The organism is Megasphaera stantonii (genome assembly GCF_003367905.1).
Classification (GTDB): Bacteria; Bacillota; Negativicutes; order Veillonellales; family Megasphaeraceae; genus Megasphaera; species Megasphaera stantonii.
Map to the genome: position 1 here is coordinate 1,495,952 of NZ_CP029462.1, position 57,671 is coordinate 1,553,622.

Annotated in this window: 53 protein-coding genes (2 of these 53 running past the window's edge); 45 read left to right on the top strand and 8 right to left on the bottom strand. The window is 54.4% G+C overall.

The window, feature by feature from the left end:
- On the bottom strand, window positions 1–1,526 hold the 5' portion of the coding sequence (locus DKB62_RS07010; RefSeq protein WP_162860295.1) for an ATP-dependent helicase. Its footprint begins 283 nt before the window's first position; only the first 1,526 of its 1,809 coding nucleotides appear in the window; its start codon is at window positions 1,524–1,526; the stop codon falls past the left edge of the window.
- A 276-nt stretch (window positions 1,527–1,802) separates the two neighbouring features.
- Here DKB62_RS07010 and DKB62_RS12805 point away from each other — a divergent pair, with 276 nt between their 5' ends.
- The 3 genes from DKB62_RS12805 (at window position 1,803) to DKB62_RS07020 (ending at window position 3,675) form a co-directional block, all read left to right on the top strand.
- Window positions 1,803–2,057, top strand: coding sequence for a helix-turn-helix domain-containing protein (locus tag DKB62_RS12805; RefSeq protein WP_107196027.1), 255 nt, complete (start codon window positions 1,803–1,805; stop codon window positions 2,055–2,057).
- Window positions 2,054–2,302 (top strand): helix-turn-helix domain-containing protein, encoded by a 249-nt coding sequence (locus DKB62_RS12575; protein WP_157949698.1) that lies wholly within the window; start codon window positions 2,054–2,056, stop codon window positions 2,300–2,302. The genes DKB62_RS12805 and DKB62_RS12575 overlap by 4 nt, the downstream gene beginning before the upstream one ends.
- A 560-nt stretch (window positions 2,303–2,862) precedes the next feature.
- On the top strand, window positions 2,863–3,675 hold the full coding sequence (locus DKB62_RS07020; RefSeq protein ID WP_162860296.1) for a hypothetical protein: 813 nt from the start codon (window positions 2,863–2,865) through the stop codon (window positions 3,673–3,675).
- A gap of 176 nt (window positions 3,676–3,851) precedes the next feature.
- On the opposite strand, the gene DKB62_RS07025 is transcribed toward DKB62_RS07020, so the two are convergent.
- Window positions 3,852–4,211 (bottom strand): helix-turn-helix domain-containing protein, encoded by a 360-nt coding sequence (locus DKB62_RS07025; protein ID WP_157949700.1) that lies wholly within the window; start codon window positions 4,209–4,211, stop codon window positions 3,852–3,854.
- A gap of 97 nt (window positions 4,212–4,308) precedes the next feature.
- Between DKB62_RS07025 and DKB62_RS12580 the strand changes: the two genes are divergently transcribed.
- Together DKB62_RS12580 and DKB62_RS07030 are read left to right on the top strand one after the other, a co-directional pair.
- Window positions 4,309–4,596 (top strand): hypothetical protein, encoded by a 288-nt coding sequence (locus DKB62_RS12580; protein WP_157949701.1) that lies wholly within the window; start codon window positions 4,309–4,311, stop codon window positions 4,594–4,596.
- Window positions 4,597–5,415: 819 nt separating this feature from the next.
- Window positions 5,416–6,594 carry a tyrosine-type recombinase/integrase gene (locus DKB62_RS07030; protein ID WP_107196030.1) on the top strand — a complete coding sequence of 393 codons (1,179 nt, stop codon included), beginning with the start codon at window positions 5,416–5,418 and terminating at the stop codon, window positions 6,592–6,594.
- Window positions 6,595–6,878: 284 nt separating this feature from the next.
- Here the strand turns inward: DKB62_RS07030 and DKB62_RS07035 are convergent, their stop codons facing one another.
- Both DKB62_RS07035 and DKB62_RS07040 read right to left on the bottom strand, forming a co-directional pair.
- Window positions 6,879–7,544 carry an HD domain-containing protein gene (locus DKB62_RS07035; RefSeq protein ID WP_095629025.1) on the bottom strand — a complete coding sequence of 222 codons (666 nt, stop codon included), beginning with the start codon at window positions 7,542–7,544 and terminating at the stop codon, window positions 6,879–6,881.
- 69 nt (window positions 7,545–7,613) lie between these two features.
- A complete protein-coding gene (locus DKB62_RS07040; protein ID WP_087478432.1) occupies window positions 7,614–8,978 on the bottom strand; it encodes a PhoH family protein in 1,365 nt (454 codons plus the stop codon).
- Between the two features lie 238 nt (window positions 8,979–9,216).
- Here DKB62_RS07040 and DKB62_RS07045 point away from each other — a divergent pair, with 238 nt between their 5' ends.
- A complete protein-coding gene (locus DKB62_RS07045) occupies window positions 9,217–10,500 on the top strand; it encodes an adenylosuccinate synthase (RefSeq protein ID WP_087478433.1) in 1,284 nt (427 codons plus the stop codon).
- 110 nt (window positions 10,501–10,610) lie between these two features.
- Window positions 10,611–11,318, top strand: a complete 708-nt coding sequence (locus tag DKB62_RS07050) for a sugar O-acetyltransferase (protein WP_107196031.1) — start codon at window positions 10,611–10,613, stop codon at window positions 11,316–11,318.
- 73 nt (window positions 11,319–11,391) lie between these two features.
- On the opposite strand, the gene DKB62_RS07055 is transcribed toward DKB62_RS07050, so the two are convergent.
- Complete coding sequence (locus tag DKB62_RS07055) at window positions 11,392–12,012, bottom strand: hypothetical protein (RefSeq protein ID WP_157949702.1); 621 nt, start codon at window positions 12,010–12,012, stop codon at window positions 11,392–11,394.
- A 229-nt stretch (window positions 12,013–12,241) separates the two neighbouring features.
- On the opposite strand from DKB62_RS07055, the gene DKB62_RS07060 reads away from it, so the two are divergent.
- The 6 genes from DKB62_RS07060 (at window position 12,242) to DKB62_RS07085 (ending at window position 18,184) form a co-directional block, all read left to right on the top strand.
- The gene (locus DKB62_RS07060; RefSeq protein WP_107196033.1) at window positions 12,242–13,585 is read left to right on the top strand and encodes an ATP-binding protein; all 1,344 of its coding nucleotides are present in this window, start codon (window positions 12,242–12,244) and stop codon (window positions 13,583–13,585) included.
- 125 nt (window positions 13,586–13,710) lie between these two features.
- A complete protein-coding gene (locus tag DKB62_RS07065; protein ID WP_095629028.1) occupies window positions 13,711–14,487 on the top strand; it encodes a ParA family protein in 777 nt (258 codons plus the stop codon).
- Entirely contained in the window at window positions 14,477–15,391 is a 915-nt protein-coding gene (locus tag DKB62_RS07070) for a ParB/RepB/Spo0J family partition protein (RefSeq protein WP_232818792.1), read from the top strand. The genes DKB62_RS07065 and DKB62_RS07070 overlap by 11 nt, the downstream gene beginning before the upstream one ends.
- Before the next feature lie 53 nt (window positions 15,392–15,444).
- A complete protein-coding gene (locus DKB62_RS07075; RefSeq protein WP_095629029.1) occupies window positions 15,445–15,969 on the top strand; it encodes a DUF4446 family protein in 525 nt (174 codons plus the stop codon).
- A gap of 20 nt (window positions 15,970–15,989) precedes the next feature.
- Window positions 15,990–16,952 (top strand): M23 family metallopeptidase, encoded by a 963-nt coding sequence (locus tag DKB62_RS07080; RefSeq protein WP_232818793.1) that lies wholly within the window; start codon window positions 15,990–15,992, stop codon window positions 16,950–16,952.
- A 62-nt stretch (window positions 16,953–17,014) separates the two neighbouring features.
- A complete protein-coding gene (locus tag DKB62_RS07085) occupies window positions 17,015–18,184 on the top strand; it encodes an ABC transporter substrate-binding protein (RefSeq protein WP_157949703.1) in 1,170 nt (389 codons plus the stop codon).
- 401 nt (window positions 18,185–18,585) lie between these two features.
- Here DKB62_RS07085 and DKB62_RS07090 read toward each other — a convergent pair whose 3' ends face one another.
- Window positions 18,586–19,308 (bottom strand): M48 family metallopeptidase, encoded by a 723-nt coding sequence (locus DKB62_RS07090; protein ID WP_107196035.1) that lies wholly within the window; start codon window positions 19,306–19,308, stop codon window positions 18,586–18,588.
- Between the two features lie 68 nt (window positions 19,309–19,376).
- Between DKB62_RS07090 and DKB62_RS07095 the strand changes: the two genes are divergently transcribed.
- From DKB62_RS07095 to DKB62_RS12585, 24 genes are all read left to right on the top strand, one after another.
- A complete protein-coding gene (locus DKB62_RS07095) occupies window positions 19,377–19,931 on the top strand; it encodes a 3'-5' exonuclease (protein WP_107196036.1) in 555 nt (184 codons plus the stop codon).
- 123 nt (window positions 19,932–20,054) lie between these two features.
- The gene (locus DKB62_RS07100; protein WP_087478445.1) at window positions 20,055–21,002 is read left to right on the top strand and encodes a 2-hydroxyacid dehydrogenase; all 948 of its coding nucleotides are present in this window, start codon (window positions 20,055–20,057) and stop codon (window positions 21,000–21,002) included.
- A gap of 233 nt (window positions 21,003–21,235) precedes the next feature.
- Window positions 21,236–22,321 carry a mannonate dehydratase gene (gene uxuA, locus DKB62_RS07105; protein ID WP_232818794.1) on the top strand — a complete coding sequence of 362 codons (1,086 nt, stop codon included), beginning with the start codon at window positions 21,236–21,238 and terminating at the stop codon, window positions 22,319–22,321.
- A 27-nt stretch (window positions 22,322–22,348) separates the two neighbouring features.
- Window positions 22,349–23,953 (top strand): mannitol dehydrogenase family protein, encoded by a 1,605-nt coding sequence (locus DKB62_RS07110; RefSeq protein ID WP_107196037.1) that lies wholly within the window; start codon window positions 22,349–22,351, stop codon window positions 23,951–23,953.
- A gap of 26 nt (window positions 23,954–23,979) precedes the next feature.
- On the top strand, window positions 23,980–24,996 hold the full coding sequence (locus tag DKB62_RS07115; RefSeq protein WP_107196038.1) for a zinc-binding alcohol dehydrogenase family protein: 1,017 nt from the start codon (window positions 23,980–23,982) through the stop codon (window positions 24,994–24,996).
- A gap of 42 nt (window positions 24,997–25,038) precedes the next feature.
- On the top strand, window positions 25,039–26,379 hold the full coding sequence (locus DKB62_RS07120) for an MFS transporter (protein WP_107196039.1): 1,341 nt from the start codon (window positions 25,039–25,041) through the stop codon (window positions 26,377–26,379).
- 82 nt (window positions 26,380–26,461) lie between these two features.
- The gene (locus DKB62_RS07125) at window positions 26,462–27,409 is read left to right on the top strand and encodes a sugar kinase (protein ID WP_107196040.1); all 948 of its coding nucleotides are present in this window, start codon (window positions 26,462–26,464) and stop codon (window positions 27,407–27,409) included.
- A 248-nt stretch (window positions 27,410–27,657) separates the two neighbouring features.
- Window positions 27,658–28,770, top strand: coding sequence for a pyridoxal phosphate-dependent aminotransferase (locus DKB62_RS07130; protein ID WP_107196041.1), 1,113 nt, complete (start codon window positions 27,658–27,660; stop codon window positions 28,768–28,770).
- A 13-nt stretch (window positions 28,771–28,783) separates the two neighbouring features.
- On the top strand, window positions 28,784–29,923 hold the full coding sequence (locus tag DKB62_RS07135; protein WP_107196042.1) for a YkvI family membrane protein: 1,140 nt from the start codon (window positions 28,784–28,786) through the stop codon (window positions 29,921–29,923).
- Between the two features lie 172 nt (window positions 29,924–30,095).
- The gene (locus DKB62_RS07140; protein ID WP_095629040.1) at window positions 30,096–30,785 is read left to right on the top strand and encodes a GntR family transcriptional regulator; all 690 of its coding nucleotides are present in this window, start codon (window positions 30,096–30,098) and stop codon (window positions 30,783–30,785) included.
- Window positions 30,785–30,997: a hypothetical protein gene (locus DKB62_RS07145; RefSeq protein WP_107196043.1), complete on the top strand. Its 213-nt coding sequence runs from the start codon at window positions 30,785–30,787 to the stop codon at window positions 30,995–30,997. The genes DKB62_RS07140 and DKB62_RS07145 overlap by 1 nt, the downstream gene beginning before the upstream one ends.
- A gap of 193 nt (window positions 30,998–31,190) precedes the next feature.
- Complete coding sequence (locus DKB62_RS07150) at window positions 31,191–32,309, top strand: phage replisome organizer N-terminal domain-containing protein (RefSeq protein ID WP_157949704.1); 1,119 nt, start codon at window positions 31,191–31,193, stop codon at window positions 32,307–32,309.
- 1 nt (window position 32,310) lies between these two features.
- Window positions 32,311–32,835 (top strand): hypothetical protein, encoded by a 525-nt coding sequence (locus DKB62_RS07155; protein ID WP_107196045.1) that lies wholly within the window; start codon window positions 32,311–32,313, stop codon window positions 32,833–32,835.
- Window positions 32,836–32,894: 59 nt separating this feature from the next.
- Window positions 32,895–33,431 (top strand): N-acetylmuramoyl-L-alanine amidase family protein, encoded by a 537-nt coding sequence (locus DKB62_RS07160; protein WP_095629044.1) that lies wholly within the window; start codon window positions 32,895–32,897, stop codon window positions 33,429–33,431.
- A 170-nt stretch (window positions 33,432–33,601) separates the two neighbouring features.
- Complete coding sequence (locus DKB62_RS07165) at window positions 33,602–33,877, top strand: hypothetical protein (RefSeq protein WP_107196046.1); 276 nt, start codon at window positions 33,602–33,604, stop codon at window positions 33,875–33,877.
- A gap of 150 nt (window positions 33,878–34,027) precedes the next feature.
- Window positions 34,028–34,861: an Rpn family recombination-promoting nuclease/putative transposase gene (locus tag DKB62_RS07170; RefSeq protein WP_157949706.1), complete on the top strand. Its 834-nt coding sequence runs from the start codon at window positions 34,028–34,030 to the stop codon at window positions 34,859–34,861.
- 722 nt (window positions 34,862–35,583) lie between these two features.
- Complete coding sequence (locus DKB62_RS07175; RefSeq protein WP_107196048.1) at window positions 35,584–36,012, top strand: hypothetical protein; 429 nt, start codon at window positions 35,584–35,586, stop codon at window positions 36,010–36,012.
- Between the two features lie 16 nt (window positions 36,013–36,028).
- Window positions 36,029–42,145, top strand: coding sequence for an ESPR-type extended signal peptide-containing protein (locus DKB62_RS07180; protein WP_162860297.1), 6,117 nt, complete (start codon window positions 36,029–36,031; stop codon window positions 42,143–42,145).
- 480 nt (window positions 42,146–42,625) lie between these two features.
- Window positions 42,626–42,841, top strand: coding sequence for a DUF1659 domain-containing protein (locus DKB62_RS07185; protein WP_087478557.1), 216 nt, complete (start codon window positions 42,626–42,628; stop codon window positions 42,839–42,841).
- A gap of 35 nt (window positions 42,842–42,876) precedes the next feature.
- Complete coding sequence (locus DKB62_RS07190) at window positions 42,877–43,104, top strand: DUF2922 domain-containing protein (protein ID WP_107195605.1); 228 nt, start codon at window positions 42,877–42,879, stop codon at window positions 43,102–43,104.
- Between the two features lie 63 nt (window positions 43,105–43,167).
- Entirely contained in the window at window positions 43,168–43,788 is a 621-nt protein-coding gene (locus DKB62_RS07195) for a sigma-70 family RNA polymerase sigma factor (protein ID WP_157949660.1), read from the top strand.
- Between the two features lie 183 nt (window positions 43,789–43,971).
- Window positions 43,972–44,805 (top strand): Rpn family recombination-promoting nuclease/putative transposase, encoded by an 834-nt coding sequence (locus DKB62_RS07200; protein WP_107195607.1) that lies wholly within the window; start codon window positions 43,972–43,974, stop codon window positions 44,803–44,805.
- Window positions 44,806–44,871: 66 nt separating this feature from the next.
- Window positions 44,872–45,222 carry a hypothetical protein gene (locus tag DKB62_RS07205; protein ID WP_157949661.1) on the top strand — a complete coding sequence of 117 codons (351 nt, stop codon included), beginning with the start codon at window positions 44,872–44,874 and terminating at the stop codon, window positions 45,220–45,222.
- 205 nt (window positions 45,223–45,427) lie between these two features.
- A complete protein-coding gene (locus DKB62_RS12585) occupies window positions 45,428–45,613 on the top strand; it encodes a hypothetical protein (protein WP_157949662.1) in 186 nt (61 codons plus the stop codon).
- 458 nt (window positions 45,614–46,071) lie between these two features.
- Here the strand turns inward: DKB62_RS12585 and DKB62_RS07220 are convergent, their stop codons facing one another.
- A complete protein-coding gene (locus DKB62_RS07220) occupies window positions 46,072–47,016 on the bottom strand; it encodes a diacylglycerol/lipid kinase family protein (protein ID WP_162860298.1) in 945 nt (314 codons plus the stop codon).
- Window positions 47,017–47,238: 222 nt separating this feature from the next.
- On the opposite strand from DKB62_RS07220, the gene DKB62_RS07225 reads away from it, so the two are divergent.
- The 5 genes from DKB62_RS07225 to DKB62_RS12590 all read left to right on the top strand — a co-directional run bounded on the left by DKB62_RS07225 (window position 47,239) and on the right by DKB62_RS12590 (window position 53,210).
- The gene (locus DKB62_RS07225; protein WP_232818752.1) at window positions 47,239–48,852 is read left to right on the top strand and encodes a gamma-glutamyltransferase family protein; all 1,614 of its coding nucleotides are present in this window, start codon (window positions 47,239–47,241) and stop codon (window positions 48,850–48,852) included.
- Window positions 48,853–49,167: 315 nt separating this feature from the next.
- Entirely contained in the window at window positions 49,168–49,842 is a 675-nt protein-coding gene (locus DKB62_RS07230) for a helix-turn-helix transcriptional regulator (protein WP_107195612.1), read from the top strand.
- A gap of 151 nt (window positions 49,843–49,993) precedes the next feature.
- The gene (locus DKB62_RS07235) at window positions 49,994–51,253 is read left to right on the top strand and encodes an SLC5/6 family protein (protein WP_107195636.1); all 1,260 of its coding nucleotides are present in this window, start codon (window positions 49,994–49,996) and stop codon (window positions 51,251–51,253) included.
- Between the two features lie 18 nt (window positions 51,254–51,271).
- Window positions 51,272–52,579: an L-cysteine desulfidase family protein gene (locus tag DKB62_RS07240; protein ID WP_107195613.1), complete on the top strand. Its 1,308-nt coding sequence runs from the start codon at window positions 51,272–51,274 to the stop codon at window positions 52,577–52,579.
- A gap of 457 nt (window positions 52,580–53,036) precedes the next feature.
- Window positions 53,037–53,210 (top strand): DUF5320 domain-containing protein, encoded by a 174-nt coding sequence (locus DKB62_RS12590; RefSeq protein ID WP_157949663.1) that lies wholly within the window; start codon window positions 53,037–53,039, stop codon window positions 53,208–53,210.
- A gap of 878 nt (window positions 53,211–54,088) precedes the next feature.
- Here DKB62_RS12590 and DKB62_RS07245 read toward each other — a convergent pair.
- Complete coding sequence (locus DKB62_RS07245; protein WP_095629056.1) at window positions 54,089–54,919, bottom strand: pyridoxamine kinase; 831 nt, start codon at window positions 54,917–54,919, stop codon at window positions 54,089–54,091.
- A gap of 171 nt (window positions 54,920–55,090) precedes the next feature.
- On the opposite strand from DKB62_RS07245, the gene DKB62_RS07250 reads away from it, so the two are divergent.
- The 3 genes in view from DKB62_RS07250 to DKB62_RS07260 are tightly spaced (at most 10 nt apart) and all read left to right on the top strand, a layout consistent with a single transcriptional unit that may run on beyond the window.
- Window positions 55,091–55,546: an NUDIX hydrolase gene (locus DKB62_RS07250; protein ID WP_107195614.1), complete on the top strand. Its 456-nt coding sequence runs from the start codon at window positions 55,091–55,093 to the stop codon at window positions 55,544–55,546.
- A gap of 10 nt (window positions 55,547–55,556) precedes the next feature.
- Window positions 55,557–57,023, top strand: coding sequence for an aminotransferase class I/II-fold pyridoxal phosphate-dependent enzyme (locus DKB62_RS07255; protein ID WP_107195615.1), 1,467 nt, complete (start codon window positions 55,557–55,559; stop codon window positions 57,021–57,023).
- A gap of 5 nt (window positions 57,024–57,028) precedes the next feature.
- A protein-coding gene (locus tag DKB62_RS07260; protein WP_087478568.1) for a dTMP kinase crosses the window boundary here: on the top strand, window positions 57,029–57,671 show its 5' portion. The gene runs 32 nt beyond the window's last position; only the first 643 of its 675 coding nucleotides appear in the window; it begins with the start codon at window positions 57,029–57,031; its stop codon lies off the right edge, out of view.

Here is a 57,671-nt window from a genome sequence, read left to right on the forward strand (position 1 = left end):
TGCTTTTGCAGGATCGATACATGCTTCAGTAGTTCTTGCGGCGTGCGGAAGGGTTCTGTCTGCGAGAGTACGGTATCCAGTACGGAATCATCGTTAGTGAACTGTTGGCATAGTAACGTTTTCCAAAGCTGAAGCACGGTATTCTTCAACGGGACAGATTGGCTGGCTTCTAGGATGGAAACCAGTTGAAGCGCTGTATCCCGCATAGATTCATCCGGTATGAACGACGGAAGCAGCGCAAGCCGGTCTTCTCCTGTGTCCGCGTGTCGGCGGTTCAGCATGCGCCATATGTCGTCGTTGCCGCCCATGGCATGCAGTATATGTTTCCAGTCCATTGAAGATGCAAGGTTCATCCCGGCCCGGAGAAGTGAAAAGAGCGTACGGTATACGGGCCTATCGTACAGAAACCGTCCATTACGTTGTACGACGGGAATCGACGACGTATACAGGCGGTTTACGAGGCAATGAGCGGCGGCAGACGAACGGTATAACACGGCCATGCCGGCATAGGGAATCCCGCTTTGGTACAGGGCTTTGATATGGTTTACGACGAAATCCGCTTCGGCCGTATCGGTCGCCGCGGCATAATATACGGGAGCCGGGTATTCTTTCTGTTGCCGTACCGGTACGAGCGGCTCATAGCCTGGCGTCAGACGATTGCCTAATGCGAGGATAGACGGCGTATTGCGATAGTTTTTCATCAGCGTAACGCAGTGTACGGCATCGCCGTAAAAGGAACAGAAGTCGGTTAGGATATCCGGTGTTGCGCCTCTAAAACGGTAGATGCTTTGCCTTGGGTCGCCTACGACGGTCAGGTTTGTCGATTTCCGCTTGGGTGCCAATTGCTTCAGGATCGCCCATTGGATCGGATTGATATCCTGAAACTCATCAACGAGGATATAGCGGAATAGGTTCTGATAGTGCCGGCGCAGTTCTGGATGCTCTTTCAGCAGCTGATAACAAAACAGCTGCATTGAATCGAAATCCATCACATGATACGTGTGCTGCTGTTGTACGTACGCCTTCCGGAATACGGCAAGATTTCCGCTTACCGTGACGGCATGCAGCGTGTGTAAGGCATCCTCTGTTGTTAGTGTTTCGTGTAATTGCAGGTTTTGCAAAATGAACTGCGCTAACCGTTTCTGCTGCGATGCCGAAAGCAGCGAATATCCCTGATAGCCGTGGTTGCGAAGGATATGGTAGAACAGGCTGTGGAACGTCATCACGGAAATATGATGTTCCGTTGGCAGACGCTGCTTAATTTCTTCGACGGCCTTCCGGGTAAAGCTGATGACCAGAAGCGTATGTGCGTCCGGGTCGGTATGCTGGATATACTGGAGCTTGGCGATGATACAGGCGCTTTTTCCGGTACCTGCTCCGGCTTGGATACACTGGACGCCATGAATCGCTTGGACGGCAGCCCGTTGTTCTTCGTTTAACGGGAATAGAAACGCTTCCGCAGCAGACGGGACGACATGAAGATGCGGATAAGACGAAGCAGACTGTTCTTTTGGAATAGGATACATAGGGATTCCTCCTTTGCGGAACATAAAAAAAGCGGCCTATCTGGTGGATAGACCGTGAAAAAACAGATAACGATATGGGGCTGGCACGAATCATACATATCAATCCTTTCTCTGGATAGAATCAAACCACCGGGGGCTGATATTTTTTAGGCAGCCTGTGCCTGTACTATCAGGTACTGTCTGGGAATATATATGTTTTGAAACGTATAAAACGTGAATTTCTTTCAGGAAAACGGCAGAAGAAGACTGTAATTCTATAGATGAAAGGCTGAACGTATGCCCAAATTTTTTAAGAAAGGACATATTTTTGTGTATTTTGAAATTATAAATGTAAGAAAGTTACGAGCGATACGGCGGCAGAAAAAATTGTCGCTAGCCTCTGTTGCGCGGCTGTGCGGCATGCATCCGTCTACGCTGTCGAATTATGAATTAGAAAAAACGACAATGCCGGCGAAGGTATTGGTTCGCCTGCTTATGCTGTATCAGATTGATATAGCGGATATTACAACGGAAGGGAAAGAACGAGTATGAATCAAATACCAGTAGAAATGATATGGCGGGAAGAAGGACAACGTTTACAGCATATGCGGGAAACACTACATATTGGCAGGTACGAATTTGCCAAAACCTTAGGCGTTTCCTACTCATCGCTCCGGCGTCTGGAAGAAGGAGAACGGGTACGCCGTCGTAAGATGTTTATTCAAAGCTATAAAAACGCGCTGCTGTTGTATTGCAGTCAAAACCAATTAACGTTATATGCAAATCATGTATCGTAAAAATTTTTTTATTGTACGTATGAAAAATCGCTATATCAGGCTTAATAGATAAATAATATGCACCGTTTCCGAGACAAAATGGGATGGCCCAATCGTTGATAAATGGCATACGTATCAGCTTTACGGCCATTCTGCTTCGTTGCGGAAACGGTGTACATTTCGTGTCGAACAGAGGTGAAAAATGTATCGTACATACTTTTGAAGCACAATATACCACGACGTTGCATACCCTGATTCGTGTGATGGATTGCCTTCATTTGTCGGAACAGAAGAAACAGGAGATTCGCTCCTATGCATCGTCTCCCCATACAATGGGGTTGCATTACCGATGCCATGAACAATATTACCGGATACCTGGTATACGCAGGATTACATGTAGCGCAAAGAAGTACCGGCGAGATTATGCCTGCTTTTGGAGTGTACGGTATTATATTCAGATACAGGTCGAACCGCAAATGATGATATGCGGAATGCGGACTGTTGATTTATTTTGCTGTACACCGGAAAATATTAAGGCACTGACTGATATTTTCTATATGTATCTGTTCGAGGTCTTCTCCATGGAACGAATCGCACGGCTGGAACACTGGAACCTGACACGGATTGATTATGCCATAAATATACGCTGCGACTATCCGGAACTGTTTTTTGATATGATAAAACGAATAGACAGACATAAAATCGTATATGCAGGGAGCTACGCGTCGTCACTGGAAAAAAAGCGGAAAAGCTCTAAATTCATCCTGTATGATAAACAAGAAGAAATCATGGATACTCAGCCTGCATTGGATACCCGTCCGGATATCGACGCCGAAGAGTGGAACCTGTATACAGAGGAATCCCAGCACATTATCCGGATGGAATATCAGTGTTATGCCGATAAAATACAGGCGATGAAAGCAAAATGTCCAGAACTACGCTGTTATGAGTTTAATTTTGGATTATTCGACGAATATTTGGGAAACAGTCTCTTATACAAAGAATACACGGAAACCATCGGAACCGGTGATTTTTATAAATACCGGAACGATGCGATCCGGCGTATAGCACATAGTCCATTTACAGAAAAGATGAAAATAAAGCTCCGCTGCACGATGATGCTTTGCGCCCGGGCCCGGCATGTCCGGGAAGCAGAAAAACAGTTTACTACCGGTACAATGGTACGGGATAATGGAAACGCTATCGAATTTCAAGGCAGTAAAGAAACGTTTCGGCGATATATCCGGCAGTTAGAATCCATCGGCATAGCCCCGGTCCCTATTCCGAAAGAATGGTATTCCTCGAATCCTAAATACGGCAGGATTCCCAACGTGATTCCCAACCCGATTCCGGAGGAATGGAAACAGTTGTCTCAAGAGCTGCGGAATAGGTGATGTACGCTCTAGGCCGGTATATACGATGAAAACGAAGCATGGCGTCACATAATGCAGAAAACCCGTCATATAACAGCTGTCATAGCGTTGTATGGCGGGTTTTCTTATATCTTCCTTGTGTAATGCAGCAATGCATATGTAATTAGGTTTTCTTATATAGGGCAAGCTATACGAAACTAGTCGTTTCGTATGCCGAGTATGACTTCAATCGCTTTTTGCTGGGCCGATGATAACGTACGGAACCGGTTGATTAACCGGATTTCACGGCCGGAAAACGTTTGATAGTCTGTCTTCGGATCTTTAATTTTCTTTGCATCGCGCAACTGGCAGTACTCATGGGGATATCCCAAGAGCGTACAGACGGGAATTCGTCCGTAATCGGCGATCTCAATCAGGCTGGCGACATCAGGCATATTGATATTATTTTCCCATGAATGGACGGCTTGTTTTGATACATGGAATAATGAGCCGAATTCTGCCTGTGTCAGCCCAAGCCGTAGCCGAAGCTGTTTTATGCGTTCTCCTATTGTTTCCATAGCGGTTCTGTTCTCCTTATATGGCTCTAGTATATAGAAGAACGGAGAATACATGGGATATAATCTATTTAAAATATACTTTGAAAATATATTATAAATGGATTATAATGGAAACAACATATTTGGGGGAAACTGTGAAAAAAATAGAGAAAAAACGGCTAGTGATAAAAAAGAATCTCCGCATTGTGGAAACGTTATAGAAAGAAAATATTATATTTACATGGAAGGAGTTTTTACATTGCCACTTATATTGGTTGCACTAGTTTTTTTAGCCGTAGGTCCCGTGGCTTTTCAGCTTATCCTCGGATTAATTTCTTCTTTAACTCCAGTATTCGTAATTGGAGGAATTGTTTTTCTTGTTTTCAAAGCATTATCTAATAAGTAACACAAAGAGGCTGCAACTGCAGCCTCTTTGTGTTATATTTTTGATCTTCTTCTAAACCACGTAAAATGACACGCCAACATTGTAACGTTTTTAGGACCTGTTGTACATCCTTTTAATTTCCAGCCAGCATAAATTCTAATAGAACCATTTATATCATAGACGCGTTAGATAATAGCGCCAGGTAGCCGTAAAAATATTTCGCCCATTAGCGATATAGCTTTCCCAATACATAATGTAGAATGAGCATGCGGGTTACTATATTCATTAATATTGCATTATTATGAAACGGGAATATTTATAATCGTTTTATCCTGTCAATTATGTGAGTTGGCAGGTATCCTAACGGTTATTGAATATTCCTGTTTTTTTGTTGGATGAATTGCTAAACTATTTATACCTTTCATCTTACTAATGCATTTCATACAGCACTTTATGTTTTGGATGCTTTCGGTGGAATTTTCAGTCATCGAAGATAACTTATATATAGGTTCTGAAATAAGCGTGATGTCCGTTTTGTTTGGGGCAATATCTTTGACATTTGTCTTGCAATCATTGTTGTTTTACTATAAAATATAATAGGGGGTTTTTAAACCTAAAATATAAGAAAGGAGAAAAATCACGAATAAGTACGTGTCTGTAAAATACCTATCAGACACATACGGAATACCGCAGTCAACGTTGTACAGAGCGGCCAAAGAAAGTCGTATTAAACAAAAAAACGAAGGGCGCCGTATATTGCTTGATGAATCGTCGGTAATCCGTACTTACGTACATAAAGACAGGAGGTTTTCTTCCAATCTGAAGGGAGAAAACTCCAACATGACAACAATACAAAAGACACCGCCGACAGGCAAAGGTACCATACAGAAGAAAAAAAATAACCAAGGAAGGGTATATTATCAGGTTATTAAATTTCCTATGGGATATGATAATGACGGACATGTGATTTACGAACGCTCTCAGTGTTTTAGGACGAAACAAGAAGCGGAAGACGCGCGGCTGGAATTAATGTACAAGCGTAAGTATGAGCCTGCCGTATCGGCTAAAACGAATGATACGAAGGCATCGTCGAAAAGCGTCTCGGCGTATACAGAATTAATGGATTATGTAGAGGCTTACGTTATTCCCAACTATCGGGATAATGAGACGAAGATCAATACGCGAAGACAATTCGAAATATATTACTTTGACGAGCTGTCTAAAGTAACTGTACAAGAATGTACCGCGATTGTTATTCAAAAAATTTTGAACGCCATGAACGAGCGTAGATGCCCTAAAGCTACATATCAAATTCTGAAGAGATTCTTTTTCTGGTTGAAACGACAGGGGCGTATTAGCCGAAATCCGATGGAATTTGTTACATGCCCGAAACATGTGCCGAAGAAAAAACAGAATCGCTCTCCCCTAACGGCGGAAGAAGAAAGAAAATTAAAAAAATTTTTGCATAGCGACGATTTTATGGCGATTCGGTATGGAGCTCTCATTTTGGTTTTATTGTCGTCTGGAATTCGTCCTGGCGAAGCAGCCGGGTTGGAACGATGCAATATCGACTGGGAAAAAAGAGCCATTAAAGTAGAAAAAACGATTGGACATTCGCGGGAAATTCAAAAGGTCAGAAATTTCACTAAAACCCCGCAAGGACAACGCTGGGTTCCGATTTCGAGTGAAGCTTGCGAAGCGCTTAAAAAGTATTTAAACGCACGACCTGATTCACAATGGGTATTTACGTCGCAGCGGGATCCGCAAAAGCATATTGAATTAGAATGCATGTATGCTGCTATAAATGCCGTGGGAAGACGAGCAGGTATTAAGCGGTCATTATTCGGATATTTATTTCGACATACTTTTATTACAAATGCCGTGCATCATAATATTCCAGCTGCGGAATTGCGTTTTATAACAGGACATAAAAATACCAGTATGATTAACGAAGTATATGCGAATCATCAAAACGATAATATTATCTCAACATATCGAGACTTTTTTGATGGCATATAAAGGATACACGATAGGTTACACATACAGGTTACACGTGTAAAAGAATGTAGTTGGGATGCCGAAAGAAATGGCTTAACCATGCGAAATATGGGATGTCTGAATAGAAAACGCATCATTATAAACTAAATCTCCGCAAAAATCTAATCTTTTTCTATGTGTGAATAATATGTATTGCGAATTGTCATGATGAATTGAGGCGATGTGACTACCTTGGAGGGGATTGGATGGGATAAAGGCGTGAAAAAGCCTCCGGCATAGAGGGTCGGAGGCGGCGTATGGTCAGGTCAGCAGATCTTGTTGCCGTTGGCCGTCATCTTAAAGCGCAGGCCCAGCCGTTCGGCGGCGCGCTTGCACATGAGCATGCGCTGGAGGAAGATTTCGAAGTAATCCATCATGGAGCAGATCGTCTCGTCCAGCTCGATTTCCAGGGTGACGACCTTTTTGGCGGCGTCGATTTTCAGCTTGGACGACAGGGCGGCGTAGTTTACCTGGTCGTGCTTGTCGAAGGTTTCCCGGACCTGATTGCGGACGCGGTTGCGGCGCACGTCGGTCTTGTCGGCCAGGATCAGGGCCGCCGACACGGGGTCTACGGCCGTGCCGCTGCCCTCGTCGTGCTGGCCGATGGCCGTGATGATGACGGCGATGTCCTCAGGCGGCGCGCCCCAATGGCGGAGGAACTGGAAGGCCATGAGGGCTCCCGTGTGGGCGTGGTCGACGCGGTTGATGCAGTTGCCCAGGTCGTGCATGTAGCCGGCGATGCGGGCCAGCTCGACGGTGTGCTCGTCGTAGCCGAGCTTTTTCAGGATTTTGCCGGCTGTGACGGCGACCTTGGCGGCGTGGCGGCGCGAATGCTCCGTGTAGCCCAGGACGCCGAGCACTTCGTTGCCCTGTTCGAGGTAGATGTTCAGTTCTTTGGCGTTCATTACGTTTTCATAGGTGAATTTTTTCATAGTCGTGCTGTGCAGGGAAGGCCTTGGCTCCGCCTGTGCGGCGCGCCTTCCCTTATCCTTTCCTTATATTTACAGGCGCTGAACGGCGTCTAAGGCCAGTTCGGAGCGCTCGCATTCGTCGGCCGTCATGGTGATCTGAAAGCACAGGGGGCTGCCCTTCATCTTTTCCGAGGCGTAGCTCAGGCCGTTGGTCCGCTCGTCCAGGAAGGGCTTGTCGATCTGGTTCGGGTCGCCCAGCAGGATGATCTTCGTCCCCTTGCCGGCCCGGGTGATGATGCTCTTGGCCTGGTTGGGCGTCATGTTCTGGGCCTCGTCGATGATGAGGTAGGTCTTGACGAAGGAGCGGCCGCGGATGAAATTGAGGGCCTCCGTCTGGATGACGTGGCGGTCGAAGAGCTCGTCGATTTTGTCCTTCAGCTCCAATTCGTTTTCATAGCGCTCTTCCTCGCTGGCGTCGATGAGCTGCTCCAGGTTGTCGATGATGGGCCGCATGAGGGGTGATATTTTTTCCTGCTCGTCGCCGGGCAGAAAGCCGATGTCCGAGTCGAACTGGGCGTTGGGACGGCAGACGAGGATGCGCCGGTACTCGCCTGTCGGGCGGTTGACGATTTTCTCCAGTCCGACAGCCAGGGCGTAGAAGGTCTTGGCCGTGCCGGCCTGGCCCTTGACGATGACCAGGGGCGCTTCGTCGGCCGGCTTCATGAGGGCTTCCTGGAGGAAATACTGGCCCGAGTTGCGGGGCTTGACGCCGTAGGGCTGGCTCTTTTTGTATTCCAGGGGGACGATCTTTTTGCCCTTGACCCGGCCTAAGTGGGTTTTGCGCAGGGACTGGTCGGCCTTTAAGATGACGAACTGGTTTTCCGTCAGGTCCGGGCGGCTCGTGTTCCCTTCGGCGTCGGACAGGTAGACGTCCTTCGTCGGGACGCCCTTCTTTTTGAAATCCTTGAACTTGTCCTCCGGCACGTAGCACTGGAGGCGGCCCGTGTACTGGTCCTCCTCGGGGATGACCTGCTCGGTGCTGAAATCTTCGGCTTCGATGCCGAGGATCTGGGCCTTCAGGCGCAGGACGAGATCCTTGGTGACGAGGATAGGCCCTTCTTCCTTCAGGCCTTGGCAGACCTTGAGGATGCGGTTGTCCGCCTTGTCGTCGGGCAAGGCCGCCGGCAGCTCGACATCGGAGCAGTTGGCCTCGACGCGCAGCGTCCCTCCTGTGGGCAAGGCCACGCCGCCCAGCAGGTCGCCCTGGAGGCGCAGCTTTTCCAAAAAGCGGATGGCCCGCCGGGCGTTGGCTCCCCGCTCGCCGTCGGCCTTTTTCAGGCCGTCCAGCTCTTCCAGGACGACCAGCGGAAGGACGAGGCGGTTCTCTTCAAAGCATTGAAGGGCGTACGGCGCCTGGATGAGTACGTTCGTGTCGATTACGTATGTTTTTGCCATGAAAATCCCTGCCTTTATTCTGTTTTACTGCAATTTTTTCCATGTATACCCTATCATAGCAAGGTAATTTCGGGGTTTTCTACCGCAATACTGTAAAAACTATGCAAAAAATGGAAGCCATGCCAAATTCTCCCGGCCTTTTGTATATATTTTTCGCAAGAGAATAGGAATTCAGCCCGTTTTCGTGTATAATATAAGTGTTTGTTAATTTGAAAGTTAGTGAAGGGATGTTGAATATATGGCTACAGCAATGGTAATAGGCACCCAGTGGGGTGATGAAGGTAAAGGTAAAATCGTAGATTATTTGGCGCAGAAAGCGGACGTTGTCATCCGTTCCCAAGGCGGCAACAACGCAGGCCATACGGTCGTCGTCGACGATAAATCCTTTGCGCTCCGTCTTTTGCCGTCGGGCATCTTGTTTGCCGATAAGACCTGCATCATCGGCAGCGGCGTCGTCGTCAATCCGGCCGTCCTCCTGGAAGAAATCGAAGGCATGACGTCCAAGGGCGTGCAGATCAGCAAGCTGGAAATCTCCACGCGGGCCCACGTCATCATGCCTTACCATATCCGCATCGATGAAGAAGACGAAAAGCTCAAGGGCGACGCCAAGATCGGCACGACGAAAAACGGCATCGGCCCCTGCTATGCAGATAAAGTAAACCGCGTCGGCATCCGCATTGGCGATTTGATGGACGAAAAGGTCTTCGCCGAAAAGCTGCGCGTCAACTTGGAATTGAAGAACCGCTTGTTTGAAAAATATTACGGCTGCGAAGGCTTCGACTACGATACGATGCTCAAGGAATATTTGGGCTACGCCGACCAGATCCGCCAGTACGTCAAGGATACGAACTACTCGGCCAACCTGTACGTCAAGGAAGGCAAGAAGGTCCTCTTTGAAGGCGCCCAGGCGGCCATGCTCGACCTCGACCACGGCACGTATCCCTTCGTCACCAGCTCCAACCCGACGGCCGGCGGCGCCTGCACCGGCTCCGGCGTCGGCCCCCGCCGCATGGAAAACATCGTCGGCGTCGTCAAAGCCTACACGACCCGCGTCGGCGCAGGCCCCTTCCCGGCGGAACAGAACAACGAAATCGGCGAATACCTCCGCAACACGGGCCATGAATTCGGCACCGTTACGGGCCGTCCCCGCCGCTGCGGCTGGCTCGATACGGCTGTCGTCAAATACGCGGCTATGCTGAACAGCCTCGACTACCTGGCTATCACCCGTCTGGATATCCTCGACGACCTCGACACGATCAAGATCTGCACGGGCTACAAATACCAGGGCGAGCTGCTCAAAGAATACCCGGCCAGCCTGGACGTATTGGAACAGGTCGAACCGGTATACGAAGAAATGCCCGGCTGGAAATGCCACATTTCGGACTGCAAGACCTATGAAGAGCTGCCCGAAGCGGCCCGCAAGTACGTGGAACGCATCAGCGAACTGACGGAAGTCCCCCTGGGCATCGTCTCCGTCGGCCCGAACCGCAGCCAGACCATCATCTTGCACGACATCTTCTAAGAGATTTTTGGATTTTCACCATAACAATACAACATGAGGAAAAGAGCCGGCCTATCTGGGGCCGGCCTTTTCCGTATACCGGCGCAGGTTTTTGGAAAGGCGGCGATACGATGCAGTATGATACGACGGATTTTGTAGAAGCAAACGGCGAGGCGACGATGAAGCTGATTGCCCGCACGCGCAGGCTGACGAGGGAATACTATATGACGGACCATGAAGACGCGGAACGGAGACGGGCTATCCTGGAGGAGCTGCTGGGCGAAATCGGTAAAAATGTAGAAATCGACACGCCCTTTTACTGCGACTATGGGAAGAATATCCATATCGGCAGCGACGTCATCATCAACATGAACTGCACCTTCGTAGACAATAAGCCTATACGGATTGGAAGCAAGGTGCTCATCGCCTCGAACGTGCAGATTTACACCTCGTCCCATCCCATTTTGCCCCAGGAACGGCTGCGTCTGGACGGGAACGAGACGGAAGAGCCCTTCTTCCGCACCTACGCCCTGCCGGTGGAAATACAGGACAACGTGTGGATTGGCGGTGGAGTCGTCATTTTGCCCGGCGTCACCATCGGGAAAAACAGTGTCGTCGGAGCCGGAAGCGTCGTGACCCGCTCGATTCCGGCCAACTGCGTAGCCGTCGGCAATCCCTGCCGGGTGATACGGCGCTTTGGCGAAGATGGACCGGATGATGCACTCCCTTCTGCTCCCAACGCCGAGACGACAGCGGCTATAGAGAACGTACAGCAGGGAAAGAATCTAAGCCGGACCTTCGGTTCTGTCGCCGAGCTTATGGAGGATTTGAAACGGTAAGGCAAAACGCCGCCGCGCGACTTTTTCATCGCGCGGCGGCGTTTGACGTCTTATATACTATTACATTAACAGCTTAGCAGCTGCCGCAGCATCCGGACATAGAGCAGCTCGAGCAGGAGCCGCCGCAGCCTTCTTCCGTCGGGACGAGGCCGAACAGGGCCGTCAGGGTTTTGCGGGGGCTGAGCATGCCGCCGGCCGTGACGGCCAGGCCGATTTGCCCGCCTCCGGCGGCGTTGGCCAGGTCCATCTGCTGGCCGATGGGCCAGTCGGCTGTGCCGGGGCTGACGCGCCAGAGGATTTTATATCCCTTGGGTTCGCAGATTTCGTTGATGTGATGGGTCAGCTGGTCCAGGAGCTGTCCCGTGGCGACAGCTGCCGCCGAGTCGAGGACGATGCCGCCGGCGACGTCCTGGTTGAGGAAGCGCTTGTCGATTTCTTCTTCTACAGCCGGGCCGATGGTGACGGCGGCCATGAGAAGGATGCGCGCTTGTTCCAAATACGGGACGATTTGTTCGCTTTTCAGCTTAAAGGGGGCGCTGCAGAGGATATGATGGGAGGCAGCGTCGTAGTATCCCTGCTGGAAGACGGCCTTCGGCGCGGCTAAATGCAGGACGGTTGTGCAGGCTTCGCTGAGGACGGCGTCGTCTGCGTCCCCTTGTCCCCGCTGGGCGGCGTATTCTCTGACTTGTTCCATATTGATGGAGGGTATGGTACCTTCGTATACTGGCATGATGGGTTCCCTTTCTTTCGTGTAGTGTAGTCGTCTTCTGAACGATGCGTGACGATGGTCTTATTATACCATAAAAATTTGAGGCTGCTGATAATTTTGTGATGGGCCTTGTCATTTCCATGGCCAGTGATATACAATAAAAATGTGATATAACAACACTAAATACCGTATAAAAGTGTGATGAGGTGGGCCTATGGAACGATTGATATTGAATACACTGCTGAAATGGAAGAATTCCCCCTATCGCAAGCCATTGATTTTGAAAGGCGTGCGCCAGGTCGGCAAGACCTGGATTCTGAAGGAATTCGGAAAACGCTGTTATGAAAACACGGCGTATTTCAACTTTGATGAACATGAAGAATATAAGCAGTTTTTTGAAACGACAAAGGATATAGACCGGATTTTGCAGAATCTGATGCTGGCAAGCGGCCAAAAGATCATGCCGGAACAAACCCTGATCATTTTTGACGAGGTGCAGGACTGCCCCAAGGTCATGAACTCCATGAAGTATTTCTGTGAAAATGCGCCGCAGTATCACGTGGCCTGCGCCGGCTCCCTCTTGGGCATCGCTTTGGCAAAGCCCTCTTCGTTCCCCGTAGGCAAGGTCAACTTCATGCAGATTGACCCCATGACCTTTACGGAGTTCCTGCTGGCCAATGGGGATGAAAACCTGGCAGCATATCTGGAAACAGTGAATACCCTAGAGCCCATTCCCGACGCCTTTTTTAATCCTTTATACGAAAAGCTGAAAATGTATTATGTGACCGGCGGCATGCCCGAACCTGTCAAGATGTGGACTGAGGCGCGGGATGTGGAGGCCATGCAGGAGGCGTTGTCCGATATTCTGGGGGCCTATGAGCGAGACTTTGCCAAGCACCCCAACGTCAGCGAGTTTCCCAAGATTTCGATGATCTGGAAATCGATCCCGTCCCAGCTGGCGAGGGAAAATAAAAAGTTTCTCTATAAAGTAGTCAAAGAAGGGGCAAGAGCCCGCGAATATGAGGACGCCCTGCAGTGGCTGGTCGATGCCCGCCTGGTGCATAAGATTTACCGAAGTACCGCGCCGGGCCTGCCCGTGTCTGCTTACGATGATCTTTCAGCGTTTAAGATTTACCTGGCAGACGTGGGGCTGCTCCGCCGGCTGGCTCAGCTGGCGCCGACGGCCTTTGGCGAGGGGAATCGCTTGTTCACCGAGTTCAAGGGGGCGCTGACGGAGAACTTCGTGCTGCAGACCTTGATTACGCAATTTGAAGTCGTTCCGCGGTACTGGAGCCAGAACAATCCGCCTTACGAAGTAGATTTCTTAATTCAGCGGGAGAACGACATATTTCCAATCGAAGTCAAATCCGAGGCAAACACAGCCAGCAAGAGCTTAAAGAAATTCAAGGAATTGTTCCCAAAGCAGGTGAAGCTCCGCGTCCGGTTTTCGCTGGATAATTTGAAGCTGGACGACGATATGCTGAACATTCCCCTGTTTATGGCTGACCAAACGGACCGGCTGATTGGGTTGGCGCTGGAACAACGGAACCATACGTAAATCATTCTGCAACTTTACGTTATCATACCTCGCTGACCACTGGCTACGAGACATTGACTATGCTATACTATAATATAGACTTTAAAATGAAGTTGACTTTATATACAGGGAATGAGGTGGGTGTGTTGGCGCATATCATCGCCATAACGAACCAGAAAGGCGGTGTCGGCAAGACGACGACGGCCGTCAATGTAAGCGCTTGTCTGGCCGAAAGCGGCAAGCGGACGCTCCTCGTCGATTTGGACCCGCAGGGCAACGCGACAAGCGGCTTGGGCGTCGACAAGGCGAGCTTGGAAACGAATCTGTACGACTGCCTGATCGAAGGAAGGCCGATGGAAGACGTCGTGCAGCCGACAATGATAAAGAAATTATCCCTCGTACCGGCCACGATGGACGTCGCCGGCGCGGCGGTGGAGCTGGTCACGATGGAAGACCGCGAGTATATTTTGAAGAAGGCCCTGCAGGCCTACCTGGGGCAGGTGAAGAAGTCCTACGACTACGTCGTCATCGACTGCCCTCCTTCGCTGGGGCTGCTGACGCTCAACGCCCTGGCGGCGGCTGATTTCGTCCTCATTCCCGTGCAGTGCGAGTTTTACGCGCTGGAAGGGCTGGCCCAGCTCATGCAGACCGTGGACATGGTGCGGGACAATCTGAATTCCCGCCTGCAGCTCCTGGGACTGCTCATGACGATGTACGACGGCCGGACGAATTTGTCCATCCAGGTGACGGAGGAAGTGAAGAAATACTTCAGCGGCAAGGTGTTCCACACGATTATTCCGCGCAACGTCCGCTTGGGCGAAGCGCCGAGCCACGGCGAGCCCATTACGATATACGATCCCCATTCGCGGGGCGCCGAGGTGTATACGAAATTAGCGAAAGAGGTGATACGCCGTGTCGGCTAAGAAGATGGGACTGGGCAAGAACCAGCCCTTAGGCCGGGGCCTGCAGGCCCTGGGGCTGAAGGAGCATCCGGAGCCTCACGACGGCGCAGCCCTGGAAATCGACATCGACTTGATTTCCCCCAACCCGAAGCAGCCCCGCCGGGCCTTTTCCGATGAGGCGCTCCAGTCGCTGGCCGAGTCCATCCGGCAGTACGGCCTGATTCAGCCCGTCGTCATCCAGAAAAAGGGCGGCGCCTACGAGCTGATCGCCGGCGAGCGGCGGCTGCGGGCGGCGAAGCTCTGCGGCCTGACGAAGATTCCCGCCGTCGTGCGGGACTGCGCGCCTCAGGTGTCGGCAGAGCTGGCCCTCATTGAAAATTTGCAGCGGGAAGATTTGGACCCTGTAGAAGAAGCGTCGGCGTACCGCGCCCTGATTCAGGAATTCGGCCTGACCCAGGAGCAGGCGGCGGAAAAGGTCGGCCGGAGCCGGGTCCACGTGTCCAATATGATGCGCCTTCTCCAGCTGCCGGAGGAAATCCAGCAGTATTTAATCGACGGCGTCCTGTCTATCGGACAGGCCCGCCCCCTGCTGCAGCTGAAGGCCCGGCAGGCGCAGATGGAAGCGGCGGCCCGCATCATCGACCAGGAGCTGTCGGCCCGTCAGGTCGAAGCCATGGTCCGGGCTATGCTCCGGGAAGAGCCGCCGAAGGACGCGCCGGAGCCTGACGCCTATCTGGAATCCATGCAGGACCGGATGAAGATGCATTTGGGCACCAACGTAGCCATCCGCCTGGGCCGGAACAAGAAGAAGGGGAAAATCGAGATTTCCTTTGCCTCAGAAGAAGAATTTGAACGATTGCTGGCTATTTTGACTGATGAGCCGGAAGACGGGGATTCCTTCTCCCCTTCCTCTTTCCGCGTGTGATCGGCAAAAACAGGCCTGTTTACGAAAGTTATTGACCTGTCAGGAGGAAAGACATGCTTTACGGATTGGACGCGCAGCTCGCGTACATGATAGGAGCCGGCATCGCCGGGCTCGTGCTGGTGCTGCTGCTGGCGTATATTGTCATATTGAACCGGCGCATCAAGGCGCTGGAAGAAAAATATACCTTTTTTATGAAGGATGAAACGGGGAAAAGCGTCGAAGCCAAGCTGCGCGAGGACGTGGCCGAGCTCCACGGCCTGCAGGACACGCTGGACCGGATTCACGAGACCCAGAAGGATATCCTGGCCGTACAGAACCACTGCTTCCGCAAAATCGGCTTCGTGCGGTACAACGCCTTCGACAACATCGGCAACAACCTGAGCTTCGCCTGCACCGTCCTGGACGGCAAGGACGACGGCTTCTGCCTGTCGAGCGTATACGGCCGCAGCGAGTCGCGCATCTTTGCCAAGCCCATCGTCGAGGGAAAATGCCTGTACGGCATGAGCGAAGAGGAAAAGGAAAGCCTGGACCAGGCCCTGCACTATCACGGCGACGTGCAGCCGGTCCGGAAGGATTAGGATTGAAGAAGGGATAGACCTTGAAATTACAGGAAATTATGACGGGGCTTAAGGCCCGCTGGCGCGATATGACGCAGTCCGCCGCCGATCTGGTCGGCGTCCTGCGCCGCTCCGGGACAGAGCCGGTTACCCTATCGCCGCAGCAGTATCGGACGGCGCTGCGGGCGGCTATCGCCGGGGCCGTCGTCTTAGTCGCGGCCATCGGGTTCGGCCTGTACCAGTTCATGTCCCTGCAGCAGGCCCGGGCCCAGGAGGCGCTCCACGAGCAGCAGCTGCAGCTCATGCGGGAAAAGACGGCGTCGCTCCAGGAAAAAATGGATAAGATGGACGCCCTGGACCAGGAACTCCGCCAGATGGTCAAGGGCGCAGGGACGGGCAGCAGCCCAAAAGGTGACGGTGGCGCAGCAGGGGCGCAGAAGAAAGGGCCGGATCTTTCCTCTGCCGATTACAACGACCTGCTGCTGGCCACCGCCCGTCTGGAAACGAAAACGAACGCCCGCATTATCAGCTTCATTACGCTGAAAACCGTACTGAGCGATACGGCGGGGCTGCAGGTCCGGCAGATGCAGCAGGTATCAGCGCAATACGCATCGTCGACGACGCCGTCTATCTGGCCGGCGTACGGCACGATTACGTCTAACTTCGGCTACCGCGGCAATCCCATCGGCGGCGGCACGGGCTTCCACGAAGGCCTGGATATTGCCGTCGATTACGGTACGCCCGTCCAGGCGACGGCGGCCGGCGAGGTCACGGCGGCCGGCTGGGTAGACGGCTACGGAAACCTTGTCGAAGTCGATCACGGCAACGGCTTTGTCACGCGATATGGTCACAACTCCATGGTTCTCGTCGTAGTGGGACAAACGGTGCATACGGGCGACATCCTCGCCCTGGCCGGCAGCACGGGCCGCAGCACGGGGCCTCATGTCCATTATGAAGTCCGCGTACAAGGGACTCCGACCGACCCCTTGTTGTTCTTGCCGTAAAGATGAGGGGACGCTGCCCGATATTGGGCGGCGCCGCCTCTTTTTTTGAAAGGCAGGTTGTTATGCAAAAACTCAAATATTATGGCAGCGTTATCTTGTTTTTTATCGTCGTCGGCGCGTTGGGCTTCGGCACGTCCTACGTCCAGCGGCCCCATAACGTCGTCATCGGCGTCAACCTGGCCCTCAGCGGCGAGGAAAAGGCCTACGGCGAAGCGACGGCTCGGGGCATCGGCATGGCCCGCGATAAGATCAACGCCGAAGGCGGCCTGCTGGACGAGGCTGTGACGGTCGTCGCCGTCGATAATCACGGCAGCGCCGGCGACGCCGAGGCGGCGGTGAAGCAGCTGACGAGCCGTCATGCCGTGGCGATGATCGGCCCGAACTTATCCCACTGCGCCCTGGCCGTCGTCCGCGACGCGACGGCGGCGAAGATGCCCGTCATCAGCCCGGCCGGCACGAATCCCGACATTACCGTCGACCATGGGACGGGCGAAGCCCACGAGTACATGTTCCGGGCGACCTTTATCGACTCCTATCAGGGGCGGGCTATGGCCGATTACGCCTTCGGTCAGCTGAAGGCCCGCACGGCCGCCGTCGTGTACGACGAACGGCAGGCCTACTCCAAAGGGCTGGCGGCCTTTTTCAAGCAGTCCTTCTTAGCCGACGGCGGCCAGGTACCGGTCTACGTCGACGTCTCGTTAGATGACAGCTTTGCGGCGGCCGTAGCGGCCTTGAAGGCTTCGCCGTGCCAGGTCGTATACGCGCCCTTTTACGATGAAAAGGCCATGGAATTTATCGTAAAGGCCCGCGACGCCGGCATTGCGGCCCTGATTTTAGGCCCTGACGGCTGGAACGGCCAGCGCATGGCTCAGTCCCTGTCGCCGGCGTATCTGCAGAACCTGTTCTATACGGACCACTATGCCAACGACGCCAGCGAACCCGTGGCGGAGGAATTTGCCGAGGCCTATTATGAAAAATACGGCGAGCTTCCCGACAGCTACGCCGCCCTGGGCTACGACTCCTTCATGATGGTGGCCGAAGCGGTGCGGCGCAGCGGCTCGGCAGACCCGGAAAAAATCGCCGCAGAGCTGGCCAAGACCATCGATTACCACGGCGTGACGGGCATGATCGCCCTGGACGCCAACCACGACGCCATCAAGCCGGTCTTTATCATGACCTTCTGGCAGGGACAGCCGGCGCTGCTGGAAAAGCGGCCGACGGTCCAATTATGATAGGCTGTACGCGGTGGCAGACATAAAAAATTGCGGAATTGTCGAGATGACAGTTCCGCAATTTTTTTGTAATACGACGAGATGTAGTTGGTGAGGATTTCTATAATAATCGCTGAATTGATGGATAGAGTAACGTTGCGGCAGGTATTTTGGGACGGGAAATTTTTGATAGTTTCCGCAACCGGCGGTGATTGCCGCTATGGTTCGCATCATACGACGCCATGCCGACGCGCCGTATCGTTATCGTTATATTTTATTTTGTATACGAACGTTTTCCCTCAATTTTTTTACGCTGTCCCGTTGAGCTTTTACATCGTCGTACCATCCTTCGCGATGAATGCGCGCCAAAGGGATTCCCGTCAGTCCGGATACTTCCTCATGGGAAATGGATAGGCAAGCCGTTACACGCAGTACGGCAGGTATGGCGTCATGGCGGCGCGGCGCTCCTTCCAGTCAGGCATGATCATCGTCATGACGTTGTAAAAGTGGCGCGAGTGGTTGGGATGGACGAGGTGGCACAGCTCGTGGAGCATGACGTGGTCGATGATTTCCGCCGGCATGATGGCCAAGTAGGTGTTCATGGTAATGATGGCCTTGGCGGGCATGCACGAGCCCCAGCGGGAGCGCATGACGCGCTGGCGGAGCTTGGGCATGGCGATGCCGTAGGCCGAAAGCTGGGGGAAGATGCGGGCCAGGCTTTCGGCGAACAGCTTCTCCCCTTCCCTGCGCAGCAGCTCGTGGTACAGATGGCGTCGCTCCTCGACGGTGTTGTCGGCCAGCTCCATGAATACGGTCCGGCCGCGGCGGCGCACCGTATTGCGCAGGCCCAGGCGCACGTCGAGGGTGCAGGCCGTCCCCGCCACGTACAGGCTGTCGCCGTCCCGCAAGGTCAGCACCGGCAGGGCTTTCCTGCAGGCGTACTCGTCCAGGGCTTTCACGATGAAGGGGCCCTGCTTTTGCAGAAAGGCCTCGATGTGCTCTATGGGAACGCGGGGCCCTGCCGATACGTAAATGGATAAGTCGGGGCGGACGCGGAGGTTGATGTTTTTTACGGCCTTCCGCTCCAGGACGTACGTCAGCTGACGGCCCTCAAGGCAGATGGGGCGCTGCGATATGGGATTCATATTCCTCTCCTCTGTCGATGTGGTATAATACCATCATATTATACTATATGCTGCAAGGAGATACTATCATGCTCGATTTTACGGCTATCGATTTTGAAACAGCCAATAAATACTACAACAGCGCCTGCTCCCTGGCGGCCGTTTCCGTACGGGACTACGAGACGGTCCGGGAAGGCTATACCCTCATCCGCCCTCCCTACATGTCCTTTTCGCCGGACAACATCCGCATCCACGGCATCACGCCCGACCAGGTGCGGGACAAGCCGAAATTCGACGCCCTGTGGGACCGCGTCCGGCCTCATCTGGAGGGCCGCATCCTCGTGGCCCACTACGCCGTGTTCGACACGCGGGTCCTGCGCAGCCTCCTCAAGACGTACGAATTGGAACCGCCCCGGGCGACGTACGCCTGCACGGTGGAAATTTCCCGCAAGGTCTGGCCCGGCCTGCCCAATCACAAGCTCGATACGGTAGCCGGTTTCCTGGGCTATTCCTTCCGCCACCATCAGGCCTTGGACGACGCCCGGGCCTGCGCCTTCATCGTCTGCGAGGCGGCGAAGAAGGTCGGCGCATCTTCCATGGAAGAGCTGATGGCGGCGACAGGCCTCTCCCTGAAGATATTATAGAAATATGAATTTTGCATATAGAAGGGCACCTCATGTCGTTTGGTAATACATATCTTACATTATCGTCAATCTATGCGTATAATGAAACAAGATAATTTCTATACCGAAAGGGGATTGAACATCATGAAAATTGTATTGCTTGAATCGCTGGGAATCAGCCAGGAACTTCTCGATTCGTACGTAAAGCCGCTACGGGAACAGGGCCATGAATTCGCCGCTTACGAACGCAACGACGACCCGGCCGTCCAGATCGAAGAAGCCAAGGACGCCGATATCCTCATCATCGCCAACATGCCCTTGAAAGGCGAAGTCATCAACGCCTGCCCGAACCTGAAATACATCAACGTTGCCTTTACGGGCGTCGACCACGTCGATTTGGAAGCGGCTAAGGCCAAAGGCGTCAAAGTCAGCAACGCTTCGGGCTATTCGACAGTCGCCGTCGCCGAACTGACCATCGCCATGATCCTCGACCTGCTCCGCTACGTGCCCCAGGTAGACGCAGCCTGCCGCGCCGGCGGCACGAAGGCCGGCTTCATCGGCGCTGAACTGGAAGGCAAGACTGTCGGCCTCATCGGCACGGGCGCCATCGGCCACCGCGTCGCCGAGCTCGTCCATGCCTTCGGCGCCAAGGTCATCGCCTACAACGGCTTCTCCCATAAAGCCGATACGGAACTCATCAAATACGTTCCCCTGAAGGAACTGATGGAACAGTCCGATATCGTATCGCTCCACTGCCCTGTTACGGACCAGTCCCGCGGCATGATCAACGCCGAAACGCTGTCGTACATGAAGCCGACGGCCTTCCTGGTCAACGAAGCCCGCGGCCCCGTCGTCGACTCCCAGGCCTTGGCAGACGCCCTCAACAGCGGCAAGATTGCCGGCGCCGGCATCGACGTATTCGAAAACGAACCGCCTCTCGATACGAATCATCCCCTGCTCCATTCCAAGAACACCATCGTCACGCCCCACGTAGCCTTTGCGACGAAGGAATCCATGGAAAAACGCGCCGTCATCGTCTTCGACAACATCGACGCCTACATGGCAGGAAATCAGAAAAACGTAATCTTATAAGGTATACGAATCCCCAAGCAGTATAGGCCTGTCAGGCCTGTACTGCTTTTTTTATGGGCGGAAATAGCATACACTATACCATAAATAGATAGGAAATCAAATAACTATAGCATATTTGCAAGCAACGAAAAATATATTGCTTAACATAACACTAGTATGGTAGTATGTAAACAACGAAAGACACCATTTAGGTAACCAAGTATTCAGCACATATGTAAAAGGAGCAAACCAGTATGAGCATGAGAATGACCTTCCGTTGGTACGGAGAAAAAGACGACAAGATTACGCTGCAGCAGATCGACCAGATCCCCGGCATGGACGGCATCGTCGGCGCATTGTTCGACATTCCCGTCGGCGACGTATGGCCCGTAGAGCCGCTGCTTCACATCAAACAGCAGGCTGAAGCGAACAACCTCGTATTCAAGGATTTGGAAAGCATCAACGTTCACGAAGACATCAAGCTCGGCCTTCCCAGCCGCGACCAGTACATCGAAAACTACATCCAGTCCCTGCGCAACGCCGCAAAGGCCGGCATCGAAATGGTATGCTACAATTTCATGCCCGTCTTCGACTGGACCCGCACGGAGCTGGCCAAGCCCCTCTACGACGGCTCGACGGTCCTGGCTTACGACTACCACATGGTAGCCGGCAAGACGCCGCAGGACATGGTAAAAGAAGTCCTGGAAAACAGCAACGGCTATGTCCTCCCCGGCTGGGAACCGGAACGGCTGAAAGAGCTGACCCGCCTGTTTGAAGCGTACGAAGGCATGGACGAAGACGGCCTGCGCAAAAACCTGGAATACTTCCTCAAAGCCGTCATCCCCGTGGCTGAAGAAGTGGGCATCAAGATGGGCATCCATCCTGACGATCCCCCCATTTCCGTATTCGGCCTGCCCCGCATCGTAAAGAACGAATCGGACCTCGACAAGATCGCCGCCATGGTAGACAGCCCAAGCAACGGCTTCACCATCTGCACGGGCTCCCTCGGCGCCAACCGCCAGAACGACATTCCCCACATCATCCGCAAGTTCGGCAAGATGGGCCGCGTCAACTTCCTCCACATCCGCAACGTACAGGTTCACGAACCGTGGGTATTCAACGAAGTGGCTCATAAATCGCAGATCGGCAACCTCGACATGTTTGAAATCGTCAAGGCCGCTTACGACATCGGCTTCGACGGCCCGATCCGTCCGGACCACGGCCGCATGATCTGGGGCGAAGAAGGCCGTCCCGGCTACGGCTTGTACGACCGCGCCCTCGGCGCCAACTACCTCTGCGGCCTTTGGGACGCTATCAACCGCATTTGCGGCCAGAAATAGGACGTATACGATAAGGAGGAACCTGACATGCTACATTTACATCGCCGCAGCCTCGTCGAAGACAAGGCTGCCTGGGAACAAGCCGGTATCGCCCTGTATCAGTTCGATACAGAGGCTGTGGAAGCAGCGACGAAGGAAGCGCCCCAGTGGATTCACTTCGGCGGCGGCAATATTTTCCGCGCCTTCATCGCCGCCCTCCAGCAGCGCCTGCTCAATGAAGGACTGGCCCAAACCGGCATCATTACGGCCGAAACATATGACGAAGAAGTCATCGAACACGTATACCGTCCCTTCGACAATTTGAGCCTGGCCGTTACCATGTATGCCGACGGCCGCTTTGAAAACGAAGTCATCGGCTCCGTTGTCGAATCCGTCGTCTGCCGTCCCGATTTTACCGAAGACTGGAAGCGCCTCAAGGAAATCTTCGAAGCGCCGTCGCTGCAGGTAGCCAGCTTCACCATTACGGAAAAGGGCTACAAGCTGACGGACTACGCCGGCAATTACTTCCCTGCCGTCGCTGAAGACATGAAGAAGGGCCCGGAACACGTGACTAGCTCCATGGGCTCCATCGCCGCCCTGGCCTACGCCCGCTACAAAGCCGGCGCGTATCCCTTCGCCTTCCTGAGCCTCGATAACTGCTCCCACAATGGCGACAAGATCAAAGAAGCCATGACGGCCTTTGCACAGCAGTGGGTCGCCAACGGCGTCGCCGAACCGGGCTTTGCCGATTACATCAACGACGAAACGAAGGTCTCCTTCCCGTGGAGCATGATCGACAAGATTACGCCCCGCTCGTCGGAAAAAGTACAGGAATACCTGAAAGGCATCGGCTTCGGTGATACGGAGCTGATCCATACCAATAAAGGAAGCTACGCCGCCTTCGTCAACGCCGAAAACGCCCAGTACCTGGTCATCGAAGACAAGTTCCCCAATGGCCGCCCGGCCCTCGAAAAAGCCGGCGTCATCTTTACGGACCGGGAAACGGTAGACAAGGTAGAACGGATGAAGGTCTGCACCTGCCTCAACCCGCTGCACACGGCTCTGGCCGTCTACGGCTGCCTCCTCGGCTACACTCTCATTGCCGACGAAATGAAGGATCCTCAGCTCAAAGGCCTCATTGAACAGATGGGCTACGGCGAAGGGCTGCCCGTCGTCACCAACCCCGGCGTCCTCGACCCGAAGGCCTTCATCGCCGAAGTCCTGGAACAGCGCCTGACCAACGGCAACCTGCCCGACACGCCCCAGCGCATCGCCACCGACACGTCGCAGAAGGTCGGCATCCGCTTCGGCGAAACGATCCGCGCTTACGGCGACAAAGCCAAAGACCTGACTTACGTGCCCCTGGTCATCGCCGGCTGGTGCCGCTACCTCCTGGCTGTCGACGACGAAGGCAAGGCTTTCACGCCGAGCCCGGACCCGCTGCTCCAGAACGTGCAGGAAGCCCTGCAGGGCGTCGTCCTCGGCGACGTTGCCTCTGCCAAAGGCAAGCTGCGTCCCATCCTGTCCAACACGGGGATTTTCGGCAGCGACCTGTACGAAGTCGGCCTCGGCGAAAAGATCGAAGGCTACTTCGAAGAACTCATCGCCGGCCCCCATGCTGTCCGCAATACATTAGTCAAGTACGTGAAATAGATATCGTTTAAGGAGGAAATGCAATTATGAAAGCTGTCGTAGTAGAAACACCGGAAAAGATTACCGTCGTAGAACGTGACATTCCTGAAATCACCAGCACCCAGGTCCTGCTCAAGGTCAAAGCAGCCGGTATCTGCGGCTCCGACGTAGGCATTTATCACGGCAAAAACGCCTTCGCCACCTATCCCCGCGTCGTAGGCCACGAATTTGTCGGCGAAGTCGTCAAAGTCGGCGCAGACGTGAAGAACGCCGCCGTCGGCGACCACATCGCCGTCGACCCCGTCGTGTCGTGCGGCCACTGCTATGCCTGCCGCACAGGCCGTCACAACGTCTGCAAGACCGTCAACGTATTGGGCGTCCACCGCGACGGCGGCTATCAGGAATACGTCGCCGTAGAACAGAACCAGCTCCACCAGCTGCCGAAGGACCTTCCCTGGGAAATCGCCGCGACGGTTGAACCCTACTCCATCGGCGCCCAGGTCGCCCATCAGGGCCGCCTGACCGGCGACGACACGGTCCTCATCTGCGGCGCAGGCCCCATCGGCCTGATCATCCTTCAGGTCGCCAAGATGAAGGGCGCTAAGGTCGCTATCCTCGACGTCGTCGATTCCCGTCTGGAAACGGCGAAGGAAATGGGCGCAGACATGGTCATCAACAGCAAGACCAAAGACCCTGTCGAAGCGATGAACGAATTCACCGGCGGCGAAGGCTTCAACCTCATTTACGAAGCGACGGGCAACGTCAACGTATTGCAGATGTGCATCCAGAAGCTGCCCAGCCCGGCAGGCCGCGTCGTCGTATTGGGCTTCTCGACGGTCGAATTCCCCATCCGGCAGGTCGACATCATGAGCAAGGAACTGGAAATCATCGGCACGCGCCTCAACAACTACCGTTTCCCCGAAGTCATCGAATGGTTTAAAGAAGGCAAGGTCGACCCGAAATCCATCGTCACCAACACCTTCCCCTTCACCGAAGCGGACAAGGCCTTCCAATACAACGACGAACACCCGGAAAACGTGCTGAAAATCGTTCTTACGTTTTAACATTCCCGTAGTTTAATGTTTCCGAAAGGACGGTATCAGCGAATGAGTCAACAAGCATCGTATCAAATCAAAACATCGGAATTAGTCAAAGTCGTCGCCAGCGGCTGGCTGGGCACGGCCATGGAGTTCATGGATTTCCAGCTCTACTCTCTGGCAGCGGCTATCGTATTCAACGAAATCTTCTTCCCCGAATCGGACCCGGCCATGGGCCTCATCATGGCCATGGGCACGTACGGGGCCGGGTATGTCGCCCGCCTCGTCGGCGCCTTCGTCTTCGGCCACGTCGGCGACAAGATGGGCCGCCGCACGGTATTATTCGTCACCATTACCCTCATGGGCCTGGCATCTACCCTCATCGGCTTTTTGCCGACGTACTCTGAAGTCGGCATCTGGGCTCCGGCCGGCCTCGTCGCCCTCCGCATCATCCAGGGCTTAGGGGCAGGCGCGGAAATCAGCGGCGCCGGCGTCATGGTTACGGAATTCTGCGAAACGAAGACCCGCGGCCTCGTCGGCAGCCTCGTCGGCCTCGGCACCTCGTCGGGCACCCTGTTGGCCAACCTCATCTGGACCATCATCCTGACGATGCTCACCAAGGAAGAAGTCCTGCTCTGGGGCTGGAGAATCCCCTTCTACGCCTCCTTCGTCGTCATGATCGCCGCCGTATTGATCCGGATGTTCGTTCACGAAAGCCCGGTCATGGCGGAAAAGAAGAAATTGCTGGAAGCGGAACGGGAAAAACAGCTTGCCGGCGACGTCCCTGTCGAACAGCAGCCGAAAAAAGGCCGGAAGAGCTTTATCGTCGCCCTGGCCCTGCGTTTCGGCCAGGCCGGCAACAGCGGCCTCATGCAGACCTACCTGGCCGGTTTTATCGTCACGGTCCTCGCCATGGAAAAGACCGTCGCGACGGAAGCCAACATCATTTCGTCCTGCATTTCCTTCTTCACCATTCCCTTTGTCGGCTGGCTCGGCGATAAGTTCGGCCGCCGCAAGATGTACATGGTTCTGTCCCTGGCTACGGCTATCTACGCCGTTCCCATGATGCTTCTCTTCGAAACGAAGGACCCCGTCATCCTGACCATCGCCATGGTCATCGGCCTGAACGTCGGCGTACAGGGCCTCTTCGCTCTGGAAAACGTCGTATTGACGGAGCTGTTCGGCGCAAGACACCGCGTCACCATGGTATCGCTGGCGAAGGAAATCGCCGGCCTCGTCGCTACGGGCTTCGGTCCGATCATCGCGGCCGCCGCCGTTACGGCGATGACGGGCAGCTGGGTTCCCCTGGCCGTCATGACCATTCTCTTCTCCATGTCGAGCTTCTTCGGCGCCTACTTCTCCGAAGATACGACGGGACGAGACCTGAACGAACTGGACGACGCTATGTAACGTCATGTCATATGCAATGGATAACTGAGTATAGTACCTTACTGTACTCAGTTATTTTTCTAAGAAAACAAGGAGGATTTCTATGGCAAAGGTATTAACCATCGGCGAAGCCATGGGCCTGCTCATTGCTGACCGGCCCGGCGATTTGGCCGAAGTGGAGCGATTTTCCCGCCACGTCTGCGGAGCCGAATTAAATTACGCCGTCGGCATGGCCCGCTTAGGTCATGACGTATCCTATATTTCCAAGGTCGGCGGCGACCCCTTCGGCCGCAGCATCCGGGCCTTTTTGAAAGACAACGGAATCCATACGGACTATGTGCAGACCGACGAAGCTCACATGACGGGCTTTCAGATGAAGGAACGGGTCCTGGAAGGCGACCCGGCCGTGGCGAACATCCGCAAGTACACGGCCTTCTCCTTCATGACGCCTGACGACCTGCAGGGCATCTGCTGGGACGGCGTGACCCACGTCCATACGACGGGCATTCCCCTGGCTGTGTCGGAATCGTGCCGCCAGACCGTCGTGGCCCTTATGAAGGAAGCCCGCCGCCGCGGCGTGTCCGTTTCCTTCGATACGAACCTGCGGCCCATGCTCTGGCCTGATACAGAAACCATGGCCAGGGTTATCAACGACGCTGCCCAGTACGCCGATATCGTCATGCCCGGCCTCAGCGAAGGCAAGATACTGACCGGGCTGGCCGATGAAAAGGCCGTCGCCGGCTATTATCTGGAACGGGGCGCGAAGCTCGTCGTCATCAAGCTGGGCGGCAGCAGCGGCACGTACGTCGCCGGCAGCGAAGGCGGGCAGTACGTACCGAGCTACCGCGTAGACCATGTCGTCGATACGGTCGGAGCCGGAGACGGCTTTGCCGTCGGCTTTACCAGCGCCTGGCTGGAAGGCTTGTCTATGGAAGAAGCGGCCCGCCGGGGCGCCGCCGTCGGGGCCATGGTCATCCAGGTCGCCGGCGACAACGAAGGCTTGCCGACAAGAGAGCAGCTGGCGGCGTTCCAAAACGAACAGGCAGAATAGCAGATTGAACTACACCAAAACGGGTTGAGGAACGACATGTCCTCGGCCCGTTTTTTGGGTTATGCCGAGGCTTGTTTTGTATACTTTAATACACAATCGTTTTACTTTACAAAAGGATTTACGTAGTCTATAATGAAGAACAAAACATCATATTTTATCAATATGAGCGGAAAATTATGAAACGCGTTCTGCCCCTGCGCCTGGATCAGGCTGCCTCGGCGGGATTTGCGTCATGAGGAGGTTTTACTATGGAATATCGTATTCGCCGGGCTCTGCAGGGCATGGTGCGGCACAGCTACCTGAAGGACGAGGAGACGGCTCTGGAGAAGGATATTATCGACTGCTCCCTGGGCATCAACCCCTGCGGCGTCACGCCGAAGCTGACGAAGGACATGTACGCGGCGACCTTCGACATCTTGGCCAGCTATCCGGCTCATCCCTACGTGGAAACGCGGCGGCATATCTGCGAGTATTTTTCCGACGTGGCGTCGCTGGACGTCGGCCAACTCAGCATGCAGAACGGCTCCATGAGCGCCCTGCGGGCTGTCAACTCCATCTTTCTGGAAGACGGGACGCGGGTCCTCGCTCCCCAGCCCTGCTTTTCGTCGTATACGACGGACGCCCGGGCCTGCGGAGCCGAAGTCGACGTCGTGCCCCTGCGGGAAGAGGATCATTTTGCCTTCCCTGTAGAAGAATACGTCGCGGCCATCCGCGAAGATCACCGCCTGGCTTACCTGGACAACCCCAACAACCCGACGGGGCAGGCCCTGTCCATTGCCGACCTGCGGCGGATTTTGACGGCGGCCCGGGAAAAAGGTGTCCTCGTCCTCGTCGACGAAGCCTACGGCGACTTTTTGGACAAATCCGAATCGGCCCTGTCCCTTCTCGATGAATTCGACAACCTCATCGTGACCCGGACCTTTTCCAAGGGCTTCGGCTTAGGAGCCCTGCGGGCCGGCTACATCGCCGTTCCCAAGGCCATGGCCGATATTCTGGAAGCCTTCGGCGGCGAGATGAACCTGACGACGCCGGCGGCGGCCATGATCCCCGTCGTGTTGTCCGACCCGGCCTTCCTGGCCTATTCGCGGGATCTCATCGCCCAGAACAATCAGAGGCTCATCAGCGGACTGCAGGTGCTCAAGACGTCGGCGACGCGGGACGACGTGCCTATTACGCTGTTCTATACGGATCAGGACGTCGATTTGGGAGCCTTGTTCTGGAAATACGGCATCCGCGTGGAAAACGGCGTCGACTTCGAAGGCATCGGCAAGCGCCACGTCCGCCTGCGCGTGCCTCAGGACATTACGGAATTAGCGCGCCGCTTAGAGCGCATCGAAGCGGAACTGCAGGCGGCGCGATAAAGGAGAGATGGATATGAATCAAGACAGCAACACAAAAGTCAGCCTGCGCAACGTCGTCATTTTCGCCGGCGCTTACTGCGCCTTCAGCATCGGGTCGGGCTATGCGACGGGCCAGGAAATCCTCCAGTTCTTCGGAGCCTTCGGCCCTCAGGGCATCATCGGCTGCTTCGTCAGCATGCTCATCTTCGCCTTTCTGGGCGGGGCCCTCATGCAGAAGGGCTACGATTTGAAGCTGAAATACCACACCCAGGTCTTTCACTACTACTGCGGCAAGTACATCGGCACGTTTTTGGAATGGGTTACGATCTTATTTTTATTCAGCGTCGTGTCGATCATGATCGCCGGCACGGGAGCTGTGGCCTCGGAATACTTTGCCCTGCCCGGCGACGTGGGCAGCGTGTTTATGGCTCTCCTGTGCATCCTGTCCATCCTGCTGGGCCTGATGCGCCTGGCCGACGTCATCGGCTCCATGGGTCCGGTCATCATCTTCTTTACCATCGGCATCGGCATCCTGACAGTCCTCAACGCCAATACGGACTGGGCCAAGGGCTGGGACATCCTGTACGACCTGCGTTCGACGAAATCCTGGTGGTTCTCGACGTACGATTTCCTCGATTCGGCCTGGTTCAGCGGCGTCCTGTACGCTTCCTGCATGGTCTTCGGCTCCATCCCCTTCCTGACGGGGCTGGGCGGCAAGGCCAACAGCCGGCGGGAAGCCTTCCTCGGCGGGTTCCTCGGCGGCGTAGCCCTGATGATCGCCAGCGCCCTCATGATGGCGGCCATGCTCTGCTTCCCGGCAGAAGTGGCAAAGCTTCAGGTTCCCAACCTGTTTTTGGCCCAGCAGTTCGCCCCGGCCCTGGCCCTCATCTTCTCGGTCATCCTGCTCCTCGGCATTTACAGCACGGCGGCTCCCATGTTCTGGGTCGTCATCAACAAGCTGGAGCAGTGGATGCCCAACAAGACCGTCAAGATGGTCGTGACCGTCGTCCTGGGCGTCGTGGCCTACTTCGGCGCCCAGATCGGCTTCGGCAAGCTCATCGGCTTCCTCTATCCCCTGATGGGACAGGTCGGCGTGCTCATGATCGTCGTCGTCCTGGTCAAGGTATTCATCCTGAAGGACAACAAAGACCCCGGCTTGGAACGGGAAGAATGACGTCTCCTGCCCTCTTGCCTCTGCGGCAAGGGGGTATTTTTCGTCAAAGTACAGAAAGAGGACGCATTTTTTGTATCGGTATACATCATTTTTTTAGCCAATGCATTTCAAATTGAAGCCGTAATATGGTAGAATATGAAGTATGGTAATTTTTTAGATACAGGGGACGCCAATGGAACAGTTACGATTACTGGAAAAAGAGCCGCGGGAAAACGTGCGGGAATACGCCTACCGCGTGTTGTACGATAACATCATGAATCTGCATCTGGTGCCTGGGACGGCCATGTCGGAACAGGAGCTGTCGACGATGCTGTCCGTCAGCCGGACTCCCGTGCGGGAGGCCTTTATCCGCCTGTCCCAGAAGGGCCTTCTCGACGTATTGCCCCAGCGGGGGACCTTCGTGTCTAAGATCAATACGGAGCAGCTGGCAGAATTCCGCTTTCTGCGGGTGACCATGGAGACGGCTGTCGTCGCCCTGGCCTGCCGGGAGTTTCCCGAAGAATACATGTGGAAGCTCCAGCAATGCCTGAAGGAGCAGGAGCTGTACCTGCGCCGCCGCGACGTCAACGGCTTTTTCGCCAGCGACAACCAGACCCACAGCATCCTGTACCAGGGCTGCGGCAAGCCGCATATCTGGCAGATCATCGAAAGCTCTACGGCCGACTACATGCGGGCCCGCGTGCTGAACATCGCCGCGGCGGCCGAGCAGATGAACATTCTCTACAGCCAGCATCAGGCCCTGGCGGAAGCCATCCTGCGCCACGACGCCCAGCGCGGCGTAGCCATTATGGAAGAACATATCAACAAGGGCATCATCGACGTGGAAGTGCTGCGCAAGCAGTATCCCGATTACTTTAAATAATGCATGGACTCTCCCTGCCGGACGATTCGGCAGGGAGTTTTTTTGTTATCGGCGAAAATCCGTTTGGAAATCGCCGCCATACGGCGAAATACAGGGAGAATTACCAAGAATATACCGGCGTATACGGCGCAGGGATGTTCCGCCCCGTCGGCGTCATTATGCCGATTTCCTTGACCATACCCGCTGCGACACATCGGAACCGTTACGCGTAACGTCTTATCTTTTCTTTTTTATTTTTACTTTCTTTTTTTGTATACAGCTATCAATACATAGAACGAAGCGTGTTTTTACAGCGGACAGGTATGCTGAATCTGCATGATTGAAGGGGAAATAAATGCTCCCTTCCCTGTCCCATATACAGTAGCGAGCAAAGACGGCCCCAGGGCGGGCGGAAAGGAGCAGCCCATGAAGAAGCTGCGGTGGTTTCAGACAAAGGTCGGGTTGTTTCAGGACCCGCGCATGATGTATCTGTTGAGTCAACCCAGCGGCGACTCCTACTTCGTCATCTGGTTTTACCTGAAGGACCTGGCCGGCATGGTCAACGACGACGGATATATCTACGTAGCCAAGGGGCAGGCCGTGACGACGGCCTTGCTGGCTCGTCAGCTGCACCGCCGCCGGGCCTTTGTGGAAAAAGTCCTCGACGTGTTCGAGCAAATCGACCTCATCAGCCGCGACGAGACGGGCCTGATCCGCATCGTGCCATGGCATGAAATCCAGAGCTTTGACCGGGACGAGAAAAAACGCCGCGACGCCCGCGACCGCATGCGCCGCTACCGCCGTCGCAAGGCCGAAGGCGGTGAGGTGCGCTGCCATACGTCCGAAGCTCCGGCCGGAAGGGGCACAGCGGCGGAAGAATCTGTCTATGACCAGCACTGCGGCAGCGAAGACTATGCCCGGCCTTCGGCGCAGGCTGCCCCGGCGGGATACGTCTGCTCGGACGAGACGGCGGCAGAGGAAACGGTATCGGTCTGCCCAGTCGGCGGGCTCGTTCCCGTACGGGAAGAGGCTGGCCGTATGGCGTCCTCTTATGGCGACGGCGAAGCCCCTGCCGTATGGGACGACGCAGCTCCGACGGCAGCTCCTTGGCAGGACGAAGAACGCCCTGGCCTGCAGGATACGTGCGCCCACATAGCCGAGCCCGGCGGCAACAGCGGCATCGCGCCCGTATGGACTACGGCAGCCCAAAGAGGCTGCGGCGATCCGGCGAAGGCCCCGTCCCCTTCGGCAGGACGAGGCGCCTTGCGCTGCTATACGGCGGCCTTCGGCCAGATGAGCAGCCGCACGGCAGAGGAGCTGACCGACTTGGCCCGCTGCTGGGGCGACGAAGCGGTCTGCGCCGCCATAGACATTGCCAGGGACAACGGCGCGTCCGGCATTCGCTACATCCGGGCCGTCCTGGTCAACAGCGGCGGACGGCCGCGGCGAAGGGAGACGATGTATGAACGACGGGAGAAGGAATTTAATCAATACGTTGATACAATGCTTCGGCAAATCTGGGAATCCGACGGGGATGGCTGCTAGAATGCGCATCCTGAAGGACATGCTGCCGCCCATGACGGAGGATCAGGCCCGCGCCCTGGCGCGGCGCATACTGGAGGCACACCGCTTTGAGCCGTCCATTGCCGACGTACTCGCTCATTGGCGGGATATGGAACGCCGCCGCCGGCAGCAGGAAGGGGCAATCTATCTGGACGAGACACCGCCGCGGATTTCCCACGCCGAGAGGAAACGCCGCGCCGGCGAGCTGCGCCGCGTCCGGACGGCCCTCGGCCAGCGCCGCTCCGTGCCGGGTCTCGTCGTATCGGAGGGCCTGACGGCCTTTGCCCGGTCCTTTTTTCCCCACATGAGCGAGGAGCTCATCGAACGCAACAAAATGGAAATCGCCAACTGCCGGGCCGACCGGGAGCGGGAAGACCGCTGCGCCAGCCCCTACGTCACGATGATGGAGCTCGATGAGACGGGCTGCGTGACCCTGTACATGGCGAAGCGACCCAGAGAGGAGGATGCCCATGCAGAAGATCCTGCGCTTTTTGAGGTCTGTCGATAAACGGACCGTCGTCTTTATCATCCGCATACTGTATTTTCTGATTAGGAGGAACTATACCGATGAAAGTCTATCTCAATCCAGGCCACGACCGCCTGCTGGACAGCGGGGCGGTCAACGCCGCCCTGAACCTGCGCGAATGCGACCTGGCCTATGAACTGGCCGAGGCTGTCCAGGCTTATTTGGAGCGAAACGGCGTCGCCGTCGTCCTAGGGCAGTCCGACGATTTGTACGCTGTTTGCGGACAAGCCAACGCCGCCGAAGCGGACGTATTCGTGTCCCTTCATTTCAACGCCTTCAATAAGCGGGCTACAGGCACGGAAACCCTCATTTCCAATACGCCCCAAAGCCTGCTCCTGGGACACTGCATCCAGGCCAACGTCAAGGCCGTCCTCAACCTGCCCGACAGGGGGCTGAAAGAGCGGCCAGGCCTCTTCGTCCTGCGCAACACGGCCATGCCCGCCGTCGTGGTAGAAGTCTGCTTCATCGACAATGACTACGACATGCGCTGCTACGAGGCCCATAAGGACGAAACCGCCAGGGCCATTGCCGCAGGCATCATACAATATCCGGCCATGCGCGGCCAGGCCGCGGCGTAAGGAACCGTTATAACCATAAAGCGCCCCTTCCTATCGGTACGTGCCGACTGGAAACGGGCACTTTTTGCGTTGTTTATATCATGCTGCATCTTCATCAAAAACGATTGGCTGCGACATTGTATTTTGCAGCGATATTTTTTATACTAAGGATAAGAAAGGAGGGCTTAGACATGATGTATCCCTATATGACGCTGAACGACGGTACGGAAATTACGCATTCTCAACTGTTGGATCTGCAGCATGATGGCACGATAACCGTAGAAGTGCATTTTGAGCGGACTACGGATACGGGATTTGACAGCGCTAGATGTTTTCTTCCCAGCTATACCTGGCTGTATCATGAAGGGTTCAGCGCGGAAGAAATAAAGCGATTTGAACAATTTTTGAAGCGCAATGTCCATCTTTTCTTTAAATTTGCCGGTCAAGGAGGCATTTTCTGTGCCTAGTTTATTTAAAATTGGCGAATATATTAACAAGACGGGTTGGAGATCCTTTTCCGGCCCGTTTTGCGCAGGCGTTCTGCATTTTTGGTATAGGTCGTTTGTTGCCAAGGCGTATGTATGTTTGGTATAATCCAAGTAGAAGGAGGCGAGGCCGTGAAGCGAATTAAGGACTGGGAAGAGCTGACCATACAAGACAACTTTTTATTTCAAAAGGTCATGCGCAACAAGCGCCTGTGCCAGCATTTAATTGAGAAGATTCTGCAGATTAAGATCGCCGACATTACTTATCCCGATACGGAAAAGACCATCGACATCCGGCTGGACAGAAAAAGCGTGCGCCTGGACGTCTATGTCAAGGACGATACGGGGCGGGTATTCGATATTGAAATGCAGTGTACTGACGAAAAGGACAACGGCCTGGCCAAGCGGACGCGGTACTATCAGGCCATGATCGATATGGACGTCCTGGAAAAGGGCGACGATTATAGTATGCTGAACCCGGCGTATATCATCTTTATCTGCACCTTTGACGCCTTTGACCGGGGCCTGCCGATGTACACCTTTAGAAATCGCTGCGTAGAGCAGGATGGCATAGAGCTGAACGACGAGGCGACGAAAATATTTCTGAACAGCAAAGGCGACAGCGAGGCCCTCGACCCGGACGTGCGGGCGTTTTTGCGGTACGTCGACGGCAAGGCGGCCGAAGGGGTATTTGTACAAGAAGTAGATAAGGAAGTACGGCGCGTGAAGCAGCACGATGAAACGAGGCGAGAATATATGACGTTGGCAATGGAATTAAAGCGGCAGCGGCAGGAAGGTATTGCAGAAGGCCTTGCAGAAGGTATTGCAGAAGGCAGTGCAAACGAAAAGAAGAAAATAATAGTAACTATGCTGCAAAAGGGGCTATCTGTAGAATTTATTGCGGACTGTGTGCAGACGTCGGCAGAGTATATTATTGAATTGGGTAAAAAACAACATTTGTTATAACAGAGAGGCTGCTTGTGAAGGCAAGCAGCCTGTTTTTTATGCGGGCTTCTAGGCAGAAGAAAAAGGATGCAATGTCTTTTGGTACGATACGGTAATGGGGTGGAATGGTTTTAAGGAAATGTAATAAACATCGGGTCTCGTCATTTATTTTAGGGGTGGCTTTAAACCATATAGTGTATTTTTATCCATTAGACATTAAACACTTCGTTTCGCCTGAATGGAAGTTTTTTACATTGCACAACGAGCTGCAATCGAAAAACGGCCTGATTTACAGGTATTGCATACTATAGGGTATAAAGATGTGACGATAATATTTTAATATAGATTTAACGATTTATTCATAATTATTGGATTAGGGGATATTGCATTTGCCGATATAACATGCTAGACTAAAAAGTATATAGAAGGGGGTGAAACAGATGATCTCTAGCCGAAACGATTGGAATGGCATCGCAGGAGCGGACAAATTCCTGAAATTCCATACGGGGGGGGGGGTACCGTAGTGGTATAAATACTACCTCCTATACATGCTTTGGCGTATCGATGACCCGGCTTGGGGAATTCGTGCGTTCTTTTTCAGCGCCGTCCTTTGGGGGGTTCGTATACTCTGGCGATACCATGTTTTTCAGGCAGCATAGGTGTATGCTGTCTTTTTTGCGTGCCCGGAACTGCTTCGCCCGGCGCGCGCTCCGTGTGCTTGCTAGAGAATCCATAGGTTGCCTATGAAACGGAAAGCCATATGTCCCGTTTGCGGCAAAGAATTTGAAGCGGACCGAATCACGCAGAAATACTGCAGCAATTACTGCCGGCGCTACGCCCACCGGCACGGCGTAAACGATCACGGCCGGTCGTCGCGGAAAAAGGAAGCCCTGCGGACCTTTCACTGCCTGAAATGCGGCAAGCTGGTGCGGGTGACCGAGGCGACGGACTGGCGGACAAAATTCTGCTCGGCCCATTGCGAGCGGCTGTACTGGAAGCACTCGGAAAAAGTCAAATCCCAGACTATACGCCACGCCTTTCACTGCCGAAACTGCGGAACTTATGTGGAAATCACCGATCCCTACGACCGGCGAATCGCCTTTTGCAGCACCGCCTGCCGCCTGCGCTGGTTTTCCCTGCATCGAAGCAAAAAAGAACGCGTATTACCATAGCAAGGAGGAAATAGGTATGAATCGAATATACAAAGTTATATGGAGTAAAGTAAAACATCAATACGTCGTCGTATCCGAACTGGCTCATAGCTGCACGAAGAGCACGAGCAGCCGCGTTGGCCGGAGCGCCGCCGCCGTATTGGCCGCCCTGGTGCTGACGACGGGCCTCTGCGCCGCGCCCGTACAGGCCGAAGACCTGACGGACCCCTACGCCCTGCTCAACGCCCAGGTAGAAGAAACGAACAGCACCTCTTCGGATACGCTGGTCACGCTCGTACAGAGCCCCTTGGTAAAGAGCGTTGCGCCCTTGGCAAATGAAGACGAAGGGCAGCCCGGCGAAGGCGGCAGTTCTACCGTCACGACGCCGGATGGACAGCATACGATCTATAACGAAGAAGGCTTTTATGCCCATAACGGTCAGGGTACGTATAATTCCCTAACCAAAGACGGCCTGTTTGTTGGGGGTACGGATAACGGCGAAGGGCTGTATGTTGATAACGACGGTAATATCTATACTGATGGAAATGCGGAAATTGAAGGCTCCTTTTCTGCAGCCGACGGCAATGCAACGATTGCCGCAGATGGTACGACAGTAATTCGGGCCGGCGGCTCTCAGCTCGTTGTCAATGACGGAGCCGCTGGTATTACTCATGGCAATGCCATTATGGCCGTCAGCAGCAATAAAGCGGAAATGCAGGGGGGCGGCAGCTCTGTGATAGCCGATTTAAACGGCGTTACCTTGACAGAACGGACGGGAAATACGACTGTAACGGTTAATCAAGACGGCATGACTGTTGACGGCGACTTTGCCGTAACCGGCAATACGAATTTAAAACATACCAATGTTGACGGTGATCTGAACGTATCGGGCAGCACGCATGTTGACGGCGGCTTGACAGCAGGAAATTTACAGACAAAAGGCCAGTTGCATGCAGGAAGCGCTGTTATTGACGGGAGCGCAACCGTTGGCGGAAAACTCACGGCAGGCGATGTAAAAACGAATACAGTTGATGCGCATAACGTATCTGTCGACAATGAACTGACGGCCGGAAAAGCGACTATTGACGGCAAGCTGACAGCAGGAAGTGCAGAGATTACGAACAGCGCGACTGTCGGCGGTACTCTGACAGCAGGAGATATCGAGACGGAAGGAACCGTCAAAGCAACGAATGCTGATATTACGAATCTGGAAGCTGGCAAAGCGACCGTTGAAGGTAAGCTGACAGCCGGAAGTGCAGACATTACCGGGGATGCAGTCGTTGGCGGTTCGTTAACAGCGGGCAGCCTTTCTACGGAAGGCAAGCTGACGGCAGGCAGCGCAGCGATTAATGGCAATGCTGACATTACCGGTACGGCGACAGTCGGCGGCTTGACGACGGAAGGCAAAGTCACGGCAAACAATGCGGAAATTACTAATTTGAAGGCTGGCAAGGCCGATGTTGAAGGAATTGTAAGAGGCGGCAGCTTTGCGAATACGAACGATAGCTTTACTGTCGATGACCAAGGAGACGTTAAAGCTCATAATGTAACGCTTACCGGCACGCTGGGAGTAGCTGGCGCGACAACCCTTGACAGCACGCTGAGCGTTACAGGAGAAACAACTCTGACTGGCGCGTTGACAGCTAACGGCACGGCAACATTTGCCAAAGGCGCGTCTATGGGCGGTCAGAAGATCACCAATGTAGGAGATGGAGAAGTTAGCGCGACTTCAAAAGATGCAGTAAACGGCAGCCAGTTACAGAAAGTAGCCGATACGGTTAAGACCTATCAGGCCGGAGATGGTATTGCCATAGCTAACGGCGCTACGCAGACGCCGACTATATCGGCTAAAGCAGCTGACGGCGGAAACATCGTCGTAAACGCTGATGGCATCAGCTTAGCGAAAGACGTGAGCGGCCTGACGAGCCTCGGCACTGATGCGCTGACAGTGAATAATAATGCAACAATCGGAGGTACCTTAGGCGTTACAGGAGAAACAACTCTGACTGGCGCGTTGAAGGCTAATGGCACGGCAACGTTTGCACAAGGCGCGTCTATGGGCGGTCAGAAGATCACCAATGTAGGAGATGGAGAAGTTAGCGCGACTTCAAAAGATGCAGTAAACGGCAGCCAGTTACAGAAAGTAGCCGATACGGTTAAGACCTATCAGGCCGGAGATGGTATTGCCATAGCTAACGGCGCTACGCAGACGCCGACTATATCGGCTAAAGCAGCTGACGGCGGAAACATCGTCGTAAACGCTGATGGCATCAGCTTAGCGAAAGACGTGAGCGGCCTGACGAGCCTCGGCACTGATGCGCTGACAGTGAATAATAATGCAACAATCGGAGGTACCTTAGGCGTTACAGGAGAAACAACTCTGACTGGCGCGTTGACAGCTAACGGCACGGCAACATTTGCCAAAGGCGCGTCTATGGGCGGTCAGAAGATCACCAATGTAGGAGATGGAGAAGTTAGCGCGACTTCAAAAGATGCAGTAAACGGCAGCCAGTTACAGAAAGTAGCCGATACGGTTAAGACCTATCAGGCCGGAGATGGTATTGCCATAGCTAACGGCGCTACGCAGACGCCGACTATATCGGCTAAAGCAGCTGACGGCGGAAACATCGTCGTAAACGCTGATGGCATCAGCTTAGCGAAAGACGTGAGCGGCCTGACGAGCCTCGGCACTAATGCGCTGACAGTGAATAATAATGCAACAATCGGAGGTACCTTAGGCGTTACAGGAGAAACAACTCTGACTGGCGCGTTGACAGCTAACGGCACGGCAACATTTGCCAAAGGCGCGTCTATGGGCGGTCAGAAGATCACCAATGTAGGAGATGGAGAAGTTAGCGCGACTTCAAAAGATGCAGTAAACGGCAGCCAGTTACAGAAAGTAGCCGATACGGTTAAGACCTATCAGGCCGGAGATGGTATTGCCATAGCTAACGGCGCTACGCAGACGCCGACTATATCGGCTAAAGCAGCTGACGGCGGAAACATCGTCGTAAACGCTGATGGCATCAGCCTGTCGAAGACGGTCAGCGGATTGACGAGCATCGGCACGGAAACCATTACGGCTAACGGAGCAGCCAAGGTTGGCAGTCTTACGACAACAGGGGCTATCAGTGGCGGTAGCGTAACGGCAGGAACAGGACTGTTTTCTACTTCCGTGACGATTGGAAATACTGCGAGCGGTCTTAAACTTGCCGACGGAGAAATTACCGGATTAGCTACGAGCAAGATTGATGCTAGTACGGATGCCGTTAACGTAGAGTATTTGCAAGACTATGTGAGCAAAAATGGTACAGGAAAGACTTATACGGCAGGAAATGGTATAGTTATTGACGGTTCGAACGTCGTATCGGTGAAGAACGGCAACGGTATAGGATTTGACGCCAGCGGCAAGGTAGAAGTGAAAGCGGCACAGGATGGAAACATCGTTGTCGGTACTGACGGAGTCAGCCTGTCGAAGACAGTCAGCGGATTGACGAGTCTCAGCACCGATGCGTTGGCAGTGACCAATAATGCAACCGTACGCGGCACGTTAGGCGTTACGGGAGGTATCAGCGGCGGCAGCGTGACTGCTGAAACAGGACTGTTTTCTACGTCTGTGACGATTGGAAATGCTACGAGTGGCCTTAAACTTGCTGATGGGGAAATTACAGGATTAGTTACAAGTAAAATTGACAGTAATACAGATGCCGTCAACGTAGAATATTTAGAAGACTACGTGAGCCAAAACGGTACGGGCAAGACCTATACGGCCGGAAACGGCATCGCTATTGATAACAATAAGATTTCCGTAAAAACGGCGGCAGATGGCAATCTGGAAGTGGACAGCAACGGCGTCGCGCTAAAAGACGCCATCAGCCTGACAAGTGTGACGACGAGAGGCGCAGTAACCGTTGGCGGTACTCTGGGAGTCACAGGAGCGACGAACCTCAACAGTACGCTGAACGTAACGGGAGCAACGACGTTAGGAGCGCTGACGACGAACGGCACGGCGACTTTCAGCCAGGGAGCTTCGATGAATGGTCAGAAGATTACCCGCGTACAGGCTGGCACAGAAGGTACTGATGCAGTTAACAGGAGTCAGCTCGACGCAGTAGAAGGAAAGATTAAGACGTATACGGCTGGCGACGGCATTGATATTACGTCTGATAAAATCTCCGTTAAATCTGCAGATAATAATATCGTAGTCGACGGAACGGGCGTATCCTTAGCAGACGACATCAGCGTGACGAGCGTTGCGACGACGGGAGCGGCCAATGTAGGCGGTAATTTGAGCGTCGCAGGCACGACGACATTGACTGGCGCGACGACCATTAACAGCACTCTCGGCGTAACGGGAGCGGTAACGGCGGCAAGTGTGACGGCTGCCGGAGGCTTTACGATTAATGACTCTAACTCCTTGACACTCAGCGGCCTGACGATCGGCGGCACGCAGTATATTACTTCTGCCGGTTTGAATGCTGGAAACAAGGTCATTACTGATGTAAAAGCCGGCGTAGATGACAACGATGCTGTCAACGTGAGCCAGCTTAAGGAAGTCAAAGAAGTGTCTGATTTGGCTGTTACATATACGCCTAATACCAACAAGAGTCAGGTTTATTTGCAGGGAACGAATGGAACGACTATTATGAATGTTGCGGCTGGAAATATTAGTAGTGCAGATTCTAAAGATGCTGTCAATGGCGGACAGTTGTATGCTACGAATCAGATTGTCGGTGATGGCGATTACTCGTCTAATAATTTCTTGACAGATAGCATGAATTTAACGCAAGCTGCCAGCGCATTGGATAAGGCTATTGGCGCTAATCGGTATACTGATGGAAACATTTTAGATGTCAATTCAGACGGGAAAACCTACACTAGCATAACCGCAGCCGTCGATACGTTGAATAGAAGTATTGGAAGTCTGACTATGACCTCGCCTGCAGCGTACTTCTCAGAAAATAGTACGTTACCTTCTGTAACATTTGGCCTGAATGAGTTAAGCAAAGCCATTGGTCCTCTGGATTTTGACGGCAGAAACTTTATCAGTAATGATGGCAATTTGTCGTCTGCCCTGGTGCAGTTAGATTCTCAAATTGGCTTGTCCTTAGAAAGCATCGGGTTCCGAAAGGATTCTACTGGCCATATTACGACATCAATTGATTGGACGGGCTTCAACTATGCAGGAAAAACAGTTGTCGATACGCTGAAAAATTTAGATAAAAATGTGTATAATTTGGATCATCGCGTAGGCGTATTGGAAAATGAACACGGTATCAGTTCTAATGCTATATCGGCTCTTTCCACCTTCTCCACGTCCAACATCAGCACCCTCAGTGCTCTCAGCAACATGGATATGAGCGCAGTCAATACGCTTTCATCGTTGAGTGCTGACGACCTTGCGGCGATTTCTACGCTGTCCGAAGACGGCAGCGTTCCGGCAGCCAACAGCGATCCGAACAGCAGACCGGGCAGAGGGCCGAGCAGCGGTTCGGAAGATTCTTCGACCCACGACGGAAACACGCAGGTGATGGATCACAACTTGGCTGTAACGGGTAATGTCAGCGTCGGCGGCACGCTGGATGTGACGGGCAAGGCTACTTTCGGCAGCGACGTCAGCGTCGGCGGCAACCTGGACGTTCAGGGCGAAACAAACATGCACGGCACCCTCAACATGAACGACAACAAGATCACCGGCGTCACGGCAGGCGATATTTCCGCCGATTCGACGGACGCTGTTAACGGCAGCCAGCTCCATGACGCATGGCAGCAGATCAACAGCAATACGGAAAACATCGGCATCCTCGGCAGCGCAGTCAACAAGCTGGGCGACCGCATTGAACGGGTCGGCGCAGGGGCAGCGGCGTTGGCAGCCTTGCATCCGCTGGATTTCGATCCGGACAACAAGCTGGACTTCGCGGCGGGCTTTGGTAACTACCGCGGCGCGAGCGCAGTCGCTGTAGGCGCTTTCTATCGGCCCAGTGAAAACGTCATGTTCAGCGTCGGCGGCGCATTCGGCGGCGGCGAAGACATGGTGAACGCCGGCGTATCCTTCAAGGTAGGCGCAGGCTCGGGCAGCGCGACGACGTCGCGGACGGCCATGGCCAAGTCGCTGAAATCCATGCAGGAAGTCGTGGCTTCCCAGGACGCCTAGCTGGCGCAGCAGCGCGAACAGATCGACAAGCTGACGGCGATGGTCGAGCTCCTGATGGAACAAAACGGCCAGGCGCAGCCGAAGGACGGCGACGCCCAGGCAGCGCAGCCGCAGCAGTAAGATTTTTTGGGCAGCCGCGACAGGCTGACCGAAGGCAAGAGAATACGGGTCGGGGGATGTCCTCCGGCCCGTTTTTTCTGGGCAAAAATACTTTTTGAAATATAAAAAGTTCAGAAAATATAAGGAATATACCTGTATAGTATTTAATCTTTTCGATATCCTGGCCTTTGTTTTGTATGTATGCTAAGAATTTCCTTCTGTTTCTTTCTATTTCTTTTCGGATTTTTGCAGAAATTCAGATTTTTAAGGAAATAAATATATTTCTTGATGTCCCATATACAGTAGAGGGGCGAGCAGGAAGGACGGCGCGCCTCACCGGAAGTATACGTATCCTAAGTGAAGGGAAAGGAGGAAGGACCGATGGCAGAACGTACGCCTGTTTCCAGCAAGCTGAAGCTGACCGTGTCGTATCAGGACGGCAGCGGCGCGCAGAAGACCCGTCAGGTCACGTTGGCTCATTTGAAATCCGGCGCAGAGCCGGCCAATATCGTCGACGTCGTGACGGCTCTCGGCACGCTGCAGGACGACCCGTTTACGGCGATCCGCGAAGTGGTGGAACACGAGATTTCGGCCTAAGGGCCCGACTATACTAGGGAAAGGAGGTACCGGCTATGGCTGTGACGAAAACGAGAACGCTCCAGCTCGAATTTCTCGACGGGGGCGGCAACAGCGTCGTCTACTCCCTGAAGGACCCGAAAGAGGGCCTGGACAAGGCGACGGTCGAAGCGGCGGCCCAGACGATCGTCGAGAAGAAGGTCTTCGCGACGGCTGACGGCGACCTGGCGTCGCTGAAGCAGGGCCAGATCGTGACCCGCAGCGTCGAGACGATCGACGAGTAAAAAAACGCGCCGGGCGGCATGTCTCGGGCCCAAGGCCTGAGGCCGCCTGCCGGCGCATATTATGTGAATAGATTGGAGGAGTTCGAAATGACCGAAGCGCTGCGGCCTTGGATTCGCGAGGCCCAGAACGGCAGCACCGAGGCTGTCGAATTTATTTTAGAGCAGTTTCACCCCCTCATCTGCAAGCATTCGCGGAAGAACCGCCATCACTACGACTCGATGGACGAGGCCCGCTCGACGGCCCATTTGGCGATTATCGACTGCATCCACGCCTTTGACCTGAACAGCGATGAGGACGCGTCGCGGGCTTTCAACCGCACGATTCAGAGCTGGTTTCGCCGGGAAAGCCGCCAGAACCAGGTGTACTGGGCGAGGGTGGAGAAGAATATTGCCGGTGAGGACGAGGCCACGGATTTGCCGCCTATTATCGACGAGCTGGCGCCGGACCCGCATCACTACATGGACTTCGTCGGCTTGCGGGACGCCCTGGAGCTGCACCTGAGCCGCCTCAGCGAACGGGAACGGCGGTTTTTGCATCTGCGCTACGCCGCCGATATGACGCTGGCAGCCATCGCCGCCCTGCACGGCTTGTCGGCCTCGCAGGTCTGCAAGGTCATCAAGGGGGCGGAACATAAATTAAAATCGGCCATGACGGCCCAGGAATACAAGGATATTTCGCCATGACAGCTGTGCCGGATGATGCGGACTCGTGCGTCCGGCATCAGTGCGAACGTGGCGAAGACGGGGGAGCTGAGAGGCTCTTTTTTTTGTGCCTGGAACAGGGGGGAGGTGCCGTTTTTGGCATAGGTCATTTGTTGCCGAATCGTACATATGTTTAGTATACTATAAGTAGAAGGCGGCGAGGCCGTGAAGCGAATCAAGGACTGGGAAGAACTGACGATACAGGACAATTTCCTGTTTTTAAAGGTCATGCAGAATAAAAGGCTGTGCCAACATCTGATTGAGAAAATACTGCAAATCAAGATCGTCGAGATTACCTACCCTGACACGGAAAAGAGCATCGACGTCCGCTGGGACAGCAAGAGCGTTCGCCTCGACGTATACGTCAAGGACGAAACGGGCCGGGTCTACGACATCGAAATGCAGTGCGAAAACGAAGCGAACAACGGCCTGGCCAAACGGACGCGGTATTATCAGGGAATGATCGACATGGAGCTCTTGAATAAAGGCGACGTATATGATAACTTAAAGCCATCGTATATTATATTTATTTGTACCTTCGACGCCTTTGCCAAGGGCCGGCCCATGTATACCTTTCGGAACCGCTGCGTAGAAGAAGAGGGCCTGGAGCTGAACGACGAGGCGACGAAGATATTCCTGAACAGCAAAGGCGACAGCGAGGCCTTGGACCCGGATATACGGGCGTTCCTGCGGTACGTCGATGGAAAAGCGGCGGAGGGGGCCTTTGTGCAGGCCTTGGATACGGAAGTGAAAGCTATCAAGCAGCATAAAGAAACGAGGCGAGAATATATGACGTTGGCGATGGAGTTAAAGAGACAAAGACAATTCGGCCGAGAAGAGGGCCGAGAAGAGGGGCGAGAAGAAGGGCGGAAAGAAGAACGGTTAAAAATGATACTAGCGATGCTGCAAGATGGCGTTGCTAAAGAAACGATAGCAAAGTATGCGAAGGTTTCAGTAGATTATATTACAGAATTAGGGAAAAAGAATCATTTACTATAATTTGAACAAGGCGTCTGCAGGAGTAGGCGCCTTGTTTTGCAAGATGAAGTTAGGGGGGCTGTGAAAGTGACAGCGAGGCGTTGGACCCGGATATACGGGCGTTCCTGCGGTACGTCGATGGAAAAGCGGCCGAAGGGGGCGTTTGTGCAGGCCTTGGATACGGAAGTGAAAGCTATCAAGCAGCATAAGGAAACGAGGCGAGAATATATGACGTTGGCGATGGAGTTAAAGAGACAAAGACAATTCGGCCGAGAAGAAGGCCGAGAAGAGGGGCGAGAAGAAGGGCGGCAAGAAGAACGGTTAAAAATGATACTAGCGATGCTGCGGAAGGGATTTTCCGTAGAGAGCATTGCAGAATGTGCGCAAACCTCGGTAGAATATATCATGGAATTAGGAAAAAAGAATCATTTGTTGTAATCTGAGTAAGGCATTTGCGGAAGCGGGTGCCTTATTTCATGAGATGGGATCTCGTTTTTGCAAAGACGGCAGGAGCTGCTGGCTCTCAGACGTGCAGGCGTTCCTGCGGTACGTCGATGGAAAAGCGGCCGAAGGGGCGTTTGTGCAGGCCTTGGATACGGAAGTGAAAGCTATCAAGCAGCATAAAGAAACGAGGCGAGAATATATGACGTTGGCGATGGAGTTAAAGAGAATGTTTGCCGAAGGCGAGAGAACGGGCGAGCAAAAGAAAGAGACAATGATGATATTAGAAATGCTGCGTGAAGGTATTTCTAAAGAGACTATTGCTAGATGTGCGCGTGTATCGGTTGAGTATGTAGTAGAATTAGGAAAAAGGAATCATTTGCTGTAATTTGGTCAAGGTGCCTGCGGGAGTAGACGCCTTATGTTGTAAGATAGAATTTCGTTTTTGCACAGACGACAGCGAGGCGTTGGACCCGGATATACGGGCGTTCCTGCGGTACGTCGATGGAAAAGCGGCGGAAGGGGCGTTTGTGCAGGCCTTTTGTAAAAGCGACAGCGCGAAGGCTATGCAGGTGTTTTGCGGTACGTAGACGGCGAGGCGGCGCAGGAATTGAGAGCCGTCTCAGTGGATCGGGAATGGGGCGATATTTCATCGGGACTATTGTGCCGGATGCTGAGGACACGTGCGGCTGGCATCCGTGGGAAGGTGACGGCGAAGGGCTGCGTGATTCTTTTCTCAGAGCATACGCCATGCCCCGGCGCAGAACATACGAAACAGACCGAAGGACGAGGAACATGGGTCGTCTTTCGGTCTGTTTTTTTACTTTCATTGGTTTTGTATAAGTCTTATGGGATGCCCGGTATGTTGAGGGGAAATGCGTGAGGACGGGCTGCGTCCGGCGTGTCCGGTACGTAGACCGTCAAAAACGACGGCAGCACTTCCAAATCGAGGGGGAAGGCCGGCCCTTCGTCGCCGTCCATATTGGTCGACAGGGGATGATCATCTACGATGGCGATTTTGGCCCGAGTCGTCGTCATGAGCGTCATGTATTCGCTGCTCAGGGGGGCGCCGGCGAGAAATTCCGGCACGAGCTTGAGCAAGTCCAGATAGGTAAAGTCCTTGAACACGGCCAGCCAGATCTTGCCGTCGTCTACGCGGGCCTGGGGGGCGATGTTGCGGAAGCTGCCGACAGAGCTGGTCAGCATGGCGATGAGCAGGGGCGAGCGGTATATCATTTTGCCGTCGTCCGTTTCGATTTTAAACAGCGATGTCTGATGATTCTGCAGGGCCTTGATGCCTGTGAGGAAATAGGCCAGCGGCCCGAGACGGGTCTTCTGTTCAATAGAGACGTGTCCTACGGCTTCGGGCATGATGCCGGCGGCAATGGTGTTGACGAAGTAGCAGTCGTTGGCCCGGGCGATGTCGACCTTCGTCGTCCGGCAGTGCTTCAGCATGGCAATGGCTGCTTCAGGGTGCAGGGGAATGCGCAGGGCCCTGGCCAAATCGTTGACTGTCCCCAGGGGGATAAATCCGAAATTGATCGGGCGGTTGGCCTGTGCCAAGCCGTTGATGGTTTCATTCAGCGTGCCGTCGCCGCCCATGGAAAATACGGCGTGGAATCCGGCCAGGGAGGCTTCTTTCGCCCAGGCTGTCGCATCGCCGGCTTTTTCCGTCTGTCTCAGCTCTACGAAATCAAACATAGTCTCCAGTTGCGCTTTCAGCGCGTCCTTGTGATATTTGGCCCGTTCCCGGCCGGCCGTCGGGTTGATGATCAGCATACACCGTTCCAAAGTACATTTCCCTCCATGCTGTTAAAAATACGTCGTAGCTGTAGGCTGTAATAAATGTACTATTATTATAGCCAGAAACGATTCGCAAGTGAAGACGGGAAGGGGGGATTTGTAAAAAAATTTTACAGAGAAAACATGGCGGCGGCAGGAGAGGAGTTGGCTTTTCCTTGTCGAACCATAATAATATAGTGAAATAAAGAGTATCGCAGGGGAGGAATGACTATGAACATGCAATTTGACGCGGCCTGGTATCCCTACGCTTCGCGCCGGGAAGTCGTATACGGCCGCCGCGGCATGGTATGCACGTCTCAGACGCTGGCCGCCCAGGCGGGCCTCGATATGCTCAAGCAGGGAGGCAACGCCGTGGACGCCGCCTTGGCGACGGCGATCAGCTTAGTCGTCCTGGAGCCGACGAGCAACGGCCTGGGCAGCGATGCCTTTGCCCTCATCTGGACGAAAGGCAAGCTCCACGGCCTGAACGGCAGCGGCTGGTCGCCTCAGGGGCTGACGTGGGAGGACCTGCATGACAAAGGCTGCGCCGCCGTGCCGCACCGGGGCTGGACGCCGGTCATGGTACCGGGCGCACCGGCGGCGTGGGCTGAAATCCACGAGCAGTTCGGCAAGCTGCCCTTTGAAGCTCTCTTTGAGCCGGCCATCTATTACGCTGAACACGGCTATGCCGTCATGCCGAATTTGGCGGCCATGCTGGCTGAAAGCTGGGAAAGCTTTGCGCCTTACCGGGAGGACGAGGCCTTTTCCGGGCTGTTTTCCACCTTTTTCCCGCAAGGGCGGCCGGCCCAGGCCGGAGACATCCTGCGCCTTCCCGATCATGCCGCGTCGCTGCGCCTGCTCCGCGACACGCGCTGCCGGGCATTGTACGATGGCGAGCTGGCCGACGCCATAGACGACTGGTCGCGCCGGACCGGCGGCTATATGCGCAAAGAGGATTTGGCAGCCTATGCGCCCCAGTGGGTTGAGCCCATCCATACGAATTACCGGGGCTACGACGTCTGGGAGATTCCGCCCAACGGCCACGGCCTGGTCGTGCTGATGGCCATGAACATCGCCAAGGGTTTCGATTTTGCTGAGCGGGATACGGTCGAGTCCTTCCACCGGCAGATCGAAGCCATGAAGCTGGCCTTTACGGATGGCCGCCAGTACATCGCCGACCCGCGGTTCATGAAGACCGACGTGTCCTACTGGCTGTCCGATGCATACGCCGACATGCGCCGCAGCCTCATCGGCGAGGAAGCGGTGCTGCCGACGCCGACAGATGCCAACAACGGCGGCACGGTCTACCTGTGCGCTGCCGACGAAGAAGGCAATATGGTATCGTATATTCAGAGCAACTTCGACGGCTTCGGATCGGGCATCGTCATTCCCGGCCGGGGCATCGCCCTGAACGACCGGGGCAGCAATTTCAGTATGGATCGCAGCAGCGACAACTGCGTCGGCCCGCGCAAGAAATCGTACCACACGATCATTCCCGGCTTCCTGACCAAAGACGGCGAGCCCATAGGCCCCTTCGGCGTCATGGGCGGGTTCATGCAGCCTCAGGGCCAGATGCAGGTCCTCATGAACACCATCGATTACCACCTCAATCCCCAGGCGGCCCTCGACGCGCCGCGCTGGCAGTGGGTCGGCGGCAAGCGCATCGAAGTAGAGCCGGCTATTCCGTCTGAAATCGTAGAAGGCCTGCGGGCCAGGGGACACGACGTCGTCGTCAATCCCAACATCATTTCGTACGGACGGGGCCAGATCATCTGGCGAAACGACGAAGGCGTCCTCATGGGAGCGACAGAACCCCGGGCCGACGGCGTCGTCGCTGCCTGGTAGCTGCTGGGATTTTTGGAATACTGTGAATTCCATGAAAGGGCAAATTTTTATTTGTAATATTTTTCACGAATAAGATTTTTGCATGACGATAAAAAATTAGGCATATAACCCCATTACCAAGACTGACAGAATCGGATGCATTTGTATTCTGTCAGTCTTTTTGTCATGTTTGGAAGGGACAAAATATACTGTAAATGCATTACTTATGGGATATAATTGCGATTTTAGTATACGGCAAATATTTTTTGCAAAAGACATTGCAAAAATTTTATTGCGATGATAAAATCTTATCGAAATAAGAAAGGAGGGGACGACATGAGAAAATTAGAGACCTATATACCATTAGTAGAATTTTTGGGAAAAGCCTTAGGGGAACATTGTGAAGTAGTATTACATGATGTAAGCAATCCGGAACATTCTATCGTGGCTATTGCGAATGGACATCTAAGCGGACGCAGTATCGGCGGCTCGCTGACCGACATGGTGCTGAAGCTCCTTCGCCAGGGCGACAAGGAACAGACGCAGTACGTCGTCAATTACCACGGCAAGGGAAGTACGGGTCATCTGTTTCGCTCATCTTCTTATTTTATCCGAAGCGACGAAGGCTCGATCATCGGCGTGCTGTGTCTGAACTACGACGTGCAGCCCTATATTACGGCCCGGGAGATCATCGATAAGGAAATCCTTAAAGGCCTGAAGCTGGAAGAATTCCTTCCGGCAAGCCACGAAGACGCCGTGCCTGCCGACGCCGTCGAGAATTTGTATAAAAACGCCGGCGACGCCATCGAGAGCATGATCGACAAGCGGCTGGCGGAATATCCCGTAGAGCCGAAGCGCCTGTCCATGAAAGAACGCATTCAGGTCAGCCATGATTTGAATGAGGACGGCCTGTTCCTGCTCAAGGGCGGGATTTCGGCCCTGGCCGAGAGGCTGGAAGTATCGGAGCCGACGGTATATCGGTATTTGCAGCGTATCCGCCGGGAAGAATAAGCGGACGAGCTGATTTGAAACTGGTTTAATGTATCGGATTTGGAATAGGGGACGAAGCCGGTATTTATTTATATTTTTGTCATATATTTTGTAAAGGAGATGGATTTTTAACATGGCAACAACGAAGTTGACTCACGCCCAGAAAGCTGGCATGACGGAAGCGGAATGGAAAGAAGCGATTAAGTTTGACGGCACCGACTGGGGCTGGGTCATTATGAGTATCGGCATGGCTATCGGCGCCGGTATCGTATTTCTCCCCGTACAGGTAGGTATCGCCGGGATTTGGATTTATTTGTTATCTTCGGTCATCGGCTATCCGGCCATGTATTTGTTCCAGAAATTATTTATTAATACCTTGGCTGCCGCGGAAAAAGCGGAAGACTATCCCAGCATCATCGCCGGCTACCTCGGCAAGAACTGGGGCTTCTTCCTCGGCGTATTGTACTTCATCATGCTGGTTATCTGGGTATTCGTATATTCTACGGCGATTACCAACGACAGCGCGTCCTTCCTCCATACCTTCGGCGTGACGGACACGGTCCTTTCGGATAACCCCTTCTATGGCTTGGCCATTATCTGCATCCTCGTAGCCCTGGCTTCCCGCGGCGAAAAGCTGCTCTTCAAGCTGTCTACGGGCATGGTTCTGACGAAAATCGGCGTTATCGCCGTCCTGGGCGTCATCATGGTACAGCACTGGGATTTGGCCAACTTCGGCTCCTTCCCCGACTTTGAATACCTCATCAAGCAGACGATCATCATGCTGCCCTTCACGCTGACGTCTATCCTGTTCATCCAGAGCCTGAGCCCCATGGTTATTTCCTACCGCGCTCATAACAAGTCTATCGAAGTCGCCCGCTACAAGGCGATCCGCGCGATGAACATCGCCTTCGGCATCCTCTTTGTCGTCGTATTCTTCTATGCCATTTCCTTCAACCTCGCCATGGGTCACGACCAGGCCGTTGAAGCGTACTCCAAGAATATTTCCTCCCTGGCTATGGCCGCACAGGGCTTTGAAGGCAACTCCGTCCGCATCATGAGCCTGATCCTGAACATCTTCGCCGTTATGACGGCATACTTCAGCGTATTCCTCGGCTTCCGCGAAGCCTGCCACGGCATTGCCCTCAACTGCCTGCGCCGCATGATGCCGGAAGAACGCATCAACAAAGGCGCTTTGAAATTCGGCATCCTCATTTTCGCCGTTCTCGTATCCTGGGGCGCTATCGTTCTCAACGCACCGGTTCTCAGCTTTACGTCTATCTGCAGTCCTATCTTCGGCCTCGTCGGCTGCCTGATTCCGGCTTACTTAGTTTACAAAGTGCCGATGCTGCATCAGTTTAAGGATCTCAGCCTGAAAATCATCATCTTCACAGGCTTATTGTTAGTTATTTCTCCGTTCTTGGCATTTTCGTAAAAAGGAGCGCATGATAGTATGACAAACGCAAAATGGGAAAGAATGATTGAAATTATGAAAACCGACGTCGTTCCGGCAACGGGATGTACGGAGCCGGTATCGTTGGCCTTCGCTGCGGCTACGGCTGCCCGCGAACTGGGCGAACCGGTTCAGTCCATCGAAGCCCGCGTATCGGCGAACCTTATGAAAAACGGTATGGGCGTCATGGTGCCCGGTACAGGCCGTCCCGGCTTGTATATTGCCGCAGCTGTCGGCGCTTTGGGCGGCGACCCGTCTAAGGACCTGCAGGTTCTCAACGGCATTCCTGCCGACATCATCGAAGCCGGCAAGCAGATGGTAGACACGGGCCTCGTCACGGTCGGCATCGCCCGTGAAGTTCCCAACGTCCTCTACTCTGAAGCCCTGGTAAAAGGCAAGGAACACAGCGTCAAAGCCTGCATTGCCGATTCCCACACCAACGTCATCCGCATTGAAAAAGACGGCGAAGTGATTTTCAATGCCGAACAGGCCGAAGACAACAGCCTGGAAGAAAAGAACGCCTTCCTCAACGGCTTGTCCGTGAAAGAAATCATCGAATTCGCCGAAAACGTTCCCCTGGAACAGGTCGATTTCATGAAGCAGGCCGAAGCCCTGAACGACGCTCTTTCCAAAGAAGGCCTGACGGGCAAATACGGCCTGGCAATCGGCTGCGCCCTCCAGCGCAAGCAGGAAAAAGGCCTCGTCGGCAAAGACCTGATGAACGAAGTCGTCATCCGCACGGTCGCTGCATCGGACGCCCGCATGGGCGGCGCTCCCCTGCCGGCCATGACCAACTCCGGCTCGGGCAACCAGGGCATTTCGGCGACGGAACCTGTCGTCGTCGTAGCGGACTACGTCAAAGCCAACGACGAAGACCGCCTCCGCGCTATGGTCTTGTCCCACATGATGGCCATTTACACCCATTCCTTCCTGCCGAAGCTGTCCGCCCTGTGCGCGACCCTGACGGCATCGATGGGCTCGGCGTCGGGTATGGCCTGGCTCCTCGACAGAGAACACGCTGAACAGACCATCAGCAACGCCATCTGCAGCATGACCGGCGACGCCATCGGCATGGTCTGCGACGGCGCGGCCAACAGCTGCTCCATGAAGGTCGTCACGGCCGTATCGTCGGCATACCGCTCCGTCATGCTGGCCCTCGACAACATCCGCGTCGGCGGCGACGACGGCCTCGTAGCGCACGATGTAGACGAATGCGTCCGCAACGTAGGCTGCCTGGCCTGCCACGGCATGAAAGTAACGGACGACGAAATCCTCAACATCATGCTCCACAAAAACAAAGGCTGCTAATCTGGCAGAGTAACTGATACCTTACACCCTTCATAATACATAACAAAGAAACACGAGTTTGGGATATTTCCCGCTCGTGTTTTTTTGTTGTGCAACTTTCGGCTGCGAAATGGGACTATCGTACCTAAAACCTGCCGCGAGGCGGTTTACCGTAACTTCAGCGTGGATATATATGATATGATAAGAGCAAGTACAGCGAAAGGTCGGTTTTAGTTTGGGCGTAGAACTTGAAGTGTAAAATTAGGGAAAGGGAAGAAGGCGGGGCTGGGCAATAGCCGTGTATGGATTCATCAGAATGATGGAACCCTATGCTGTGGTAAGGGAGGGGGCAGAGACAGCGGCCTGAACGTCGATGATACGGCGGTGTCGCTTAGCCATGGAGATAACAGCGCATCTGTCGGAGCAGACGGAACGACGGTAACAGGCGATTTGAACGTGACCGGCGACTTGACTTTCAATGGTGATCGGCCTCACCTTCCGCGTCGGCGAAGGCGCATCGGAAGCTCCGGCTGTACAGGATAATGAAACAAAACAGCAGATGGAAGCGATGAAGCAGGAAATCGAAATGCTGAAGGCAGAACTCGAACAGTTGAAGAATAAAGATACGGAAGGCACGAACGATAAGAACTAACTCCGTGTAACAGGGAACCATCTCTTAGGATACTAACAACGCAAAAGCATCGGGTTCAGGTATGTATATGTATCTGAGCCCGGTGCTTTTGTGCAATTCGCTGCTCGTTTTGTGTATTGCCGCTGCTATACAGGGGCGAACTTCGTCATCGTGCCTCCTCCTTTCCTTCGCAGGGCCGACGCCCCTTTTCTGCGTTGGTAGTTGCCCTTCAACATGAAATGGCGGCGTTTTCCATATACCCCCTGCATATTTGCAAAATACCCCCTATGCGTATATAAAATCGGCATACCTGCGGCATAAACCAGATAAGCTCCCTCCCCGTCATGCTGCAAGACGGAGAAGGAGCTTATCTGGTTTTGCTGTTCACTTGTTGGAATTCTTTACAAAAGAAATAACCGCCCTCAGTCCCCAAACTTAGGCGGCATATTTCTTGCTTAAAATTGTAGGGGCTGTACCCGTTTGTCGGTGTAATACCTCGTTTTTATTCCATCTTTATGATATCGGGCAGCGAGAAGGCTGTCAAGGAAAATTAGCGTCGGCATATGTATCATATTGCCACAGGCATTACATACACAACGGCAGGCGGTTATATCGCCCCTATCCATTTGACATGAATGGGGGTGATGCCCATGAACGATATGAACATTTTCTTATTGTTGATCATCGTTTTGGTCCTTTTGACGCAAAAGAAATAACCGCCCGTAGTCGCTAAACGTTGGCGGTATATTTCTACTGTTACTATTAGGGGCTATAACCGTTTGTCGGTGTAATGCCTCATTTTTATTTCATCTTTATTATATCGGCTATGGAAATCCTCGTCAAGGAATTTCGCCGCCCGGCTATGCATATCCTGATAACGGTCTTAAACAGGGACGACCTTATCGTATCAGGCGGGACAGGCAGGGTTCGAACTGGACGCCTTCGCGGTAGTCCGAGCCGGAGCGGTAGGTGTACTCGATGGCGCAGCTGACGAAATCCATGGCCTGCAGCACGGCTTCGTGGAGCGACGCGCCGTTCATCGTCGCGCCGGTCAGGACGCTGGCGAAGAGGTCGCCGGTGCCGCAGGTGCTGAAGGGGATGCGGGGCGTTGTGCTTTCGTCGAAGGTGGCCGTAGCCGCGTCGTAGCTGGCGACTTTGATTTCTTCGTTCGGAGCGGGCACGCTGGTGACGACGATTTTCTGCGGGCCCAGCTCGGCCAGTCCGCTGCATACTTCCCGGATGCGCTGGGTATTGGGAACTGTTTCGTCGAAGGACGTGCCCAGCAGCAGGCAGGCTTCCGTATAGTTCGGCGTGATGATAGTCGCGCGGCTGACGAGCTTTTTCATTTCCGTGATGATATCCGGCGTAAAGACGGGGTACAGGACGCCGTTGTCGGCCATGGCCGGGTCGACGACGATCAGCGTATCTTCGCTGGCGAAGCGGCGGATGGCGTCGGTTACGATGGCGATTTGGCCGGCGTCGGCCAGAAAGCCGCTGTAGATGGCGTCGTAGGAAAGGCCCAGCTCCTGCCATTTATCCATAAAGCCGTTCATATGGGGCGTAAAATCGGAAAAGGTGTAGTTTCCGTAGGTAAGATTATTGCTGAACATGGCCGTCGGAAAGGGACATACCTGGATTCCCATGGCGGAAATGACGGGAATGGCGGCAGTCAGGGAACAGCGGCCGAAGGAACACATGTCGTGAATTGCAAGTACTCGTTTGGTTGCCATAAATATCGCGCCTCCTCGCATAAACTGTATACCCATTTTACCGCATTATCTGGCAGGAGTAAATGAGACAGATAGGGGCGATTCTGTATTCTTTGCGGCCAATCTACTCGCGGCGTCTGTCCTATGATATAATAACAGAAAATCTGTTGGCATGGAGATGGAGGAATTAGGATGGCCCAAGAGGAACGGGTAATTATGGGACTGAGCGTAAAAGCCATGGTATTTTTTGAAGGGCGGTTGCTGCTGCTGCAGAAAAACGACGCCGAAGGGCTCCACCACTGGGAATTTCCCGGCGGCGGCCTGCACTTTACGGAGGATTTCGAAGCCGGCCTGCGCCGGGAGGTGCAGGAGGAAACGGGGCTGACTGTGGATCTCGAAGCGCCTGTCGGCATTTGGAGCTACCAGAAGCGGGACGGCCAGTTTTTAAACGGCGTCATCTTTTCGGCCCTGGCAGACAGCGGCGACGTCGTCTTGTCGGACGAGCACCTGGCCTATCGCTGGGTGTCGTCGGAAGAGTTTCACACCTACCGGATTCACGGCTCCCTGCGGCGGTCCCTGCGGCAGATGAAGGGCTTTGCTTACGAGCGGAGCTACGAGCTGCTGCGCGATTTTTTAGCGATCGATTGAGGAGATGCAAATGGATAGAAAGAGACAGGAACGGGCTCCCTTTATCGAGGCCCTGGAAGCCTACTGCCGGCTGGGCATGACGCCCTTTCACACGCCGGGGCACAAGGGCGGGCGGAGCAGCTCAGCGTATCAGCGCGGCCTGTTCGGCGACGCCCTGCGCCGCGATTTGGGGCTGATGTATGCGCTGGACGATTTGTTCCAGCCCGAAGGGCCGCTGAAGGAGGCTATGGAGCTGGCGGCAGACCTATACGGCGCGGGACGGACCTTCTTTTCCGTCAACGGCACGACGGCCTGCATTGAAGCCATGATACTGGCTGTCTGCCGACGCGGCGATTATATCATCATTCCGCGGGAGGCCCACCGGTCGGTCATGGGCGGCCTCATACTGAGCGGCGCCATACCGGTGTACATGGAGAGCCGCTTTGCAGAAAAAGAGCAAATTTCTTTGGGACCCGATCTGGAAAGCTTGCAGGCCGCCATTGCCGCCTGCCCGCAGGCCAAGGCCGTCTTGTTTACCTACCCGACGTACGACGGCGTTGCCGGAAATCTGGAGGAAATGGCCCGCTATGCCCATGAGCAGGGGATGTTCGTCCTCGTCGACGAAGCCCACGGGGCTCACTTGCCCTTTTGCGGCGATTTGCCGAAGGATGCCTTATCCTGCGGCGCCGACTGCACGGCTCAGAGCACCCATAAGCTGACGGGCTCCCTGACGCAGACGTCTATGCTCCACTGCCGCCGCGCCTTTCCCCTGACGGATAAGGTCGCCGCGGCCATGGCCCTCGTCCAGTCCACGAGCCCCCATTACTGGTTTTTGGCCTCCCTGGACAGCGCCCGCCGGCAGCTGGCCCTCCATGGGACGGAACTCATCGGGCAGGCGGTGTCACTGGCCCGCAAGGTGCGTTCGGAACTCAACGGCATAGACGGCCTGTATTCCTTCGGGACAGAAATCACCGCCTACGACGCCGTCGGGGCCTTCGACGAGACGAAGGTGACTATCGATTTCTCCGGCTTGGGGATGGACGGCAGGCAGGCTGAAAAACTGTTGCGGCAGGAGGGCGTCGAGGCGGAGCTGACGGCAGGGAATCACGTGCTGGCCCTTATCACGATGGGCGACGACGAAGAGTCGGCCCGGACGCTGTGCCGGGCGTGCCGCCGCGTCGCCGAAGGACAAGCGGGACGGACGGCAGGAACCAGTCATCGGATGGCGGAGCTGCCCCTGCCGGTCCCCCGCGTCGTCGTGCCGCCCCAGGAGGCCTGGAATGCCGAGACGGAGGCCGTGCCCTTTGCCGAGTCTTTGGGACGCGTCGCCGCCGAGACGGTGACCTTCTATCCGCCGGGCATTCCCGCCGTCGGGCTGGGAGAAGAGATTACGGCCGACGTCATGATATATATAAAGGAAAAATTAGCGCGAGGCTATAGTCCCAACGGCCCGGCCGACGGGACCCTCGGCACGATTCGCGTGATCAAAGAAGGATAATAGATATGAGAGGAAAATTGATTATCATCGAAGGCGGCGACGGCAGCGGCAAGGCGACGCAGACGGCTATGCTCGTCGAGCGGCTGGCGGCGGAAGGCCGGCCGGTGCGGTCCGTCAGCTTTCCCGATTACGACAGCGATTCCAGCGCCCTGGTCAAGATGTACCTGCGCGGCGACTTCGGCGGCGACGCCGACGGGGTCAACCCCTATGCGGCTTCGGCCTTTTACGCCGTCGACCGCTTCGCGTCGTACCAGACGCAGTGGAAATCGTTTCTGCAGGACGGCGGCATCGTCGTCGCCGACCGCTATACGACGAGCAACATGCTGTATCAGATGATTAAAATAGACGACGCGGCGGCGCAGGAGGCCTACCTGGACTGGCTGTGGGATTTCGAGTTCGGCAAGCTGGGCCTGCCCGAGCCGGACATGGTCGTTCTCCTGGACGTGCCCCTGGCGGTGACGGAGCGGCTCATGGCCGGCCGGACGGGAAAGACCGGCGGACGCACGGGCGACATCCACGAGAAAAACGAAGGCTTCCTGCGGAAGTGCCACGACGCCTACGACGTGCTGGCGAAGCGGTACGGCTGGCAGCGCATTGCCTGCGCCGACGGCCTTGCGATGCGCACGCCTGAGGCGATTTGCGACGACG

Bases quoted from the DNA above. Each gene is read 5' to 3' on its own strand.
- DKB62_RS12805 (WP_107196027.1), top strand. From the start codon at position 1,803: ATGCCCAAATTTTTTAAGAAAGGACATATTTTTGTGTATTTTGAAATT.
- DKB62_RS12575 (WP_157949698.1), top strand. From the start codon at position 2,054: ATGAATCAAATACCAGTAGAAATGATATGGCGGGAAGAAGGACAACGT.
- DKB62_RS07020 (WP_162860296.1), top strand. From the start codon at position 2,863: ATGGAACGAATCGCACGGCTGGAACACTGGAACCTGACACGGATTGAT.
- DKB62_RS07025 (WP_157949700.1), bottom strand. From the start codon at position 4,211: ATGGAAACAATAGGAGAACGCATAAAACAGCTTCGGCTACGGCTTGGG.
- DKB62_RS12580 (WP_157949701.1), top strand. From the start codon at position 4,309: ATGGATTATAATGGAAACAACATATTTGGGGGAAACTGTGAAAAAAAT.
- DKB62_RS07030 (WP_107196030.1), top strand. From the start codon at position 5,416: ATGACAACAATACAAAAGACACCGCCGACAGGCAAAGGTACCATACAG.
- DKB62_RS07035 (WP_095629025.1), bottom strand. From the start codon at position 7,544: ATGAAAAAATTCACCTATGAAAACGTAATGAACGCCAAAGAACTGAAC.
- DKB62_RS07040 (WP_087478432.1), bottom strand. From the start codon at position 8,978: ATGGCAAAAACATACGTAATCGACACGAACGTACTCATCCAGGCGCCG.
- DKB62_RS07045 (WP_087478433.1), top strand. From the start codon at position 9,217: ATGGCTACAGCAATGGTAATAGGCACCCAGTGGGGTGATGAAGGTAAA.
- DKB62_RS07050 (WP_107196031.1), top strand. From the start codon at position 10,611: ATGCAGTATGATACGACGGATTTTGTAGAAGCAAACGGCGAGGCGACG.
- DKB62_RS07055 (WP_157949702.1), bottom strand. From the start codon at position 12,012: ATGGAACAAGTCAGAGAATACGCCGCCCAGCGGGGACAAGGGGACGCA.
- DKB62_RS07060 (WP_107196033.1), top strand. From the start codon at position 12,242: ATGGAACGATTGATATTGAATACACTGCTGAAATGGAAGAATTCCCCC.
- DKB62_RS07075 (WP_095629029.1), top strand. From the start codon at position 15,445: ATGCTTTACGGATTGGACGCGCAGCTCGCGTACATGATAGGAGCCGGC.
- DKB62_RS07085 (WP_157949703.1), top strand. From the start codon at position 17,015: ATGCAAAAACTCAAATATTATGGCAGCGTTATCTTGTTTTTTATCGTC.
- DKB62_RS07090 (WP_107196035.1), bottom strand. From the start codon at position 19,308: ATGAATCCCATATCGCAGCGCCCCATCTGCCTTGAGGGCCGTCAGCTG.
- DKB62_RS07095 (WP_107196036.1), top strand. From the start codon at position 19,377: ATGCTCGATTTTACGGCTATCGATTTTGAAACAGCCAATAAATACTAC.
- DKB62_RS07100 (WP_087478445.1), top strand. From the start codon at position 20,055: ATGAAAATTGTATTGCTTGAATCGCTGGGAATCAGCCAGGAACTTCTC.
- uxuA (WP_232818794.1), top strand. From the start codon at position 21,236: ATGAGCATGAGAATGACCTTCCGTTGGTACGGAGAAAAAGACGACAAG.
- DKB62_RS07110 (WP_107196037.1), top strand. From the start codon at position 22,349: ATGCTACATTTACATCGCCGCAGCCTCGTCGAAGACAAGGCTGCCTGG.
- DKB62_RS07115 (WP_107196038.1), top strand. From the start codon at position 23,980: ATGAAAGCTGTCGTAGTAGAAACACCGGAAAAGATTACCGTCGTAGAA.
- DKB62_RS07120 (WP_107196039.1), top strand. From the start codon at position 25,039: ATGAGTCAACAAGCATCGTATCAAATCAAAACATCGGAATTAGTCAAA.
- DKB62_RS07125 (WP_107196040.1), top strand. From the start codon at position 26,462: ATGGCAAAGGTATTAACCATCGGCGAAGCCATGGGCCTGCTCATTGCT.
- DKB62_RS07130 (WP_107196041.1), top strand. From the start codon at position 27,658: ATGGAATATCGTATTCGCCGGGCTCTGCAGGGCATGGTGCGGCACAGC.
- DKB62_RS07135 (WP_107196042.1), top strand. From the start codon at position 28,784: ATGAATCAAGACAGCAACACAAAAGTCAGCCTGCGCAACGTCGTCATT.
- DKB62_RS07140 (WP_095629040.1), top strand. From the start codon at position 30,096: ATGGAACAGTTACGATTACTGGAAAAAGAGCCGCGGGAAAACGTGCGG.
- DKB62_RS07145 (WP_107196043.1), top strand. From the start codon at position 30,785: ATGCATGGACTCTCCCTGCCGGACGATTCGGCAGGGAGTTTTTTTGTT.
- DKB62_RS07150 (WP_157949704.1), top strand. From the start codon at position 31,191: ATGAAGAAGCTGCGGTGGTTTCAGACAAAGGTCGGGTTGTTTCAGGAC.
- DKB62_RS07155 (WP_107196045.1), top strand. From the start codon at position 32,311: ATGCGCATCCTGAAGGACATGCTGCCGCCCATGACGGAGGATCAGGCC.
- DKB62_RS07160 (WP_095629044.1), top strand. From the start codon at position 32,895: ATGAAAGTCTATCTCAATCCAGGCCACGACCGCCTGCTGGACAGCGGG.
- DKB62_RS07165 (WP_107196046.1), top strand. From the start codon at position 33,602: ATGATGTATCCCTATATGACGCTGAACGACGGTACGGAAATTACGCAT.
- DKB62_RS07175 (WP_107196048.1), top strand. From the start codon at position 35,584: ATGAAACGGAAAGCCATATGTCCCGTTTGCGGCAAAGAATTTGAAGCG.
- DKB62_RS07180 (WP_162860297.1), top strand. From the start codon at position 36,029: ATGAATCGAATATACAAAGTTATATGGAGTAAAGTAAAACATCAATAC.
- DKB62_RS07185 (WP_087478557.1), top strand. From the start codon at position 42,626: ATGGCAGAACGTACGCCTGTTTCCAGCAAGCTGAAGCTGACCGTGTCG.
- DKB62_RS07190 (WP_107195605.1), top strand. From the start codon at position 42,877: ATGGCTGTGACGAAAACGAGAACGCTCCAGCTCGAATTTCTCGACGGG.
- DKB62_RS12585 (WP_157949662.1), top strand. From the start codon at position 45,428: ATGACGTTGGCGATGGAGTTAAAGAGAATGTTTGCCGAAGGCGAGAGA.
- DKB62_RS07225 (WP_232818752.1), top strand. From the start codon at position 47,239: ATGAACATGCAATTTGACGCGGCCTGGTATCCCTACGCTTCGCGCCGG.
- DKB62_RS07230 (WP_107195612.1), top strand. From the start codon at position 49,168: ATGAGAAAATTAGAGACCTATATACCATTAGTAGAATTTTTGGGAAAA.
- DKB62_RS07235 (WP_107195636.1), top strand. From the start codon at position 49,994: ATGACGGAAGCGGAATGGAAAGAAGCGATTAAGTTTGACGGCACCGAC.
- DKB62_RS07240 (WP_107195613.1), top strand. From the start codon at position 51,272: ATGACAAACGCAAAATGGGAAAGAATGATTGAAATTATGAAAACCGAC.
- DKB62_RS12590 (WP_157949663.1), top strand. From the start codon at position 53,037: ATGGTGATCGGCCTCACCTTCCGCGTCGGCGAAGGCGCATCGGAAGCT.
- DKB62_RS07245 (WP_095629056.1), bottom strand. From the start codon at position 54,919: ATGGCAACCAAACGAGTACTTGCAATTCACGACATGTGTTCCTTCGGC.
- DKB62_RS07250 (WP_107195614.1), top strand. From the start codon at position 55,091: ATGGCCCAAGAGGAACGGGTAATTATGGGACTGAGCGTAAAAGCCATG.
- DKB62_RS07255 (WP_107195615.1), top strand. From the start codon at position 55,557: ATGGATAGAAAGAGACAGGAACGGGCTCCCTTTATCGAGGCCCTGGAA.